Here is a 53366-nt window from a genome sequence, read left to right on the forward strand (position 1 = left end):
AAAGAGCGGTTCCTCGACCTCGGCCACGACCCCTCGGAGAGCGACTACCGGAAGGCGCTCGTCGCCGCCGCCCGCGCCTACGCCGTTTAAAAGAACAACGCCGGACACGGACGGTCGAGTCGCGGACTACGCTTTTTCAGGACGAAAACGACCGCGACGATTACTTATAAAAGAAACAGCGGTGGCGCGTGCCTGCGAGCGGCCGCCACCGGCGGCCGCGAAGCCAGCACGCGCGAGGGAGTCAGTCGCCGGAGCGAAGCGGAGGCGACTGACGAGGCTGGGGAGGTGTGAGGTGCCGTGCGGTCGCGGTCGGGCGGGACTCAAAGGGGCAGCCGCGAGGCGTTCGTCGTCGATCCGTTATCAGCCATTTATAAGCGAACTGCTGGAATTTCGTCGGTGTCCTTCAGCTCCCGGCTGTCAACTACTTATAAATAAACGGCTGGAACTTCGCCCGCGTTTGACACTGAAACGCCAGCAGCCGTTTATAAACAACCGCTCCGCTCTCCGAACCCCTCGTACTCCCCGTCCTATTCCGCGTCGCTCTGCGCGGGTTCGCCGTCGCCGTCCGCCTCGACCGCCTCGCCCTCGTCGGTCGAGTCGGCCGCCTCGACCGGGGCGCTCGACCCCTTTGCCCGCGCGTCGCCGTCGAGGACGGTGACGCGCGCGGACATGATCCGGGTGTTGTCGACGCGCTCGATGCGGATCCGGATCTCGTCGAACTCGATCTCCTCGCCCTCCTCGACGAGGCGCCCGGCGCGGTTGAAGACGAAGCCGGCGAGCGTCTCGAACTCCTCGCCCTCGGGGAGGTCGATCCCGAGGATCTCGTTGACCTCGTCGATGTTCACCTCGCCCTGAACGACCGCGACGTTGTCGTCGACGAACTCCACCGGCGCCTCCTCGTCGCCCTCCAGAATTTCGCCGACGATCTCCTCGACCATGTCTTCGAGGGTGATGATCCCCTCCGTGGTCCCGAACTCGTCGATGACCGTGACCATCTGGAGGCGGTTGTCCTGCATCTCGGCGAGCAGCTCGTCGGCGTTCTTCGACTCGGGGACGTGGAGCGTGGGCTTGACGACGCGCTCTAAGGAGGGCGTCCCCTCGGAGTAGCGCAGCTCGCGGACCAGGTCGCGCACGGTGACCACGCCGATGATGTTGTCGAGGTTCCCCTCGTAGACGGGGACGCGCTCGTGGTCGGCCTGGATACACGTCTCGATCGCCTCCTCGACTGAGTCTTCCTTCGCCACCGCGGTGACGTCGAGCCGCGGCGTCATCACCTCCTTGGCGATGGTGTTGTTGAAGCGGAAGATGCGGTCGAGCATCTCCCGCTCCTCCTCCTCGATGACGCCCTCGCGCTCGCCGGTCTCGATGATGTCCTGGATCTCGTCGCGGGTGACGTACGTCGACTCGATGGCCGCCGAGCCGCCGATGATGCTGTTGACCCCCTTGACGATGTAGTCGAAGAGGACGACGAGCGGGTACAGCGCGTACTCGGAGGCCTTCAGCGGCCGGGCAATCCGGAGCGCCCACGACTCGGTGTTCTCGACGGCGTACGACTTGGGCGCGCTCTCGCCGAAGATCAGCACGAGCGTCGTGATCCCGAACGTCGTCGCCAGCACCGACTGGCCGCGGGAGAGGTAGATCCCGAACAGCGCGGTGGCGATGGAGGTCATCGCCACGTTGACAATGTTGTTGCCGACGAGGATCGTCACCAGCAGCCGGTGGGGGTTCTGTTTCATCTCGCGGATCGTCTCCGCCCCGGTCACCCCCTCGTCGACGAGGCTGTCGATGCGGTGTTGCGGGAGCGAGAACATCGCGATCTCGGACGAGGAGAAGAACGCTGAGAGCCCGACCAACACGAGGATCGCGACGGCCCCGAGGACGGTCACGACGCTATCGCCCGGCATCGGTATCTGGAGGAGGTCGACCACCGGCGCGCTAGACGACAAGCCCATATTCGTTTGTCATCCGTCGCCCCGCGATTAAAGCGTTCCCTTCGGCTACCCCCGACGCGGTCCGACCGCCGCCGAGGCCTCCGCCTCGTCGGTCGCGGAGATCAACCGCCCCCGAGGGTGCCGCTGCCGACACGATTACCCGTCTCGCGGGCGAATCACGCGGCATGAGCGATCCACAGATCACCCTGTACCGGCTCCAGGCGTGTCCGTTCTGCGAGCGCGTGGTCCGGACGCTGAACGAGCTCGGGCTCGAGTACCGCTCCCGGTACGTCGAGCCGATGCACTCCGAGCGCAACGTCGTCAAGCGCGTCTCCGGCGCCCGGAGCGTCCCGGCGATCGTCGACCGCGAGACCGGCGTCACCATGTCCGAGAGCGCGAACATCGTCGAGTACCTGAAGGGGACCTACGGCGAGGGAGGTGCCTGAGATGGTCGACTTCGACGTCGTCTCCCTGCCCGAGACGGACCACGTCGCCGAGGGCGACACGGCGCCCGACTTCACCCGCCCGCTCGTGAACGGCGAGTACTGGGAGGACCGCGCGCTCGACGACGTCGTCGACGGCCCGACGCTGCTCCTGTTCCACCCGATGGACGGGACGTTCCAGGGCACCTACCTCTACAACACGGTCGACGACCACGGGTGGAGCGACGACCTCGACGTCCTCGGCGTCTCCATCTCGACGCCGTACGCCCACAAGCGCCTGCTCGCCGAGCGCGGCGACGGCGTCCGGATCTTCTCCGACCCGGGCGCGGCCGTGGTCGAGGAGTACGGCCTCGCGCACGAGATCGACGGGATGACGGGGATCACGGAGAGCCGCCCCGCCGTCTTCCTCCTCGATTCCGACCGCACCGTCGAGTACGCGTGGGTCGCGAGCGAACACCCCGAGTTCCCCGACGCCGAGGCGATCGGCGACGCGGTCGCCGACCTCGTCGACTGATCGGGAAAGCGATTCCCTCTCGAGCGATTCCGGGATCGCACACACTCGTCACCCTTTTTCAACTCGCCGCCGAACTACCGCGCGTGACCGCCGACACGAGCGACGACCGACCGGACCGATCCGACGAGCTGCGCGCGGCGGCCGCCGCCGTCGACCGCGGCGAGCTCGTCGTCTACCCGACCGAGACGGTGTACGGGCTGGGCGCCGACGCGCTCGACGCCGACGCCGTCGAACGCGTCTTCGACCTGAAAGGCCGCGACCGGTCGAACCCGCTCTCGCTCGGCGTCGCGAGCGTCGACGACGCGCTCCGCTACGCCCGGCCGACCGAGCGTGCGGTCGCCTTCGCGCGGGCGTTCCTCCCGGGACCGGTGACCGTCGTCGTCGAGCGCGGCGACCCGGTGCCCGACGCGCTCACCGCCGGGCGCGACCGCGTCGGGATCCGCGTGCCGGACCACGACCTCGCGCGGGCGCTGCTCGACGAGACCGGCCCGCTCACCGCGACGAGCGCCAACGTCTCGGGGACGGGCAGCGTCACGGACCCGGCCGACCTCGACGACCGGATCCGCGGGGGCGTCGCCGCCGTGATCGACGACGGGGAGGCGCCCGGCACCGAGAGCACCGTCGTCGACCCCGAGGCGGGGACGATCCACCGGCGCGGCGCGATGGCCGGCGCCATCGAGGCGTGGCTGGCGGACCCGCCGGTGGAGGAGTGAGGAGAGCCGGCGAAAAGCGTTCGTTTGAGGATTTTAAACGGAGAGTTCGCCCTTCGCTTTGATCACGTTCAGGTCCTCGGCGTCGACCGTCTCGACGTCGAGCCAGTGGGGGACGTACTCGCGTTTGTCGTACGCCTCGCGCTCGTCCTCGGTGCCGACGGTACACCAGAGCTGCGGCTCGTCCGGGCCGTGCCAGCCGCCCTGAACGTTGATACCGAAACAGACCAGCTCCTCGCCGTCGTGCTCGATCACCGCGTCCTTCCGGATGTCGGGGTCGCCGCGGATGATGAGGTGGTGCATGTGCCGGCGTTCGCGTGTTCCGGGCTTAATCGCTTCGATACCGCGGATCGGATCGCGGAGAGGGCCGCGCGCGAGCGGGCGCGTCGGCACACCGCCGGCGCGCGGAGCCGCGGCGCTCACCAGCCCGCGTCGAGGTCCTCGACGAGCGCGCCGAGGATCTCGCGGGTCGTCGCGGCGACGATCGGTTCGAGCGCGTCCGGGTCGCTGTTCGTCGGGTCGCCGAGCCCGCCCAGTTCGGTCACCTCGTCGAAGTACTCGTAGCTCCNAGATGTGTATAAGAGACAGCGTCGAAGTACTCGTAGCTCCGCGTTCGGGGCATCTCGTCGGCTTCCTGCGGCTCCTTCTTCTCGGACCGGACGAGGTCCGGGCGGTACAGCTCGACGAAGCTCGTCTCGTGGTCGCCGGCGTGACCCCATCCCTCGCCGTACGCCTCCTCCAGATCCTCGCGCGCGAAGTCCGTCCAGTGGACGAAGTGGACCGTGAGGTCGGTGTCGCGGCCGAGCCGGTCGGCCGCGACCGACAGCGGCTCGCGGTTCCCGCCGTGGCAGTTTACTATTAGCAGCCGGTCGACGCCGTGTTCGGCCACCGACTCGCCGATCTGCCGGACCACGTCGACGTACGTCTCCGTCGAGAGGGTGACGGTCCCCGGGAACCGCATGTGGTGTTCCGACTGCCCGTACGGCAGCGTCGGGAGCCGCAGCAGGTCGAGGTCGAACTCGTCGGCGGCGTCCACGAGCTCGGCGGTGAGGTGGTCCGCGCGGAGCGTGTCGGTCGACACCGGGAGGTGCGGGCCGTGCTGCTCGATGCTGCCGGTCGGGAGGACCGCGAAGTCGGCGTCGTCGATCGCGTCCCCCGCCTCTTCCCACGTCATGCCGAACAGGTCGGCGTCCGTCTCTGGCATACCGGCGGGTCCGGCGTCGGGCGTGGAAAAGCTCGGGGTAGCGGCGACCGCCTCAGCCGGAGTAGTAGTACTCGCCGTCGCGCTTCTGCTGGCTGTCGAGCTGCGACCCCGGCTTGTTGATCCGGGGGCGGCCGGTGCGCTCGTCGCGGCGGAAGGTGATCTCGAGGTCGGCGAGGAACTCGTTCATCCCGTCGCGCATGTCCTGCGGCGGCGCGGCGCGCCCGCGCTCGGCCGGCTCGCCGTCGAACACCATCAGCCGGTCCGCGAGCAGGTCGATCATGTAGATGTCGTGGTCGATCACCATCACGGTCGCGTCGTGGTTCTCGGCGTACCGGCGGATCGCGGTCGTCGCCCGCACGCGCTGCTCGACGTCGAGGTGCGCGGAGGGCTCGTCGAGCAGGTAGAGGTCGGCGTCGTCGGAGAGGCAGGCAGCGATGGCGACGCGCTGGCGCTCCCCGCCCGAGAGGTCCGAGAGGTTCTGCTCCATCACGCGCTCCAGCTGGAGCGGCTGCGCGATCTCGGTGTTCCAGTAGGAGGAGCCGAACTCGTCCGTGATCGAGGAGAGGAACGCGTCGACCCGCATGTGCCGGTCGATGTCGATGTACTGCGGCTTGTAGGAGATGTCGAGCGCGAAGTCGAGCTCCCCTTCGTCGGGCTCCAGATCGCCCGTGAACAGCTGCGCGAGCGTGGACTTCCCGATCCCGTTCGGGCCGACGACGCCCAGCACCTCGGAGCGGTTGATCTCGCCGCCCTCGACGCGGAGCTCGAACTCGCCGTCGCCGTAGGACTTCCGCAGGTCGGGGTACTCGATCAGCGTCTCGCTCCGGGAGGCGACCCGCGGCGCGTGCTCCTCGAAGGTGATCGCCGACGGGCGGATCCGCATGTTCTCGTTGTCGAGGTACCCCTTCAGGTACTCGTTGATCCCCTTGCGGACCGACTTCGGGTCGGTGATGACACCATACGCGCCGGGCTCACCGTACGCGACGTGGAGGGTGTCCGCGAGCAGGTCGAGGATGGCGAGGTCGTGTTCGACGACGAGCATCGAGCGGTCGGCGGCGTCGTCGTCCGCCAGCTCGCGGATGAGCCGGGCGACGATCATCCGCTGGCCGATGTCGAGGTACGGCGTGATCTCGTCGAGGAAGTAGAAGTCGGCGTCGCGGGCGAGACAGGCCGCGATGGCGACGCGCTGGAGCTCGCCGCCGGAGATGGAGTCGATGTCCTGGTCCATCACCGGGCGGATGTTGAGCCGGTCGACGAGGTCGTCGAGCGCGCCGCGCTCGTCGGTGCGCTCCAACAGCTCGCGGGTGTTGCCGTCGAACTGGTTCGGGATCTGGTCGACGTACTGCGGCTTGCGCGCGACGGTCACGTCGCCGTCGCGCAGCGACTCGAGGTAGTTCTGGAGCCCGGTGCCGCGGAAGCGGTCGAGGACGCGCTCCCAGTCGCCGTCGGCCGCGTGGTCGCCGAGGTTCGGGACCATCTCGCCGGCGAGCGCGTGGACCGCGGTCGACTTCCCGATCCCGTTCGGGCCGAGGATACCGGTGACGCTGCCGGGCTCGGGGGTCGGGAGGCCGTACAGCGAGAAGGCGTTGTCGCCGTAGCGGTGGACCGGGTCGTCGTCGAGCTCGGAGGGGAGGTTGATGATCTCGATCGCGTCGAACGGGCAGGAGTTGACGCAGATGCCACAGGTCTCGCCCAAGCAGATCTCCTCGGAGATGTGGATCTGCTCCGGGTCGCCCTCCTCGGTGTCCTCGCCCCGCTCCGTGATGCACTCCTTGCCCGTCCGGTTGGGCGGGCAGTCCTTCATGCACTCGTAGTTACAGCGGTCGGGCTGGCACCGATCGAGGTCCACGACCGCGATGCTGTCGTCGGCCATCTCAGACCCCCAGGTCGACGGCGGACGTCAGCAGGACGGTGTAGCTGATGAACCAGAGGGTGAACGTGAGAAACGCCACGTAGAGGTTGTCTTTGATCCCGAGGTCGCCGACGCCGACGGCCTTGTATATCGGGTACTGGGCGATGACGAACGCGCCGAGCACGAACACCGCAGTGGTGCTCGCGGCGGACGCCGGATCGGTGCCGACGTAGACGGCCGAGACGACGCCGGCCGCGATCCCGGCGAGACAGCAGATGGTCGTGACGACCACGCCACGCGCGTGGTCGGACAGGCCCGAATCGTCGCTCATGCCTTCGGATCCGCGAGCGCCCGTGAAAAGCCGTTCGTTCCGGCCGCCGCCCGCGACCGCGACGGGGCGCCGCCGGTGCCGCCGGTGCCGCTCCGCTCGTCGGGCCGGCTCGCGACGGCGCGGCCGAGGCGCGCGCGAGCTAAATCGCTGACTGACTGGTCAGTCCAGCGGCCGGTTACCGGTGTTTTTTGCTGGATTATGGCGCGAAATGCGGCCGTTTTTACCGGTGAACGGCGCTCAGACGGCCATGCTCCATCAACATTTATGAGCGTGTGCGGTTTCGAATCGTAACGATGGAAGGAACTCAAACGGAGGGGCTCGACGACCTCCCACCGAGCGCCAAACTCGTCTTCAAGGTGCTCGAGTACAACGGACCGTTGACCCAGAAGGGGATCGTCCAAGAGTCGATGCTGTCGGCCCGCACCGTCCGATACGCGCTCGAACGGCTCGAGGGGATCGGCGTCGTCGACGAGGACGTCTACTTCGCGGACGCCAGACAGAATCTCTACAAGCTCACGGAACCGGCTCAGGAGTTCACCGCCGACGAGAGCGAGGCCTCCTGTACCGCCGACTGACGCTCCGTTTCCCGTCGTCCGCACGGCCTCCGTTTTTACGCATCCGCACCGATGAGTGCGAGCGGCGCGTCTCCGTCGCGCCTGTCGCTCCGCGGCGTCCGGCTACTCCGGCCGCTCCGCCCCGCCCTCGCGTGCGCCGCGGACCGCCGCCGCTATCGTGAGGGCGACCGCCACCGACAGCGCCGACGTCGCCGCCAGCACGAACGCGAGCAGGAGGAACCAGACGTCCGGGCCGAACAGCGGGTAGTCGCGCGTGTCTATCACCGGTCCGAGCAGCTCGAAAGTCCTGACGAGGTACAAGACCGCCGCAAGCAGCGCGCCGGCCGCCGCGCCGACGCGGACGTTGCGGTAAAACGACAGCGACTCCAGGAGAACCAGCATCGGCGGCTTCGAACTGTCCTCGCTCACGGGGGGTCGTACGGCCGGCGACCGCAAAGAGCCATCGGAACGCGCCGCGCCCCTCCGAGGTCCATCACGATCGAAACGGACGTACGAGGGCCTGACGGCGTCAGTGACAGCCGTCAAGTGGGTCGGGGGCGAACCGCGGCGCATGCCCAGAGTCGTGCTGTCGGCGTTCCCGATGATAGACCCCGAGACGTACCGCGAGGTCCTCGCCGACGCCGTCGACGAGCCGGTCGAGGTCGAAGTCGCGGAGATGGGGTCGACGGAGCGGCTGATCGAGGCGGCGGCCGGCGCCGACGCGGTCGTCACCGACATCAACACGCCGGTCACCGAGGCGGCGCTCGACGCCGCCGACCTCGACGTCGTGGTACGGTCGGCGGTCGGCGTCGACAACATCGACGTGGTCGCGGCCGCGGAACGCGGCGTCACCGTCACGCGCGTCCCCGACTACTGCACCGAGGAGGTGGCGACCCACTCGGTCTCGCTGCTGCTCGCCTGCCTGCGATCGCTGAAGCCGTACGACGACGCGGTCGCGGCCGGCGGGTGGAGTTGGGAAGCCGGCGTCCCGACTCGGCGCGTGAGCGCGTCGACCGTCGGACTGCTCTCGTTCGGCCCGATCGCGAAGCGGGCGGCCGAGCAGCTCTCCGGGTTCGGCGCCGACCTCGTCGCGTACGACCCGTTCGTCGACGCGGAGGAGATGGCCGACTACGGCGTCGAGAAGGTCGACTTCGACGCGTTGTTCGACAGGGCCGACCACGTCGGCGTCTACGCGCCCCTGACGGACGCGACGCGGGGGATCGTCGACGCGGACGCGCTGGCGCGGCTGAGCGAGGACTCGGTCGTCGTCAACGTGAGCCGCGGCCCGGTCGTCGACGCCGAGGCCCTGCTCGACGCGCTGGAGGCGGACGAGGTCAAGGCCGCCGGCCTCGACGTGCTCGCCGAGGAGCCGCCCGAGGACGACCCGCTCGTCGGCCGCGACGATACCGTGGTCACGCCGCACGCGGCGTGGTACAGCGAGGAGGCGAGAGACGACCTGAACCGGAGCGGCGCCGCCGACGTGGCGGCCGTGTTGAACAGCGAGACGCCCGACGGTCGGGTCGACCCCGACGCGGACTGGCTGTAGGCACCGCAGCGGGTCGCGAGAGGAGCGGCGAGGCTGGCTACAGGCGGTCGAGCGCGTCGAAGTCGTCGTCGAGGTCGTCGTCGAAGTCGTCGTCCGCGCCCGAGTCGCCGCTCCTGTCCGAGTCGCCGCTCCCGTCCGAACCGCCGGGGGCGGTGGGGTCGCCGCCGTCGCCGCCCGGATAGCTCGCGTCGAGCCCCGCGGCGAGGCCGGGGCCGAGGTCGTAGGTGTCTCGAACCGTCTGCGCGAGGACGCCGTCGCGGTCGAAGACGACGTAGACGGCGACGAACTCGTGTTCCGCGGGGCGTAACACGAACACCTCTCGCGGGTCGTCGCCGTCGCGTGAATCGTTCACGCGCGCGACGAGCGGTTCGATCGGGAGCCGCCCCGTCCGAACCTCGTCGAAGGTGTCGCTGCCGGGCGCATCGGCGAAGAGGTATAAGGCGCCGTTGGGGTCGCCGTCGTTCGAGCGGGTCGTGATCGAGCCGACGGGCTCCCCCTCGGCGCGGATCTGCCGCCAGGTCTCGACGGCCGCCTCGAACATCCCCTCGACGCCGTCGGCGAAGCGGAACCGCGTCTCGCGGACGACCTCGACCTCGCGGAAGCGCGCGGAGCCGTCGGTCCACACCAGCGTCGCGTCGACGACGAACCCGGGGCGGAGCGCGTCGACGGCCTCGGCGAGGTCGCCCTCGTACCCCTCCGCGGTGGCGTAGAGGGGGTCGAAGCGGTCCTCGGCGTCGGGGGCCGTCGGGTCGACCGGCTCGTCCGCAAGTTCGACGAGGACGAACTCCTCGGCGTCGTCGGGGGTCGCGGCCGAGTCGGCCCCGTCCGACTCGTCGTCGATGTCCGGCCGCCGGCGGCGGTCGTGAACGCGGAACCGGCCGCTCGTCGTCGGGTCCATATCCGACGGTGGGACGGCGGCCGGAAAAGCCGGTCGGAAGCGGACCGGTGCGGTCGTCCCCTGGGCCTCGGCCGGGGATCCGACTCGGATCCCGCTCCCGGATCCGTGTCGTTATGGGGCCGCCGGCCCAAGGAACCGGTAAATGGGGATCCTCGAGGACAAGTCGAACGCCCGGCTCTTCTACAAGTACCTCTCGAAGGTGTACGACCGGATCAACCGTTTCAACTGGAACGAAGAGATGCGGGCGGAGGCGCTCTCGTGGCTGGAGTTCGGCGACGACCCGACGGTGCTCGACGTGGGCTGCGGGACCGGGTTCGGCACCGAGGGACTGCTCGAACACGCCGACGACGTCCACGGGCTCGACCAGAGCGTCCACCAGATGGAGAAGGCGTTCGAGAAGTTCGGGAAGCACGACAGGGTGAACTTCTACCGGGGCGACGCCGAGCGGCTCCCGTTCCGCGACGACGCGTTCGACGTGGTCTGGTCGTCCGGCTCCATCGAGTACTGGCCGAACCCCGTCGAAGGGCTGCGCGAGCTCCGGCGGGTCGCGAAGCCGGGCGGCCAGGTGCTCGTCGTCGGGCCCGACTACCCGCACAACCCGATCCTCCAGCGGGTGGCGGACGCGATCATGCTGTTCTACGACGCCGACGAGGCAGACCGGATGTTCGAGGCGGCCGGCTACGAGGAGTTCGAACACCACATCCAGCGGGCGACGCCCCAGAGTCCGAGAGCGATCACGACCGTCGCTCGCGTCCCGGGCAGCGACGAGGGGGTCGACGGTTCGGCGGCGGGCGCCGAGGAGTCCGCGTCGACGGCGCCAGACGCCGAGTAGCGGCGTCGGAACCGATCCGTCCGAGACGCGCGTTCTCACCCCGTGTCGACGAACGCCTCCAGCGTCGCGACCGGCCGGCCGTCGGCCGTGATTTCGACGGTGACTCGCCGGCCTGGTTCGAGCGTCGGGTCGTTGGTGTCCGCGACGCGGAACGTCGCCGTCTCCCCGGCGCGCAGCGTGTCGCCGCCCGCGGAGTTGAACGCCCCCGTCGGTCCGGGATGGAAGCCCGCGGCCGAGAAGAACGGGACCGGCGGCTGTTCGTCGAGCGGTTCGCCGTCGACGCTGACGCGGATCGTCACCGCGGAGACGTCGATCGGGTCGCCGCCGCGGTGGTCGATCGCGATCCGGTCGTCGGTCGCTGACAACGACAGGGCCGCCGACGGCGGTACCGTCGCGGTCGAGCCGTCGAGCGTGGCGGCCGCGACGCCGCCGGCCAACACGACCGTGATCGCGATGAGCAGCACGCCCGCGACGGGCGCCATCCCTCGGGCGCGACGGACGACTGGTGGCACGGCGGCACTGCGGCGGTTTCGGGTAAAAGGGTCGGCCCGGGCGGCGACGCCCCGAGTCGGGCCGTCACTCGTCGTCGACCGGCCGCGGCGTCGGGAGGGGCTCGATGTCGCCGAGGACGACGACGCGGGGCTCGTCGACGACCGTGATTCGGTACGTCTCGGCCGGCGAGAGCGTCCGGACGACCCCCTCCTCGTCGGTCGTCCCGATCGTCTGGCTGTCGCCGTCGCCCACCGACTTGGTGACGGTGACGTCGGGGACCGGCTCGCCAGTCTCGTCGTCGAGGACGGTCACGGTCACCGGGCCGCCGGGATACGTCCGTTCGACGGTGACGTTGAACCCGTCGCCCGCCGCCGTGACCGGCTCGCTGTCGGGGAACGCGGACAGGTCGATGCGCTGGTGTTCGACGAACACCTGCTCGGTGCCGCCGCTGACGAACGTCCGGAGCGTTCCGACCTCGTGCGGGATGGTGATCCGCTGGACGGAGCCCGCGCCGAACGCGTCCGGCTCGCGGAGCGCGGCCGTCTCGGGGTAGGCAGCCTCCGTCATCTCGATCGCCGCGTCGTTCGAGATGTCGCCGCCGCCGCGGTCCCAGCGGTCAGTTCGGAACACCTCGCGGACGTACTCGCCGTCGACGACCGTCGCGAGCACGACGGCGCCCTGACTCGACGCGACGTACAGCTCGTTCGGTGAGGACTGGCCGCGAGCGGCCGCGAGCGCTCGGTCGCGGACCGGCCCCTCGTACACCTGGAGCGCCACCTGGAGCTCGTCGAGCCGGCCGGGCGAGCTGAACCCGTCCGTCGACTCGGCGAGCGCGTCGATCGCGTCGAGCCGCTCGTCGTACTCGCGGGCGGTCGCGGCCACGCGGACGAGCTCGTCGACCAGTTCGCGGTCGCTGATCTCGCCGGCCGCGTGCGCGCTGAAGGCGGCGGTCTGGCGGCTGTTCAGCGCCACCTCCGCGCGCTCGACGCGGTTGAGCTCCGCGAGGATCTGCTGTTGGCGCTCGACGCCCGCCTCGGCGCGTTCGATCCGGTCGACGACGGCCGCGGTCTCGAAGGCGGCGTCGGCGTCGGCGGTTGCGAACCCGAGCGACGACCCGAGGTCCGGGCCGCGAGTGTACGCGCTGACGCGCGTCTCCGCCCCGGACGGCGTCGAGAGCGTCCGGAACGTGAGGTTCGCCGTGTCGATCTGCGGCGTCGTCTGTCCGGTGACGGTCGATGCCGAATCGGCGGACAGCGGGGAGTCGACGGGACCGGCCGAATCGGTGGACGGGGCCGAATCGATGGACGGGGCCGAATCGGTGGACGGCGAGACGGCGCCGGGCGCGGTGACGCCGGCGACCGGGGCCACGAGCAGCAGGACCGCGACCGCGGCGATGGGGAGGGCTCTCATCGTCTTGGAGTTCGACCCGCGACACAAAAAGTCCACCCACTGCGGTCGCCCGGCGGGTCGTGCGGCCGGGCGTCGCGGGCGAACCGCGGCCGGTGGAGCCGCGCGGGTCGGCGTCGGGGGCAAACGGGGTCCGGCAGCCGAACTCGTTCCGGAATCCTGTCAAAAAACAGCGTATGGAAAGCGTTTTGCCCGGCGCGCGAGTGGCCCGAGACGTATGCGGAACCCCGCCTTTCGCGCGCTCTTGGTCGCTGTCGTCGCGCTCGCGCTGGTCGCGAGCGCCGGCGGCGCGGCCGACGGTGCGACCACGACCCCCTCCCCCCTCGCCGCGGACGACGCCCCGGCCCACGTGCCGGCCGTCGGTGACGAACCGCGCGTCCGCGAGTCGGTCGACGACCGCTCGACGACGGTCCGCCAGCAGACCGGCGACGGCATCACGTCGCCGTCGACGACGCGGATCCGACTCGCGTTGAACTCCGACCGCAGCGCCGACTGGACCGTCGTGGTCCGGTACTCGCTGGCGGACGAGAACGAGACGAGGGTGTTCAGAGACGCCGGCGACCGCTTCCTCGACGGCGAGGTCGGCCCGAGCGCGGAGCTGTTCGAGGGGTTCCGCCGTGAGGCGAACCGGAACGTCGACCGGTCGATGGCGATCGAGGACGTCGAACGCGAGGTCGTCGTCCACGAGGACCCGGGCGAGTTCGACGTCGCCACGGAGGATGCGGTCGCGGTCGGCGAGCTCCGGCTCCGCTTCACCTGGACGTCGTTTCTGGCGCAGGACGGCGAGAGCCTCGTCCTCGGGGACGCGCTGACGACGCCCGGTAACGAGACGTGGCTCCGCAGCCTCGAGGCGAGCCAGACGCTGGAGGTGGCGACGCCGGAGGGGTACACGGTCACCGGAACGCCGAGCAGCGCCGTGACGCAGCTCTCGGACGGCGACGTGATCATCGAGGGCCCCCAGACGTTCGAGGGAGGCGAGCCCGTGGTGATAGTGTACGGGCCCGCGGGGGCGGGTGCGCCCTGGACGATGCTGATGGCCGCGATCGTGCTCGCCGCGGCCCTCGTGGCCGGAAGCGTCGTCGGGTACCGCCGGATCAACGACGGGGAGAGCGGGCCGGACGAGTCGGCCGCGAACGGCGGTGAGCGCGCGGCGAGCGGCGCCGAGCGGGACCCGACCGGCGACCCGGGCGCGGGCGGTGCTCCGGAGACCGGTGCCGGCGCGGCCGCGGCCGAAGCGGCGGACGACGACGAGGAGGACCTCTCGCTGCTCTCGGACGAGGAGCGCGTCGAGCGGCTCCTCGACGCGAACGGCGGCCGGATGCGGCAGGCCGACATCGTCGCCGAGACCGGGTGGTCGGACGCGAAGGTGTCGCAGCTGCTCTCGGCGATGGCCGACGAGGGGCGCGTCGAGAAGCTCCGGCTCGGCCGGGAGAACCTCATCTCGCTGCCCGACGACGAGGCGGGCGGCGACGACGCAGGCGAAGACGAGTAGCGACCCGATCGCGGCGCGCGGAAACCGCTGGTCCGCCGTCGGCCGTTCCGAAAACCATTACAGGGCGAGCGACCGAGTATCGATCATGAAAGTTCTGGTGACCGTCAAGGAGGTCGCGGAGGCGGACGACGACTTCGCCATCGAGGGGACCGACATCGCCGAGTCCGACCTCGAGTACGACCTGAACGAGTGGGACGACTACGCCGTCGAGGCCGCCGTCCAGCTCGCCGAGGCCGGGATCGCGGACGAGGTCGTGACCGTCACCGTCGGGCCGGAGCGCGCCGAGGAGACGATCCGCATGGCGCTCGCGAAGGGCGCCGACCGCGCGGTCCGCGTCTGGGACGAGGCGCTCGACGGCGGGTTCGCCGACGTCGCCTCGAAGGTCGCCCTGTTCGAGGCGGTCGTCGACGAGGAGGAGCCGGACCTGGTCCTCGGCGGCGTCCAGGCCGCGGACACCGGCTTCGGCGCGACGGGCGTCGCGCTCGCGGAGCGGATCGGCTTCGAACACGCCGCGGTCGTTAACCACCTCGACGTCGACGCGGACGCGGGCGTGGCGCACGTCCACCGAGAGCTGGAGGGCGGCGTCGAGGAGCTGACCGACGTCGACCTCCCGGCCGTGTTGACGGTCCAGACCGGGCTCAACGAGCCGCGGTACGCGAGCCTCCGCGGGATCCGACAGGCCCAGCGCAAGGAGATCGCCGCGAAGGACCTGTCCGACCTCGGGCTGACCGCGGACGACGTCGAGAGCGCGCTGACGATCACCGAGATGTACGAGCCGGAGAGCGAGTCCGACGCGGAGATCATCGAGGGCGACGCGGGCGAGTCCGCGGGTCGCCTTGCCGAGGTCCTGCGGGACAAGGGGGTGGGCGCGTGATGGCCGACGTGCTCGTCGCCGCCGAACACCGCCGCGGCGCGCTCCGGGACGTGACGTACGAGGCGATCACGGCCGGGCGAGAGCTCGCCGACGCGCGCGGCGGCGACCTCCACGTGGCCGTCGTCGGCGGCGACGTCGACGGGTTCGCGGAGGACGTCAACCGCGAGGGCGTCGACGCCATCCACGCGGTCGACGACGGCGAGGAGTTCGACCACAACGCCTACCAGGCGGCCGTCTCGACGCTCGCGGACCGGATCGACGCCGGCGCGGTGGTGCTGCCGAACTCCGTCAACGGGCTCGACTACGCGCCCGCCCTCGCCGAGGACCTCGGCGTCCCGGTCGTGACCGACGCGGTCGGGATCGAGTACGACGACGGGCTCACCGTCACCCGGGAGATGTACGGCTCGAAGGTCGAGACGACCGTCGACGTCGCCGGCGACCGCTTCGTGCTCACCGTCCGCGGCGGCGAGTGGCCGCCCGCGGAGGGGGTCGGCGACGCGACCGTCGAGGCGGCCGAGGTCGAGATCCCCGAGTCGGGCGCCCGCGTCACGGGCTTCGAGGAGGTCGGCGGCGGCGACGTCGACATCGCGGACGCCGACGTGCTCGTCTCGGTCGGCCGCGGCATCGAGGAGGAGGAGAACCTCGAGCTCGTCGAGGAGCTCGCGGACGCGCTCGGCGCGACCCTCTCGGCCTCGCGGCCGATCGTCGACAACGGCTGGCTGCCGAAGAACCGGCAGGTCGGCCAGTCGGGGAAGGTCGTCACGCCGGACGTGTACATCGCGGTCGGCATCTCCGGCGCGGTCCAACACGTCGCCGGGATGAAGGGGTCGGACACGATAATCGCGATCAACACCGACCCGAACGCGCCCATCTTCGACATCGCCGACTACGGGATCGTCGGCGACCTCTTCGACGTGGTGCCCGAGCTGATCGACGAGTTCGCGTAGGCCGGCGGCGCGGTTCCGGCAGCAACACTCTTTGACTCCGACCGAGTACCGGGCGGTCCGACGGCGACCGCCGTCGCGTCACGATGACCCCGATCCGCACCGCCGTCCCGACCGCCGAGGAAGCGAGAGCGCTGTTTGCCGGGATCCGGCAAACGGTCGACGTCGAGGCCGACGACGTCGCCGAATCGTTGGCGGACGACGAGCCGGACCCGGCGCTGCTCGATCTGGTGTCGGAGCCGTTCGCGTCCGTCGCCGACGTCGACGAGCGGCTGGCGCGGACCGAGTCGTACCTCCGCGAGCGCGGCGACCGGCGCGCGGTGTTCCTCACGGTGTACAGCCGGATGACGGCGACCGTCCGGGACGCGATCGACGACGGCGCGTTCGTCGATCCGGAGTGGGCGGCCGCGTACCTCGTCGCCTTCGCGGAGCGCTACCGGCGGGCGCTGGTCGCGTTCGAGCGGCGAGCGTTCGACTCGCTTCCCCGGCCGTGGCTGCTCGCCTTCGCCGGCGCGGCCCGCGGGGAGACGGTCGTCGCGCAGGACGCCCTGCTGGGCATCAACGCGCACATCACCTACGACCTCACGTACGCGCTCGGCGACGTGGGGATCGACCCCGACCGCGGCGCCAAACTCGAGGACCACGACCGCATCAACGCGGTTCTGGCCAGGCTCGTCCAGACCGCCCAGGACGCGCTCGTCGAGGCCTACGACGCGGTGGGGATCGCCGGGATCGATCGGTTGTTCGACCCCCTCGACGACAGGCTGGCGCTGCTCGGCCTGCGGGGAGTCCGGGAGTTCGCCTGGCGGAACGCCGTGTTGCGTGCCGATCTCCCGAAGTGGGCCGGCGAGCCGTACGTCGACTGGCGGACGGAGACCGTCGCGACCGGCGCCGCCGCGGTCCTGCTCGCGCCCGAGTTCGACGCGGCCGAGAGCGCGCGCCTGCGGGACGGGGAGGCCGACGCGGACGTGGCGAACGCCTTCGACGAGGCGGTCCGGCGGCGGATGTAGGAAGCGGACCGCGACCCTTCCAGCGGAGTCCAGACGTAGCGAACTCGCGTCCCCGGCGGAGCGTCTGCCAGGGGAGAAACACCTATGACACTCGTCGCAGATATGACGGTTATGCCACATATTCGGGGGACGATCCACGGCGTCGCCGCGATGGTGATGCTCGTCGTCGGGTCGATGCTGACGAACACGATCCGCGAGGAGTACGAGCTGTTCGCGCAGATGGCCGCGACGACGACGCACCTGCTCGTCGACGTCGCGGAGCTGCCGGTGTCGCGGGAGATCGCCGAGGTGGTCGTCCCCCTCGGCGTGCTGATGGGCGTCTGGGTGTTTGCCTACGAGCTCCAGCGGCTCTCGCGGAGCGACTGACCCCGAGGGAGGCGGGCCGGTCTCGGTTCGTTTATCACCCCGCCGACCCTCGGATCGCGTAATGAGCGAGGCCGACGAGCAGGCGGCTGCGACCGCGACCGGGCGGGAGATCTGGATCGAGAAGTACCGGCCGCAGACGCTCGACGACATCCACGGCCAAGAGGAGATCGTCGAGCGCCTCCAGAGCTACATCGCGCAGGACGACGTACCCCACCTGCTCTTTTCGGGGCCTGCGGGCGTGGGAAAAACCACCGCCGCCACCGCCATCGCCCGCGAGATCTACGGCGAGGACAACTGGCGCGGCAACTTCTTGGAGCTGAATGCCTCCGACCAGCGCGGGATCGACGTCGTCCGCGACCGGATCAAGGGGTTCGCGCGCTCGTCGTTCGGCGGCGACTTCCGGATCGTGTTTCTCGACGAGTCCGACAGCCTCACGGATGATGCACAGTCAGCGCTCCGCCGCACGATGGAGCAGTTCTCCGACAACACCCGCTTCATCCTCTCGTGCAACTACTCGTCGAAGATCATCGACCCGATCCAGTCGCGCTGTGCCGTCTTCCGGTTCTCGCCGCTGTCGGACGAGGCGGTCGGCGGGATGGTCCGCGAGATCGCGGCCGCGGAGGAGATCGAGGTGACCGACGCGGGTGTCGACGCCCTCGTCTACGCGGCCGACGGCGACATGCGCCGCGCGATCAACTCGCTCCAGGCGGCGGCGACGACCGGCGACGTCGTCGACGAGGAGGCCGTGTACGCGATCACGGCGACCGCCCGCCCGGAGGAGATCGAGTCGATGGTGACGGACGCGCTGAACGGCGACTTCGCGCGGGCGCGGTCGACCCTCGACACGCTGCTCACGGAGACGGGGATGGCCGGCGGCGACGTGATCGACCAGCTCCACCGCTCCGTCTGGGAGTTCGAACTGAGCGAGCGCGAGGCGGTGCGGCTCATGGAGCGCATCGGCGAGGCCGACTACCGGATCGCCGAGGGCGCCAACGAGCAGGTCCAGCTGGAGTCGCTGCTCGCGGCGCTTACGTTGGACGAATAGCGATAGACCGGGGCCGGATCTCCGCTCGTTGTTTTGTAAACAGTCGGCCGCGGACGGATGACGAACACCCCCAAATCCCCAGCCGCTCGCTTATAAATGGCTGAGAGCAGATCGACGACGAACACCCCCAAAGCCCCAGCCGCGAGGACGGCGCACACTCGTTGCGCTCCTCGTCACTCGCTGCGCTCGTTCCTGCGGTGCTTACGTCGTCTGCGCCNGGCGCACACTCGTTGCGCTCCTCGTCACTCGCTGCGCTCGTTCCTGCGGTGCTTACGTCGTCTGCGCCGTCCTCGCGGCTGCCCCTTTGCGTCCCGCCCCGCACAGCAACCACACCTCACGCCTCCCCAGCCTCGTCAGCCGGCCTCCGCTTCGCTCCGCCCGGCTGACTCCCTCGCGCGTGCTCCTCGCGCCCTGTCGGCCGCTCGGAGGCACGCGCCTCGGCAGTAGGCGCGCTTTTTAAATCGGGGCGGCGCCGACGGTCGGTATGCTCGTCGTCGTCTCCGACACGCACGCACGCGAGGAGTCGAAGCTTCAGGGGCGGACCGCGGCGGCGGTCCGCGAGGCGGAGTTGGTGATCCACGCGGGCGACTTCTACCACGAGCCCGTCTTGGACGCGTTTCGGTCGGCCGCCGCGAGCCTCCGCGCCGTCTACGGCAACAACGACGACGCGGCGATCCGCGACCGGGTCCCCGAGGTGCGGACCGTCGAGTACGCCGGGGTCCGGTTCGCGGTCACGCACCGCCACCGGAGCGGCGACACGGGGCTCGTCATGCTCGGTCGCGGCCGCGACGCGGACGCCGTGATCTGCGGCCACAGCCACCGCCCGCGCTTCGACGACTCGGGCGGGCTCCCGATACTGAACCCGGGCAGCCACGCGCAGCCGCGCGGCAACCGCCCGGCGCACGCGGAGCTGACGCCGGTCGGGGACGAGAGGGGAAGCGCGCTGGACGGGAAACTGGTGACGCCGGACGGCAAGGTCTTCGAGGAGTTCCGTATCGAGGGCGGCGGCGCAGAGTAACGGAGCGGCGCGGAGTAACGGGGCGGCGCAGAGTAACGGGGCGGCGCAGAGTAACGGGGGCGGCGCAGAGTAACGGGGGCGGCGCAGAGTAATGGAGCGGAGTTCGGATCGGAGACGGAAGCGCGAGAAACAGGCGGATCGGGTCGCCGCTGCGTCGGCGGGGACCGATCGCGACGCCCCGCGTACGGCCGGGCCGGTCGACCGTCGTGTGCGCGGTGGCGGACCCGGATCGGCGCGGGTGCGGGCGCCGGCGGTCGGACGGGGCGACCGGGGAGGGGTTCCGGGCAGGGGAGGGAGCGGCCGCGAGTCCGACCGGCCGGCGGGTCGACCGGCGTGTTGGGGCGTGAGGGCCGAAGCGGGGGTCGCGATTACACGTAGTGCGGGTATCGACATATACGTGGCTGAGAGACAAAGGCGCGTTTTAGTCACCGATCCGATCGCCGGCGGGCGGCGGGACGGCGCGGTCGCGCGACCGGTCGGCTCGAAAGTTATAACCGCGTGCCGACGGATTCGAGCGTATGCTCCCGGTCCAACCGCTGTTCGTACTCTTATTGGTGGGTCTTCTCGGGCTGTTCTTCTTCGGGTTCCTCCTCGTCCGGCGCACGGTGGCCGGGCTGAACGAGGGGTACAACGACGGGCGGAACTGATGGTCGTCGTCACCGCCGCGACGCTGCTCGTCGCGGCCGCCGCCAGCCTCTTCATGGCGTGGTCGATCGGCGCCGGCTCCTCCGGGTCGACCCCGTTCGCGCCCGCGGTCGGCGCGAACGCTATCTCCGTGATGCGCGCGGGCCTGATCGTCGGCGTCCTCGGGCTGCTCGGCGCGATCCTCCAGGGCGCGAACGTGACCGAGGCGGTCGGCACCGAGCTGATCGGCGGCGTGACGCTCACGGCCGCGGCGGCCATCGTCGCGCTCGTCACGGCCGCCGCGCTGGTCGCGATCGGCGTCTTCGCGGGGTACCCGATCGCGACGGCGTTCACCGTCACCGGGGCGGTCGTCGGCGTCGGCCTCGCGCTTGGCGGCGACCCCGCGTGGCCGAAGTACGCCGAGATCGGGACGCTGTGGGTGCTCACCCCGTTCGTCGGCGGCGGCGTCGCCTACGGCGTCGCCCGGCTGCTGATCGGCGAGTCGCTTCCCGAGCGACCGCTCACGGCGGTCCTCGCCGGACTGGTGGGGGCGATCCTCGCGAACGTCGGGTTCGCGCTGCTCGGTCCCGCCGGGGAGCAGGCCTCGGTCGCGAGCGTCCTCGGGTCGGGACTCGGGATCGGCGGCGCGGGGCCGCCCGCGGTGAGCCTCGCGATCGCCGCCGTGGTCGCGGTCGCCGTGTACGCCGACCTCGGCCGCGACCGCGAGGGCGCCCAGCGGCGGTTCCTCCTCGCGATGGGCGGGCTCGTCGCGTTCTCGGCCGGCGGGTCGCAGGTGGGGCTCGCGATCGGTCCGCTCGTCCCGATCTTCAGCGAGGTCGGCGTCCCGCTGTGGGCGCTGCTCGTCGGCGGCGGCGTCGGGCTACTGGCCGGGTCGTGGACGGGCGCGCCGCGGATGATCAAGGCGATCTCGCAGGACTACGCCTCGATGGGGCCGCGGCGGTCGATCTCCGCGCTCATCCCGTCGTTCGCGATCGCGCAGACCGCCGTCGCGTTCGGGATCCCGGTCTCGTTCAACGAGATCATCGTCTCGGCGATCGTCGGCGCGGGCTACGCCGCCGGCGACGCTGGCGTGAGCCGGAAGAAGATGGGGTACACGGTGCTCGCGTGGATCGGGTCGCTCGTCGGCGCGTTCACGCTCGGGTTCGTCGTCTACTCGGCGGTCGACATCGTCGTGTGAAGGAGGCCCCCGATCGGTACCGAAGGTTCCGCAACGCGCCTCAGACCCGCAGCTCCGGGTACGTCGGCAGCCGCGCGGACCGCGCGCTTCCGTCCACGAACGGGAGGTCGACGACGGTGGCCGGGACCGCCTCGCCGTCGACGCGGACGGTGACCGCGCCGCGGTCGGCGTCGAACGCGACGAGCGCGAGCGCGATCGGGACCTCGGTCGCGGGGCCGACCGCCGCGCGGGTGACCTCGCCGATCGCCTCGTCGCCGTCGAAGACGGCCGCCCCGGCCGCGGGGAGCGCATTGTCTACCCCCTGCGGGTCCGCGTTCGCGTCGACGCCGGCGACCGCCTGGGCGACGCCGTCGAGTTCGAGGCCGACGAGCCGGCGGCTCGGTCGGCCCTGGTTCTCCACGCGCGAGACGACCTCCTGACCCACGTAACACCCCTTCTCGAAGTCGAGCGCGTTCCGGAGGCCGAGGACGTTGGGGACAGTCCCCGCCAGCTCGTACTCGAAGAGGGGCGTCCCGGCCTCTGTCGCGAGCGCGTCCCACGTGCGGTAGCCGAACGGCGCGGCGTTGAGCCCGCGGTTGATCAGGGTGTCGAACACGTCGCCCGCGTCGGCGGCGGCGCAGACGATCTCGTACCCCTCCTCGCCGAGCGGCGCGTCCGTCGCGATCACGGTGACGCCGGCGTCGACCATCGACCCGCGGACGAAGGATAGCGGCCCCTCGGGCGCGCCCGGACCGCCGAGGACGGAGGCGACCTTCTCCGTCGATTTGGGGCCGTGGACGCCGAACACGCCGAACTCGTCGGAGACGTCGTCGATCTCGACGTCCTGGATGAACACGTTCTCCGCCCAGTCGGCGGCGACGGACTCGACCCGTTCCGGGGGGAGGAAGACGAGCAGCCGCTCGTCGGCGTTGTACACGTACATGTCCGTCTCGATCCCGCCCTGCGGGTCGAGCAGAAGGGCGTACGTCCCCTCGCCGTCCTCGGTCGGGACGCGATTGGAGACGGCGTTGTCGACGAATTCGACGCGGTCGTCGCCCCTGACGGCGAGGACGCCGTACCCCATCTCGATCACGCCGGCGATGTTGCGGACCGCCTTGCCGACGCGGACGGGCTTCCCGTAATGGTCGACGACCTCGCGGCCGCCGCGGTCGCGGTACACGGCGCCGTGCGCGTCGTGGGTCCCGGAGACGAGCGTCATGGTCGGAGGGACGCGATCGAGGGGCAAAAGGCCGCCGTCTCCGGCGGCTACAGTCCGAGGCGGTCGCGGATCGCGTCGACGAGGCTCTCCGTGGGGTCGTCGTCCGGCGCCTCGGGGTCCGGGACGACCTTGTCGTGGGCGTACACCCGGACGCGCTCCTCGGACTCCACGGTGATCAGCGAGTCCTCCTTCAGCGCCGAGAGCGCCTCCTCGACGGCGTCGATGTCGGCGTCGACGGCCGCGCGCAGTTCGAGGACGGTCATCCCCTCGTCGCCGCGGTCGACGAGCGCGTCGAGCAGCGCGACCTCGACGTCCGGCCGGTCGCGGTATTCCGGCTTTGCGGCCATACGCGTCCCTTGTGCGGGGCGGACTTTACGTCTACCGGCGAGGGAAAAGGCCCGACCTGAGAGCGCGATCCGTCAGCGAACGATCCGAGAACAGGTGCCACAGAGATTCTCCTCTTTCACGTCGACCTCGCGCACGGTGGGGGAGAACGACATGACGCACTTGCTGTTGTCGCAGTGTTCCAGGCCGAGCGTGTGACCGATCTCGTGGACGACCTCCTTGCGGACGCGGTCGCCGAACACGTCGACCGCGGGCTTGGTGGAGACGCCGCCGTCCGAGGAGGTGCGGAGGCGGTGCGTGGAGATGACGGAGCCGCTGCCGTTGAGGTACGCGAGGCCGAACACGTAGTTCCGGCGGCGGTAGTAGAGGTCCTCGGGCGTGATTCCGATGTTCTTCTCGCCGCCGCCGACCCGGGTGACCGTCTCGATGAGGTCCTCGGCGCGGTACTGCCCCCTGTCGCTATCGAACGCGGAGTCGGGGATCGCCTGATCGTCGTGGACCGTCACGTCGCAGTCGTATACGGAACGCAGCGCACCGGAGGCCTCCCGTTTCACTCGGGGGGTGACCTCCCCGACCGGGACGATGTCCACGAGCATGGAACCGCTTTTGACCGCCGCGGTCATAAAGGCCGCGCCGTGGGCCAACCACCGCCGTCGGAACGGGCACTCGTCGCCGCGCTCGACCCGTACGCACGACTGATCGAGATCGGTGTCGGGCGGCGCCCGGACGTCGCGCGCGCGCTCGCCGAGCGCGGTCGCGAGGTCGTCGCGATCGACGTCGAGATGAGCGAGGCGGCGCGAGACGCGGCGGCGCGGGACGCGGCCAAGTCGCCCGAGGCGGCGGGCGAGGGATCGCTCCGCGCCGTAACGGCGGACGTGACGGCGCTGGCGACCGACGACGAGCGGGCGATACGGAACGCGCTCGGCCCCAGTGCGTCCGAGAGCGGGTTCGACGCCGTGTACGCGCGGAACCTCCCCGCCGAACTCCAGCGGCCGACCGTCGCGCTGGCGGAGCGGCTCGACGCCGCCTGCCTGTTCACCACGCTCGGGTTCGAGGAGCCGGTCGTCGACGCCCGGCGGCGGGCGACCGAATCGGGGACGGTCGTGTACGTGGCGCGATGACGGAGCGAACCCGCGATATCGACCGCGAACCCGAACGTTCATTCCGCCGCCAGCCGGGGTAGCGGTATGCAGGTCGACGCAGTGGTCCTCGACATCGACGGGGTGTTGGTCGACGTGGCGGACTCTTACCGTCGGGCGATCCTCGAATCGGTCGACCGCGTCTGCGGCAAGCCGATCGACCGCGACGCGGTCCAGGCGTTCAAAGACGCCGGCGGGTTCAACAACGACTGGGAGCTGACGGACGCGGCCGCGCTGTTCGTGTTGGCCCGCCGCGAGGGGCTCCGAATGGACGTCGACGAGTTCACCGACCGCGTCCGCGAGCTCGGCGGCGGCCTCGACGCCGCCAAGGAGGTCGTCGGCGACCTCCCGCGGGTCGCGCAGGCCCGCGTCCGCGACCAGTGGGACCGGGACGCGCTCCGCGAGACGTTCCAGGCGCTGTACCTCGGCGCGGAGCTGTACCGCGAGCTGGAGGGGGGCGAGCCGCCGATCGAGGCGGACGGCTACATCCACGACGAGCCGACGCTCGTCGACCCCGAGACGATCGCCGACCTCACCGCGCGGTTCGACGTGGGCGTCCTCACCGGCCGGCCGGCCGCGGAGGCCGACATCGCCCTGGAGCGTGTCGGCCTCGACGTGCCCGAGGACCGCCGGTTCACGATGGACGACTGGGAGGAGGGGAAACCGCACCCCAGAGCGCTCGTCGAGCTCGCCGAGCGGTTCGACGTCGAGCGCGTCGCGTTCGCGGGCGACACCCTCGACGACGTGCGGACCGCGCGCAACGCCGACGAGGCCGACGAGACGCGGGTCTACTACGGTGTCGGCGTCCTCACCGGCGGGCTCACCGGCGAGGCCGGCCGCGAGAAGTTCGCCGAGAACGGGGCCGACGCGGTCGTCGAGGACGTGAACGAACTGGTGGAGCTGTTGGAGTAGTCGCCGGCGTGCCGCGTTTGCGGGTCGTGTAAAACGAGGACAGAGAGTGGGCCCTGCCGGATTCGAACCGGCGATCGACTCGTTATGAGCGAGTCGCTTTAACCGGACTAAGCTAAGGGCCCGCTCGTATCAGTTCGTCTCTCTCGATTCCTCTTTATGTTGTCGGGTCGGAACAGAGCGAGGACAGTACCCCGTCGATCAGGAAGTCTTCGTGCCAATTGGTGTTTTCGACGTTGCCATTTTTCGAGGGTACGTGACGAATTGTCATCTGCGTTTTACCAGTCTCTTCGATTGGAACGAGATACGTTTCGTCGCACGCGGGAGCGTAAACGGCGAAGAAGTCGACTGCGCCCTCGTATCCCTCTCGCTCGTACCCCGAACTCTTCGTCCGAGTGCTCCGCGTCCGGAACCGCACCGCGCCGCTAGTCGTCGCTTCGAACGCCGTCTTGACTTGGACTCGATGGAACGAGTCATCCACCTCGACGACGATGTCGTACGGTTCGTTGTCGTATGTGGGAGTCAGAACGGGTATTCCACGGCTCACGAACTCCGATTTCACGATCGCTTCCGCCGCCTGACCACGTTTGTGTGGCTCCTCGAGTGATTCGAATCGATCGCTCCGATCCGGCATATCGGAGAGGAAGGAGTTACGACAAAAATACGTTCGCTGCTAACCGGGAGACACCTCGAAACGAAATGGAGGCGCCGAAGCCAGGACTCGAACCTGGGACCGCCTCGTTAACAGCGAGGCGCTCTACCAACTGAGCTACTTCGGCTCACTTCCGGGTACTCGCGTCGTTTTGATAGGGCTTTCGTTTCCGCCCGACGGAGAGGGATCCGGGGGACGCGAGGGATGCGAAACGATACAGAGACAGTCGTCGCTCCGGGGCCGATCCGACCGACACGTTTTCGGCCGGACCGCGAGACCGTTCGGTATGGACGAGTTGGAGGCGGTGCTGTCGCGGGTCCGCGAGCGGGTCCTCCCGGAGCCAGAGGAGCGCGAGCGGCTGCGCGAGACGGCCGCGACGCTGACCGACCGGACCCGCGAGGCGATCGCCGACCTCCCCGTCGAGGCCGACGTGGTTCAGGTCGGGTCGACCGCACGCGGAACGTGGGTCGCGGGCGACCGCGACATCGATCTCTTCGTCCGGTTCGACGCGGACCTCGACCGCGCCGAACTGGAGGAGTACGGCCTCGACGTCGGCCACGCGGTCCTCCCCGACGGCCACGAGGAGTTCGCCGAGCACCCGTACGTGAAGGGGAGCTACGAGGGGTTCGACGTCGACCTGGTCCCCTGTCACGACGTGGAACGGGCCGCCGAGCTGGTCTCCGCCGTCGACCGGACGCCGTTCCACGACGCGTACCTCTCGGCGCGGCTCGACGACGACCTCGCCGGGGACGTGGTGCTGGCGAAGGCGTTCCTGAAGGGGATCGGCGCGTACGGGAGCGACCTCCGCACGGAGGGGTTTTCGGGCTACCTCACGGAGCTGCTCGTGTTGGAGCTCGGCGGGTTCGTCCCGCTCGTGGAGTCCGCGCGGAGCTGGCACCCGCCGGTGGAGTTCGACCCCGAGGGGCATGCCGAGCGCACGTTCGAGGACCCCCTCGTCGTCGTCGACCCCACGGACCCGACGCGGAACGTCGCGGCGGTGCTGTCGGCGGCGAACCTCGCGCGGTTCCAACACTACGCGCGGGAGCTGCTCGCGGCGCCGAGCGAGGCGCTCTTCGACCCGGACGAGCCGGAGCCGCTCGACTCGAAGGAGGTCCGCGCTCACCTCGACCGCCGGGGGACGACCCCTGTCGCGGTCGTCTTCGACGCTCCCGACGTGGTCGACGACCAGCTGTGGCCGCAGCTCCGGCGATCGCTGGACGGGATCGTCGGCGGCCTGAACGACCACGGCTTCGACGTCCTCCGAGCGCGGGCCATGACGGACGCGGCGGGAGCGGCGGACGCCGCCGTGGCGAGCGACGTCGAGGAGACGGCCGAGCGCGACGTATCCGACGAGCCGACGCGGGCCGCGCTGTACGCCGAGCTGGAGGTGACCGAGCGGCCGACCGTCGAGCGTCACGAGGGGCCGCCGGTCGCGGTCCGGAAGCACGCCGCGAGCTTCTACGAGTCGTACGTGGACGACGTCGACCCGGACACGTACGGCCCCTTCATCGACGGGGATCGGTACGTCGTCGAGCGGGAGCGGGAGTTCGCCACGGTCCGGGAGTACCTGGAGAGCGACGCCGCGAGCGACGTCGCGCTCGGCGCGCAGGTGGAGCCGGCGTTCGACGACCGCGACGTGTTGGTCGGGGAGTCGGTCGCGACGCTCGCGCCCGCGTTCGGCCGACCGCTCCGGGAGTTCTACGAGCCACGGCCGTGAGGGAGCCGCCGAGAGGTTGTTGCCGCGTGGCGCCGGGCCGAGCCGCCGGCGACGTGTGAGCGGCGGTCAGCGAGAGACGCTGTCGAGGAGCCAGTAGACGAGCGCGGCGACGGCGGCGACGATCAGCGCGACCGCGGAGAGGAGCCCGGCAGCGCGGGGGAACGACAGCCAGAACGCGGCGTAGAAGGCGAGCGCGAACGCGAACAGGCCGACGACCAGCAGCCCGCGAGAGGGGTTCTGCGCGGCGGCGACGAACGCGCGCTGGGGGATCGAGAGGTCGCCGAATTCGGGGACGTCCTCGGGGTCGACGTCGTCGGAGAGCGGTCCCGAGTCGGCCGGATCTGTCGACTCGCCGTCGACGGAGCGGTCGGTATCGGTCACGGACACGGGTACGGGCCGAGGGATGCTGTACCTATCGCTTGCCGAGCCGGCGTCGGCGGGGCGGAGGGGAACCGTCGGTCAGCCGACGCTCTCGGCGACGAGGAGCGATCCGAGGAGGAACGCGGCCAGCGCGGCCGCGAGGTTCGACGCCGCGACGGTCGCGGCGGCGCGGACGCCCGTCTCGCTCGCCGCCCGAACGGTCCCGACGGCGAACGAGGAGAACGTCGTGAACGCGCCGCAGAAGCCGACGCCGAGGAGCAGCGCCGCCGTCGACCCGATCGGCGCGGCGGAGACGGCGCCGAGGGCGAAGCTTCCGAGCGCGTTGACGACGAGGACCGACCGGCGTCCCTTGACGCGGATCCCGACCGCGTGCCGGGAGACGGCGCCGAGCGCGCCGCCGACGCCGACGAGCGCCGTCGCGAGGAGCGGGGAGGCGGTCATCGGCGGTCCCGCCCTCCGATTGCGAGTCCGAGCGCGGCCGCAGCGAATCCGGTTGCGTAGCTGACGGCGACGTACCAGACGCCCGCGGGCGTTCCGATCGCGACCGCGTCCGCGACGAACGTGCTGTACGTCGTGAACGACGAGAGCGCGCCGGTGCCGACGAACAGGCGGAGCCGGTCGCTCGAGGCGCGGGTCAAGAGGAGCCCGAGGGCGAACGACCCGGCGGCGTTCGCGACGAGCGTCCCCGCGCCGGTCGGGGGGCCGCCGAGGACCGCGGGACCGGCTCCGGCGGCGCTCGCGGCGAGGGCCCGACCGACCCCGACGTCGACCGCGTGTCTGGCGACCGCGCCGAGGAACCCGCCAAGCGCGACGAGCAGGAAGCCGTACGGCGTCCGTTCCATGCGCCCGGGAGAGTCCGAGACGGCTTGTGCGTTCTGGACCGCGTTACTGGCGCTCCGAGTCCGACAGCCGGCTCGCGCGCGGACTCTCCCCTCCGTGCGGCGTTCGCCGCTCTCTGATCCGGACCGTGTGGGCCGTCTCGGTGGCGTCGTCGACTACGAGCGCCTCGCCGACGCCCTCGGGCAACCGTGCGGCGAGGTCGCCCGCGAGGTACGTCGCCTCGGCTTCGGCCAAGCGGTCGACGTCGCGCGCGGCCGTCAGGCGGTGAGAGACGAGGAGGTCGGACTGGGAGACGGCGACGCTCGGGAGCGCGGCCGGCCGTTGGGTCGCACAGACCAGCGAGGCGCCGGGCGCGCGCCCCCGGGTGAGGAGCGTCCGGAGGGCCGGGCCCGCGACCCCGCCGAAGAAGGCGTGCGCCTCGTCGACGAGGAGCCACGGGAGCCGCGGAAGACTGCCAGCGACCCGTGCGTCGTAGAGGCCGCGAGCGACGGCGCGGACGACTGCCGATGCGGCGGCGTCCGGGACGCCGGCGAGGTCGAGGACGGAGGGGTCGCCGTCGGCCGCGAGGGACGCGACCGGCGGTGCGTCGGCGTCGAAGACGCCCCACGAGTCGGCCAGCCGGAGGTGGTTCGCCGCGGCGCGCCGCGTCTCGGCCGGAGCGTCGGCGGCGTCGACCGCCTCGCGGAGCGTCGCGAGCGAGGGCGAAGAGCCGCCGTCGACCGCGTCCGCGACGACGCGCCAGACGAGGCTCCCGGGGCCGCTCGCCGGGTCGAGTCCGAGCAGGTCCGGCCACGTCGAGGGCGGTATGGAGGCGGGGCGGACCGCGGGGTCGACGACGCGGCCGCCGGCCGCCTCGAGGCCGCCGAAGACGCCCATCGGGTCGACGATGACCGGTGCGACGCCGTCGGCGTCGGCTATTTCCTCCGCGAGGACGCCGAGCGTGTACGACTTCCCGGTCCCGCGTTTCCCGAACACGACCCCCGCGTGCGGCCGGTCGAGGTCGACGCCGACCGCCGCGCCGGCGCTCCCGTCGCGAGCGAGGAAGGATCCGATTCGGGCGGTGTGAGGCGGGCGGTCGTCGTCCGTGTCGGGTTCGGCGTCGCGGCGAGACTCGCCCGTGGGGCCGGTTCCGTCGTCGCGGTCGAACTCCGCTTTGTCGCGGCCGAGCACGTACACGCGGTCGGGTGGCCGCGGCATCGGATAAAAACGGTCGGGCGAGTCTCGCGGCCGCGAACGCCCCCGCGAACGTCGGTCGCCCCCCGTCCGGCTTCGTCCGACTCTTTATAAGCGATGCCGCGGCCAGCGGGCCGTATGTCCGATCGAACACACGACTCGCGCACCGCGAACCGCCGGACGTTCAGCACCGACACCCGTGCGATCGAGGGGCTTCCGGTCCGACTCGTCATCGCGCTCGTCGTCGGCGTCGCCAGCCTCAGCGTGATGATGGGAATGATCGGCGACATCGACGGGCTGGCCGCGACCGAGCTCGACGCGCAGCCGCAGCCGGAGGTGACCACGCCCGGCGATCAGTCAATCGACGTCGCGGTCGTCGACCCCGACGGCTCCCGCGTCGCGGACGCGACGGTCATCGTCCGCGGCGGCTCCGCGCGGATCGACGGCGTCGTCACCGCGAAGACGAACGGAGAGGGGGTCGCGACGGTCGACGTCGACCCCGAACTCGGACCCAATCAGGCCGACGGGACGCTCACGATCGACATCAAGCCGCCGGCGGAGGGCGACTACGTCGACGAGCGGGGGAACACCGAGGTGCTCGTCGTCGAGGAGTGACGCCGCGAGCGACGCGAGCGAGAGGGCCTTTCAGAGCCGCTCGTCCCAGTCGATCCAGTCCTGTTCCCAGCCGTGCCGACGCTGACGCCCGCGTTCGGCGCGCTCGGCGTCCTCGCGTCGGGTCCGGTTCCGTTCCGCCCCGGGCTGCTCGCCGTCGACGAGCATCGGCTGGAGCCGCGCCGGCCCGTGCGTCTCGACCGTCTCGAACCCCGCCGGCGCCGGGTCCTCGTCCGGAGCGGAGTCGGCGGCGGGCGACGGCTCGATCGCCGCGACCGTCTGGACCCCAGCGCCGCGCGGGTAGACGATACGACCGCCGGACGCCAGCTGTTCGCGGAGGGAACGCGGCGGCTCGACGACGGCGGTTTCGAGGAGGATCCGGTCGTAGGGCGCGTACGCGGGGAGCCCGTCGGCGCCGTCCGCGCGGTCGACGAGGACCGCGCCGTAGCCGGCCGCGTCGAGGTTCGACCGCGCGGCGTGGACGGCGGACCGGTCGATGTCGACCGCGTGGACGCGGCGCGCGCCGGCTATCTCCGCGAGCATCGCGACCGAGTAGCCCACCCCCGCGCCGACGACGAGCACCGAGTCGCCCTCCTCGGCGTCGAGGGCGGTGATCAGGCGGACCAGCGTCGGGAGGGAGAGCGAGTGCGGGTCGTCGCCGTCGACGCCGTCGCGGGGCGAGTCGTCGACGAAGGGGTCGCGCGGGACGCGCTGGAGGGCGGTCAGCACGGGCGGCTCGATCGGCTCGCCGATCTGGTGTTCGAGCCCCTCGATCATGTCCGCCCTGAGCGACGCGTCGTCCATGACCGCTCTCGGGGCTCGGTCCTCTAAAACCGTGCGTTCGGCGGGCCGACTACCGCATCGGGACGAATCGCACGCCGCCGTGGTCCTCGCGGTCGATCCCGTCTTCGCGGACCGTGAGTCGGACGAGCCGTTGGCGACCGCCCTGACGGACGGGGGCGACGACGCGGCCGCCAGTCCGGACGCGGTCGACGATCGCGTCCGGGACGGACTCGGGCGCCGCGCAGGTGAGGTAGGCGGCGTCGAACGGCGCTTCGTCGGCGAACGCCTCGCGGCCGTCGGCGGCCGCGACGGTCACGTCGTAGCCGAGGCGGTCGAGGCGCTCGCGGGCGGCGGCGGCCAGTTCCGGGACGCGCTCGGCCGAGAAGACGTTCCCCGGACCGACGATCTCGGCGACGACGGCGGCGTGGTAGCCGCAGCCGGTCCCCACCTCGAAGACGCGGTCGCCGCGCTCGACGTCGAGCAGGTCGGTCATCAGTACGACCATGTGCGGCGCGCTGACCGTCTGGTCGTGGCCGATCGGGAGCGGCCGGTCGGCGTACGCCGACGCGCGCTGCGGCTCCGGGACGAACTCGTGGCGCGGGACCGCGCCGATCGCCGACAGCGTCCGCTCGCTCGCGTCGAGGTGGTCGCGGAGCGCGCTCACCAGTTCGCGCCTGGCGGCCGCGGGGTCGGCGTCGTTCATGCGGGTAGTTAGCACGGGGAGTGTGGAGAAAGCATCGGCCGGAAAAATCGAGTGCGCGAAAAATCGGGCGCGCGGTTCGACCCCGGGTGCGTCGACCCGCTCAGTTCACGTCGATCCGGTGCCCCTCGTCGGGGTCGACGGCGTCGAGCGGGAGCGTGACGGTGAGCACGCCGTGTCGGTACGACGCGGTGGCGTCCTCGTGACGGGCGGTCCGCGGGAGGTCGACGGTCCGGGTGACGGACTCGTGGCGGCGCTCGCGTCGGAGGTATCGTCGGCCCGTGTCCTCGCGTTCCGCGTCGCGCTCGGCGGCGATGGTGAGCCGGTCGTCGCGGGCGCGAACGTCGATCTCGTCGCGGTCGAACCCCGGGAGGTCGGCCATCACGACGAGCTCGTCGTCGTACTCGGCCACGTCGATGTCGGCGGTCCGGAGGTCACGGCCCCAGGCTCGGTCGCCCGCGAAGGGAGTGCGGCCGAGGAACTGCTCGATCTCGTCGAAGGGATTCGTCGTGTTCATACCAACAGGAAGGCGCCGTGAGGTATTAAACAGCGAGTGACGCGTGCTATCTCGCGGTCGCGGCGGAAAATGGCGATCCCGAGCGACGCGTCCGAGGCTCAGCTGACGTCGATCGTGTGCCCGCGGTCGTCGTCGGGCGAGCGCTTGGGGAGCGTGACGGTGAGCACGCCGGCGTCGAACGAGGCCGTCGCCGCGTCCGCCTCGACCGGTTCCGGGATCGGGATCCGGCGGGAGACCGACCGGAGGCGGCGTTCGCGTCGGTGGTAGCGGACCTCGTCGTCGACCTCGTGTGCGCCGTCGCCGGCGTCGTCCGCGGCGTCCGCGTCGGCCTCACCGCCGTCGTCGTCGCCCGCGTCCGCGCCGGCGACGTCGAACTCGGTCGCCTCCTCGCGGGATCCGGTGATGACGAGCGCGTCGTCGCGGAACTCGACGTCGACGTCGTCGGCGTCGAACCCGGGGAGGTCGGCGACGACGGTGACCGCCTCGTCGTCCTCGATCACGTCGACGTCGACGTCGCGGGCGCCGGGGAACCGCGGGACCTCGGGACCGGTCCCCTCCAGCGTGCCGCCGAGCTCCTCGAACTCGCGGCCCATCCGTTCGAGCAGGTCTTCGATCTCGTCGAAGGGATCGCGTCGTGTCATACGGGTCAGGATTCGAGACGGAGCGTCTTGAACGTACTGGCGGAATGGCGGGCGGCGGGCGAGACGACCCGGCGACAGACACTATCCGCTCGCGCCCCAGGCGATCGTATGCGCCTGTTCTGGCACCGAGGCGACGCGCGGACGCGGGACAACGCCGGCCTCGCGGCCGCGGCCCGGAAGGGCGAAGTCGTTCCGACGTTCGTCTACGATTCCGACCTGCTCGCGACGATCGGCGCGCGTCAACGCGCGTTCTTCCTCCGACACATCAAGCGGCTGGAGGCGCGGTACCGCGAACTCGGGAGCGACCTGGTCGTCCGCGCCGGCGACCCGGACGAGGTCCTCGTCGACCTCGCCGACGAGTACGACGCCGAGGCGGTGTACTACGACGACCACTACCGACCGGCGCGCCGTAACCGGGGGCGGGCCGTCGAGGACGCGCTCGCCGGCGCGGGCGTCGAGACGGAGTCGCGGACCGACCTCGTCTTGGTCGATCCCGGGCGGTTGGACGAGCGCTACCCGAACCACAGCCAGTTTCACGACGACTGGGACGCCGTTCCGAAGCGCGGGCCGTACGCGGAGCCCGGTCGGGACGCGCTGGCCGACGTGCGCGACGGGAAGACGGTCCCCGAGCCCGACGCCGACATCGACCTCCCGGACGCGGGGTACGACGCCGCGCGCGAGCGGTTCGACGAGTTCCTCGAAGGCGGAATTCGGTCCTACAACGACACCCGCGACGACCTCGCGCGGGCGGTGGAGGCGCCGACGCACGCGGTCTCGCGGATGTCCCCGTACCTCGCAACGGGAGCGATCGGGATCCGGGAGCTGTGGGCGGACGCGGGCGACGCGTACGACGCCGCGACCGGCTCCGAGCGCCGCAACGTCGACAAGTACCGCTACGAGCTGTCGTGGCGCGAGCAGATGTACCACCTGCTGTACTACAACCCGGAGCTGGCCGTCTCGAACTACAAGTCGTTCCCGAACGAGATCGCCTGGCGCGACGACGACGACGCGTTCGAGGCGTGGACGCGCGGCGAGACCGGCTACCCGCTCGTCGACGCCGGGATGCGACAGCTGAACGAGGAGGGATATATCCACAACCGCCCGCGGCAGGTCGTCGCGAGCTTCCTCACGAAACACCTCCTGATCGACTGGCGGCGCGGCGCGCGCTACTTCACGAAGCAGCTGATCGACCACGACTACGCCTCGAACCACGGCGCGTGGCAGTGGACGGCCTCGACAGGAACCGACTCCGTCGACGTGCGGATCTTCGACCCGGTGAGCCAGATGAGCAAGTACGACGCGGACGCGCGCTTCGTGAAGGCGTACGTTCCGGAGCTGGCGGACGTGCCGGCGGAGAGGGTCGTCGACTGGCCGACCCTCTCGCGGGGGGAGCGCGAGGCGCTGGCGCCAGAGTACCCGCACCCGATCGTCGACCGGAACGAGGGGTACGAACGGGCGCAGCGCGTCTTCGAGGAAGCGCTCGGCAAGCGGTGAGGCCGGGACGGCAGTTCGTCCGTATCGGCGTTCCGAAACCGAGTTCTTTTGCGGGGACCGGGCGAACACCGCGCCCATGTCCCCCGTCACGATCGACGACGTCGAGGCCGCCGCCGAGCGGCTCGCCGGCACCGACATCGTCCAGCGCACGCCCGTCGAGCGGAGCCGGTCGCTGAGCGACCGGTGCGGCGCCGACGTGCGCCTGAAGATGGAGCACCTCCAGCGCACCGGCTCGTTCAAGACCCGCGGCGCGTACAACGCGATCTCGCGGGCGGTCGCCGGTTCGGGTGCGGGGGCCGACGACCCCGCGATCGAGCGCGTCGTGGCCGCGAGCGCGGGCAACCACGCGCAGGGGGTGGCGCTGGCGGCGGCGGACGCCGCGATCGACGCGACGATCGTGATGCCGGAGTCCGCGCCCGCGGCGAAGATCGAGGCAACCCGCGCGTACGGCGCCGAGGTCGTGCTCCGCGGGAGCGCGTTCCCCGAGGCGATGGAACACGCCCGGACGCTGACCGACGACCCCGGAACGCGGTTCGTCCACGCGTTCGACGACCCGGACGTGGTCGCCGGACAGGGGACGCTCGGGCTGGAGGTGCTCGACCAAGTGCCCGACCTCGACACCGTGCTCGTCCCGGTCGGCGGCGGCGGGCTCGCGGGAGGCGTCGCGACCGCGATCAAGGCGCGAGCGCCCGAGACGCGGGTCGTCGGGGTCCAGACCGAGGGCGCGTCGACGCTCTCGGAGAGCCTCGCGGCCGGCGAGCTCGTGACGCGCGACGAGCCAGACACCATCGCCGACGGCATCGCGACCGGCGGGCTGAGCGACCTCACCTTCGAGCTTCTGGAGGAGCACCTCGACGAGGTGGTCGTCGTGAGCGACGACGACGTGGCGAACGCGATCCTGCTGCTCTTAGAGCGTGCGAAGCAGATGGTCGAGGGCGCGGGCGCGACCGCCGCGGCCGCCCTTTTAAATGACGACGCGGTCGACGGGCTGGACTTGGCCGGCGAGACCGTCGTTCCCCTCCTCTGTGGCGGCAACATCGACGTGACGACGCTGAAGGAGGTGGTGACCCACGCCCTCGTCGACCGCGACCAGCTGATCGAGCTCTCCGTCCGCATCGACGACACGCCCGGGACGATGGGCGAGATCGCGACCCTGATCGGCGGCGAGCGCGCGAACATCCGGACGGTGCGCCACGAGCGCAGCCGCCCGGACCTGCCGGTTGGCGACGCCGACCTCGTGTTCGAGGTGGAGACGAACGGCCCGGCCCACGTCGACCGCGTCCTGTCGGCGGTGCGCGAGGCGGGGTACGAGGTGGAATGGACGACGCGGGTAGAGTGAGGGAGAGGGTCGTTATTTATAAATAGAACTGCGGTGGCGCGTGCCTCCGAGTGGCCGCCGAAGGCGGCCGCGAGGAGCGCGCGCGAGGGAGTCAGTCGCCGGAGCGAAGCGACGGCGACTGACGAGGTTGGGGAGGTGTGAGGCTGCGGTGCGGTCGCGGGCGGGTGGGACTCAAAGGGGCAGTCGCGAGGGGCCCGTAGGCGACGCAAGCACCGCAGCGAAGGAACGGAGTGACTGAGCGAGGAGCGCAGCGAGCGTACGGGCCCCTCGCGACTGGGGCTTTGGAGGTGTTCGCCGTACCGCCGTTGGCCATTTATATTTAGAAATTTCAAAGAGTAAAGAATGAGCCAATTTATTTAGTCAAAAACGATTCTCTGTCTTCGTGTTTTGTAGAAAATATTATCAACAAAAAATCACGTAGTTCGCATATGGGAGACAGTTCCAAAACGAACCTACAACGAGATATCCTCCTCACGTGGTGGGAAAACCCGAATGCGACGAATCAGGAGATCGCGAACGCGTGTGACTGCTCCGCGTCGTACGTCAGCCAGATCAAGAACCGGTTCGACAACTACAACGAGTTCGACGCGATGATGGACAGACAAGACGCCGAGTTAGAGCGGATGTTTGGCGATGACATCTTCGAAAACAGCGGAAGGACACCGGCGGCAGTAGAACCGGAAGGACCGGGGATCGCAGAGCAATGGGACGACATTCCGAACAACATTCCGGGGCTATTGATAAAGGCTATTGTTGTGATAGTGCTTGGCTACGCAGCAGTACAGATCGGGACAATTCTCTTTCTCTAACCGCTTCGGGGACGCGGTTTGAGCTCCCGGATAGAGTTATCTCGCTCGATCCGACGATTTAAAACGCTCACCTCGGCAACCACGTCGTAATGAGTCTCGTCGTTACCGACACCCTGGAAGACGAGCGCGTCGAGTTCACGGCCGACGGCGACGTCACGCTGTACGTCTGCGGCCTGACGGTGTCGGACGACCCCCACCTCGGCCACGCCCGGCTGTGGTTCCACGCCGACGTGCTCCACCGGTGGCTCGAACACGAGGGGTACGACGTGCGCCACGTCGAGAACGTCACGGACGTCAACGAGAAGATCACGGCCCGCGTCGGCGAGCGCGACGACTGGGCCGCCGAGCGCGACGTGGCCGAGACGTTCACGGCGAGCGTCTTCGACGCGATGCGCGGGCTGAACCTGAAGCGCGCCGAGGTGTACCCCCGCGTCACCGAACACGTCCCGGAGATCGTCGGCCTCGTCGAGACCCTGATCGAGCGGGGGTACGCCTACGAGTCGAACGGCTCCGTCTACTTCGACGTGACGCGCTTCGAGGAGTACGGGAAGCTCTCGAACCAGGACCTCGACGCGCTCGAAGCGCAGGGCGAGCCGGACGAGCGCTCGGAGAAGCGCAACCCCGCCGACTTCGCCCTCTGGAAGGCGGACGGCGTGAGCGAGACCGCGGCGCGAGAGCACGCGAAACACGACCACGGGGCGGAGACGCCCGACGGCGAGACGTGGGAGTCGCCGTGGGGCGAGGGGCGCCCGGGCTGGCACGTCGAGTGCTCGGCGATGTCGACGACGCACCTCGGCGACACGCTCGACATTCACATGGGCGGCCGCGACCTCGTCTTTCCGCACCACGAGAACGAGATCGCGCAGTCGGAGGCCGCCACCGGCGAGGCGTTCGCGCGCCACTGGCTCCACGTCGGCCTCCTGGAGATGGACGGCGAGAAGATGTCCTCTTCTATCGGCAACTTCTGGACCGTCCCCGACGCCTTGGAGGAACTCGGCGTCAACGTCGTCCGGACCTTCTACGCCGGCGCCGCCTACCGCTCCGAGCAGGCGCTCACCGAGGAGACGATCGCCGAGGCCGAGGAGCGCTGGGAGCGCCTCTCGCGCACCTACGACCGCGCGGTCGACGCGCTCGACTCGACCGACGCCCGCGCGAAAGCGGCGGATGGCGACCTCCGCGCGGCGGTCGAAACCGCCCGCGACGACTTCGCGGCTGCGATGAACGACGACCTCAACCTCCGGGAGGCGACCGCGGCGCTCCTGGACCTCACCGACGCGGTGAACCGACACATCGACGCCAACGGCGACGCCGCCTACGACTACCGCGGCCTCCGCGAGGCGGTCGAGGCGTTCGACGACCTCGGCGGCGACGTGCTCGGGCTCCAGTTCGAATCGCCGAGCGACGGCGACGTCGACCTCGCCGGCGAGCTGGTCGAACTCGTCCTCGACGTGCGCGAGGCCGAGCGCGAGGCCGGCAACTACGAGCGCGCCGACGAGCTCCGCGACGCGCTCCGCGAGGTCGGCGTCGAGATCGAGGACGGCCCGGACGGCGCGACGTACCGGTTCGAGTAGCGCGACTCGGCCCGGGGGACAGACCCGGCTCAGTCCCAAGTCACGTAGACGAGGAAGGCGATGCCGACGAACTCTAAGATCTGGAGGTACATCATCGCCCGGAGCGCGGGCGTCGACATCTGCGGCGGGTTCAGGTAGTAGAACAGCGCCAGGGCGTTCTCGGCGAGGAGGAAGAGCGCGAACACCGCCGAGCCGAGGGTGTGTTTCGACCGGATCTCGAGGTAGTTCCGGCCCCAAATGCCGACGAGGACGAGCAGCAGCAGGATGTTCAGCCCCGCGGCGACCCGCGCCACGCCGAGCGTCGCGCCGCCGAGCGTCGCGATGCCGGCCGTCGCTACGTCGATCGTCGCGGTCAGTTCGGGCGTCGTCACGCCGAGGGTCGCTGTCATGCCGCGTGCCCTCCGGTTCGGCGGTCGGTCGCTGCGTTCGGGAGATATGTTATGCTCATTCCAGTTGGTCGATGATCTCCTCGACGGTGTCCCAGTGCGTACGGGTCCGGTCCGTGGGGAGGTAAACGGCACCGTAGTTCTGGTCGGTGCTCTCTATCACGCCGTTCTCTTCCAGCACGTCGAGGTGGTGTCTGACGGTCTTGTACGCGAGGTCGAGGTCCTCGGCGAGCCGGTTGGCGTTCCGCGGGCGCTCGTCGAGCGCGCGGAGCAGGCGAGCCCGGTTCGGGCCGCCGCGCGTCCCGGCCAACACCTGCCAGAGAACCGGCTCCATCGACAGTACCCATCGGGAGAGCGGCTATTAAGCGCGGGGATAGCCACACGGCGCATGGAGGAGGACGTACCGTCAGCGGGGGCATCGGTCGAGAGCCCGCCTACGGCAGTAACACGCCGTCGATGACGTGGATGACGCCGTTCGAGGCCTCGATGTTCGTTTCGACGATCTCGGCCTGACCGTCGTTGAGGACGGTCCCGTCGACGTCGACCGTCGCGCCGTTCAGCGTCGGGACGCTGTCGGCGTTGACGATCGAGTTCGCCTTCCGGCGACCCGGCACGACGTGGTAGGTGAGCACGTCGGTCAGGAACTCGTCGTCGACGTCGCCCACGTTGTCGGCCGTGATCCCGGCGGCGTCGAACGCCTCGTCCGTCGGGGCGAACACCGTCAGCTGCCGGTTCCCGCTCAGCGTGTCGACGAGCCCGGCCTCTTGGACCGCTGCGACGAGCACATCGAACCCGTCGGCGGCGACCGCCACGTCGACGATCGTGTCGCCTTGACTCGGCGGCTTTGCGGCGGCCGCGCCGACGCCGCCGAGCAGCGTCGCCGTTCCCGCTCCGACGCCCCTCAGTACCGTCCGTCTGTTTGCGTTCATGGGATGAACCCGTCCGAGAAGACGTTTCAGTATGTATTCAACAATTTGGTGAAAGCAACCCGCATTCGGCACGAAAGAGACCCAAATCTGCGTCGGTATTGCCGGCGTCACCCGACGACCGAGCGGGCGGAAGCGGCGCCGGAGCGGCGCCGCGATCGGGAGCGAGACTCAGTCCAGCACGTGTTCGGTGTCGTACGAGCCGAGCATCTTCACCCACCCGTTGTCCGCGATGGCCTCCACGTCTCCGACCGCCTTCGCCATGTGGTCCTCGTAGAGGCCGGCGTCCACGTCGAAGTGGAACAGGTAGTCGCCGAGGCGCTCGCCGCTCGGGCGCGACTCGATCCGCGAGAGGTTGAGGTTGCGGTCGGCGAACGCCTCCAGCAGTTCCAGGAGGAGGCCGGGGTAGTTCGCGTTCGGGTAGACGATCAGGGTGGTCTTCCCGCCGGCGTCGGAGCGTGCGGACTCGGGCGCGACGACGAGGAACCGGGTCGCGTTGGAGGTGCGGTCCTGGATGTCCGCCGCGAGGATCGAGAGGTCGTCGCCGGCGTTGTCCGGGTGCCCGATCCCGGCGACGCGGGCGTCCTCGCGGGCGCGCTCGACCCCGCGGGCCGTGGAGGCGACCGCTTCGAGGCCGGCGTCCGGGTAGTTCGACTCCAGCCAGTTGCGACACTGCGCGAGCGCCTGCGAGTGGCTCGCGACGACCTCGAACGCGTCGTCCTGCGCGAGGAGGGCGTGCCGGATCGGCGTGACGACCTCGCGGGTGACCGAGACGTCGTAGTCGGCGAGCGCGTCGAGGCTCTCCGTGACGGAGCCCTCGATGCTGTTCTCGATGGGGACGACGCCGCGCTCGAACTCGCCGGCCGCGACGGCGTCGACGATGGCGGTGACCGACTCCCGGAACGACACCTCGGCGGCGACGGAGCGAGCGGCGCGGTGCGAGTACGTGCCGGCGGGACCCAGCGTGACGGCGTTCATTACCGTACCGTACCGGGGGCGGTGAGAAAAGCCTGCGGGGCGCGGCGATGTTTCCGGGGCGGGCGGGTGCGGTCCCGCGCGTCAGCCTGGCGCGCTTCGTCGCGGTCCCGCGCGTCAGCCTGGCGCGCTTCGTCGCGGTCCCGCCGGAGAGTCACTCCTCGTCCGGGTCGGTCGGCACGCCGCCGAGGTTCCCCTCGTCGTCGAACCGCTTCGCCCGCAGGAAGCGCGCGCGGTAGCGGTTCGCGCCCTCCTTCGTGTCCGCCTCGCGGATCTCGTCGGTCCGGCCGTCGGCGACCGCGTCGATGATAGCCTCGACCTGCTCCTTCTCGCTCGGCGTCAGCTCGAACTCGTAGGTCCGCGGCTGCTCGCTCTCCAGCCGCGTCCACTTCCGCGCGGCCGACACCACCACGGAGCAGGGCTCGCGACAGGGGAAGACGCCGTCGCCGCCGTCGACGTCGAGGTCGGTGTCCTCGTCGTACTCCCACTCTCGGCGCTTGAGACACTGCGAGTCGTCGCAGCAGGCCTCGGCGACCCAGTCGACGTGCTCGTGGCCCTCGCCGCGGTCCCACGTCTTCACGACGCCGTAGATACCGGACTGGCGCTCCATCGTCTCGCGCCAGTGGGTCACGTCGAGCTCGCCCTCGCGCTCGCGGTGCCAGTTGGCGACCGTCGCGGGGTAGATCGTCTCCACCGTCTCGTAGAGGTCGCGCGGCCCCAGATCGGGGAAGACCCACCCGCCGGCGAGCGACGGCGCCGTCTTGAGGGGGCGGTATCGCCCCTTCTCGTCGAAGGTGACCAGGTCGCGCGCGTCGAGGGGATCCTCGTGCGCTTCCAAGTCGTCGACCGAGGCGTCCGCGTCGTCGGCGTGGCGCACGTCGTAGCGGCGCTCCCCGCGGTCGGTGACCGTCGCCGTAATCTTCAGTTCGCCCCAGGCGCGCTCGATCCCCTCGGCGAGCGCGGCGTACCGAGTCGCGACGGTCTCGCCGTCGGCGTCCTCGATCCACCGGAGGAAGGCGCGGCGCGGGCCGAACTCGCCGACGACGCGCTCGAAGGCGTACCAATCGGTGACGGCCGCGGCGCGCTCGGTGAGCGCCTCGTGAAGCTCGCGCTCGTCCATCGGCCTGGGCCGACCGCCGTCGGCGAGGACGTATCCCCCCTCGTCGTCGCGGGCGACGCTGAACCCCTCGAACCGGAGGGGTTCGCCCGGGTCGAGGTCGTCGAGCGCGTCGAGCACCGCGTCGAACGCGTCGCCCGGGAGGTCGATCTCGGGGGTCGCGGTCCCGTCGTCGCCCGCCTCGTCGTCGACCGCCTCGTCGTCGACCGCCTCGCCGCCGTCGGTCGCGGGGGTGGAGTCGGCCACGGTCAGTCCCCCGTGGCGACGCGGGTCGTCTCGCGCACGTCGTCGAGCGCGGTCCCGAGGTCGGCGCCGGCGTCGGCCGCCCGCTCCAAGACCACGTCGGCCATCAGGGGCTCGGTGCCCACCGCACCCGCGTACCAGATCCGCGTGCCGTCGACCGTCTCGGGCACGTCGTACCCCTCGGTGTGGTCCTCGCAGAGCCCGACGTCCTCCGGGATGTCCTCCTGGGTGTGGTAGCCGTCGGCGATGAAGAGGGGGACGAGGACGACGTCGTCGCTCTCGAAGTGCTCGGGGAGGTCGTCGACCTCGGGGTCCTCGTCCATGTACAGCGCCTTCACCTCGTCGAAGCGGTCGCGCTCGGCGATCCGGTCGGCGTGGTACTCGATCGCCTTCGCCGAGTTCTCGTTGCGCTCGGTGCCGTGGCCGACGACCGCCAGCCCGAACCCGTCGCCCACGTCGGCGTCGTTCGTCACGGACTCCGCCCGCCGGACGATCACGTCGGTCATCGCGCGGTGGGTCCCGACCGGGCCGCAGTAGTGGACCTCGCGGTCGATGTCCTCGGCGACGAGGGTCGCCTGGTCGGCCGAGAGGCCGTCGGAGTCCCACTCGGAGACGTCCCAGCCGGCGAGCCGGAGCTCGCGGGGGATCACCTGCTCGGTGAAGTACCCCTCCGAGATGAACAGCGGGACGACGTACACCTCGTCGCCCTCGACGGTGCGGAGCACCTCTCGGAAGTGCGGCTCTTCCTTCCAGAAGCCGGTTCGGACCTCGTCGAAGGCACCGGTGGCGCGGATCGTGTCGGCGTGGTCGTACGTCGGCGCGCTCGACTCGGGGTTGAGGTGGGAGCCGTGCGCGACGATGACGAGCGACTGCATACCCGTGCTGGGGCCGCGCCGCTCTTAGGGACTTCGGAGGCTGCGAGGCGACGAGAACGCCGAACCGTCGGCGGCGAGCGGTCCGCGCGTCCGGCGACCGGACCGAAACGATCTTGCCCGCCCGACGCGCAGCCCCGCGCATGTCGCTGGCAGCCGAGACGCGCGAGGCGGTCAGAGCGCACCCGTTCGTCCGCGACGCGCTCCGCGCCGGACTGGTGAACCACAGCGCCGCCGCGACCTGGCTCGCCGAGCGGGCCGACCTCGACGGCGGCCCGGACGCGATCGCGGCCGCGCTCCGCCGCTTTCGGGAGGACCTGCCGGCGTACGAGACCGAGTCCCGGACCGCGAGCGTCACCATGCGGAGCGGCGTAGGCGTGGTCGACGACGCGGACGACGCAGCGGACGCGGGCGCCGGCGACTCCGGCGCGGACGACGCCGACGCCCTCCTCCGGGTCGGCGACGCGGCGGTCGTCGACGGCGGCGACCGCACGGCGATCCTCGCGACCGGCGACGTCGACGCCGCTGCGCTGGCGGACGCGCTCGGTCGGCTCGCCGCCGCGGACGTCGACGTCGGGGCCGCGGGCGTGGCCGGCGACGCGCTCGTCTGCGTCGTCCCGCGGCGCGACGGCGCGAGCGCGGTGCGGGTGGTCGAAGCCGCGCTCGACGCGGTGCCGGTCGCGGAGAGCTAACCGCCCGCCGCGGCCGAACCGATCCTGTCCGGGAGGGCCTTTTTCCCGCTCTCGCGCCCATCCGATCCCGTGTTGCTCACGACCGCCTTCGTCCTCCACGTGCTCTCCGGCGCGCTGTGGACCGGCGCGACGCTGTACGTCGTCTACGCGACCCTGCCGCGGGCGACCGACGGGACGCTCGGTCGCGCCGCGTTCGTCGACGCCGCGCACCGGCTCCTCATGCTCACGCGCTGGACCGGTGTCGTCCTCCCGGTCACCGGCGCGTACATGATCTGGCGGCTGTACACGCCGCTCGATCTCCTCGCGACGACCGGCCGGGGGTGGGCCGTCCTCGCGATGCTGTCGCTGTGGGGCGTCATGAACGGGCTCGTCGAGCTCGGCGTCCTCCGGATGCGCCGCGAAATCGACCCCGACCTCGGGTGGGGCCGGTACATGGCCGAGGGGTTCCCGGTCGACGCGCTCGCCGGAGTCGGGGGCGTCCCCGGATCCGCCCGATTGGCGTCCGTCGCTCGGCCCTACCTGCTGGCGAGCGGCGGCCTCGCCGTCCTGCTGCTCGTCGACGCCGCGCTCCTCGCCGGCGGGATCCCGGGGTGACGAGCCGCCGCGGAAGAAGTATATAAACCAGGGCGAAACGGCGTTCTCGAAGCAAAATAGATCAATGCTAACTTCCCGCATGAACCGGGATAGATGACCGCGGTGTCGTGCGGTTTTCGCCGAGAGTCGCCGGCGACGGCCGAGCGCGTCCGGTCGCCCCTCACCGAGAGATTTATATAGAATCACAATCAATCAAACGCTGTATGAGTCAGCGAATGCAGCAGGGCCAGCCGATGATCATTATGGGCGAGGACGCCCAGCGCGTCCAGGACAAGGACGCACAGGAGTACAACATCTCCGCGGCGCGCGGCGTCGCCGAATCCGTCCGCTCGACGCTCGGACCGAAAGGGATGGACAAGATGCTCGTCAACTCGATGGGCGACGTCACCATCACCAACGACGGCGTCACCATCCTCCAGGAGATGGACATCGACAACCCGACCGCCGAGATGGTCGTCGAGGTCGCCGAGACCCAGGAGGACGAGGCCGGCGACGGGACGACCAGCGCGGTCGCCATCGCGGGCGAGCTGCTGAAGAACGCGCAGGACCTCCTCGAACAGGACATCCACCCGACCGCGGTGATCAAGGGGTTCAACCTCGCGAGCGAGTACGCCCGCGAGCAGGTCGACGAGGTCGCGACGGCCGTCGACCCCGACGACACGGAGACGCTGCGTAACGTCGCCGAGACGTCGATGACCGGCAAGGGCGCGGAGCTGGACAAGGACGTGCTCGCCGACCTCGTCGTCCGCGCGGTACAGGGCGTCACCGTCGAGGCCGACGACGGCTCCCACGTGGTCGATCTGGCGAACCTCAACATCGAGACGCGCACCGGCCGGGCGGCGGGCGAGTCCCGCCTGCTCACCGGTGCGGCGATCGACAAGGACGCGGTCCACGAGGACATGCCGACCGACTTCGAGTCCGCGAACGTCCTCCTCCTCAACGACCCGATCGAGGTTGAGGAGGCGGACGTCGACACCTCCGTCAACGTCGACTCCCCGGACCAGCTCCAGAAGTTCCTCGACCAGGAGGAGAAGCAGCTCCGCGAGAAGGTCGACACGATCGTCGAGTCCGGCGCGGACGTCGTCTTCTGTCAGAAGGGCATCGACGACCTCGCGCAGCACTACCTCGCGAAGGAGGGCATCCTCGCGGTCCGCCGCACGAAGAAGTCCGACCTGACGTTCCTGAAGAACGTCCTCGGCGCGCCGATCGTCACCGACCTCGACTCGCTCACCGCCGACGACCTCGCGGTCGGCTCGGTCAGCCGCGACGACGACGAGGAGCTGTTCTACGTCGAGGGCGAGGACGCCCACGGCGTCACGCTCCTCCTGTACGGCACCACCGACCACGTGGTCGACGAGCTCGAACGCGGCATTCAGGACGCGCTCGACGTGGTCTCGACGACCGTCTCCGACGGCCGGACCCTGCCCGGCGGCGGCGCGGTCGAGGTCGAGATCGCGCGCCGCCTGCGCGACTACGCCGACTCCGTCGAGGGGCGCGAGCAGCTCGCGGTCGAGGCGTTCGCCGACTCCCTCGAACTGATCCCCCGCGTGCTCGCCGAGAACGCGGGCCTCGACGCGATCGACCTGCTGGTCGACCTGCGCGCGGCCCACGAGGCGGGCGACCAGAACGCCGGGCTCGACGTGTTCGCCGGCGAGGTCGTCGACACGGCCGACGCGGGCGTCGTCGAGACGGCCCACGCGAAGGAGCAGGCGATCGCCTCCGCGGCCGAGGCGGCGAACCTCGTGCTGAAAATCGACGACATCATCTCGGCGGGCGACCTCTCGACGTCGGGCGGCGACGACGAGGGCGGCGCCCCCGGCGGCGGCATGGGCGGCATGGGCGGCATGGGCGGCGCTATGTGAAATCTGTCGGAGACAGATTTCCATAGACGCCGACCCGGCATCGCCTCGCCGACCACCCCGTTCACGCGCTCCGATTTCCTCCGGTTTTCGCGCAGTTCCCGGTAGCGTCCCCCACACCGCTGTCTGCGGCCGGAACGCGCTCGACCGCCCGTGCGCGGCGGACGCATCCGCGGCCGCACCTCTTTACGGGTCCGTCTCCTACGCAACGGTGATGGCGAACCTAACGCTCTACGAGCTCGAGGGCTGTCCGTACTGCGCGAAGGTCAAGACGAAGCTGGCGGACCTCGACCTGGAGTACGAGTCGGTGATGGTGCCGCGCTCGCACGGCGAGCGCACCGAGGTCGAGGAGGTTTCCGGGCAGACCGGTGTTCCCGTCCTCGTCGACGAGGAGCACGGGGTCGAGGGGATGTCCGAGAGCGACGACATCGTCGAGTACCTCGAGGAGACGTACGGGAGCGCGAGCTAAGCGCCGACGCGATCGGCGGCGAGAGCTGAGCTGACGCCGACCGAACGAGAGGCTATTTATCTGCCCGCGGCGAGGTGGCGGGCGTGCGACTCGTTCACCGCCCCGCACCGGGGAGCGATCGAACCGAGACCGTCCTCGCGAGCGACGTCGACGTCGCGCGCTCGACGCTCGAACAGGCTCGTGGACTGATGTTCCGGCGGTCGATCGCGGACGACTACGCGTTGGCCTTCCCGTTCGACGAGCCCGACACGCAGTGGCTCCACATGCTGTTCGTGCCGTTCGCGATCGACGCGGTGTGGATCGCCGACGGCGAGGTGACGGCGAAAAAGCGGCTCGCGCCGTTCGTCGGGCTGGGGCGCGGCCGCGCCGACACCGTGGTCGAACTACAGGCGGGCGCGGCCGAGGCGGTGGCGGTCGGCGACGAGCTGCGCCTGGTCGAGTGAGCGGGCGGCCCGGGAGCTACGCGCCGTCCTCGGCGGCGTCGGGATCGAACAGGTCCGCGTCCTCCGGCAGCGGCTCCTCGGCGGCCCGCAGCGACAGCTCGATCCGGCTGCCGCCGGCCTTGCTCTCGGCGATGTCGAGGCTCCCGCCCCCGGCGGTGACGATCCAGTTCACGTACCAGAGGCCGAGCCCGCTCGCGTGGTCCAGCGGCGTTTCCTCGCCGGTGAGCACGGCCCGCTCGGCCGGCGGGATCCCCGGGCCGTCGTCCGCGACGACGAGCGAGACCCACGACTCGCTCGGCAGCTCCGCGGCCGAGATCCGCACCCGCGGGTCGTCGGCGTCGTTGTGCCGGACCGCGTTGTCGACGAGCTCGGTGATCGCCTCGGGGAGGTACGCGATCGCGGACACGGCGATCCCCTCGGGGACGTCGACGTCGACGGCCGCGCGCTCGCGGATCTCCGGCGGGAGCGATTCGAGCGCCGCGTCGACCGCGGGCGCGAGCGCGACCGGCCGCGGCGAGGGGCGCTGAGAGAGCAGCCGCTCCACCTTCCGCGAGGTCTCGCCGAGGCGCAGCAGCCGCTCGGCGGTGTCGACGACCCGCTCGAGCTGCCCCGTCAGCTCGGGGTCGTCGACGGCCTCGATCGCCCGGCCGGTAAACCCGGTGACGACGTTGAGGTCGTTCCGGAAGTTGTGTCGGAGGACGCGGGTCAACACCGCGAGCCGCTCCTCCCGGAGCGACGCCTCGGTGAGGTCCTCGCCGACGCCGACGGCGCCCACGACCCGGTCGCCGTCGGTGACGGGACCGACGGAGAGCCGGTAGGGGACGCGTTCGCCGGAGCGGGTGAGCAGCCGCGCCTCTCGAGACACGGTCTCTCCCTCGCGGTACACCCGGGAGAGGGCGTCGGTCACGCGGCCGCCCGTCTCCTCGTCGAACAGCGAGGCGAGCGCCCGCCCCGAGAGCGACTCGGGGTCGTAGCCGGAGTCGGCCGCCAGCCGGCCGTTCCACCGCGCGAGCGTCCCCTCCTCGGTACACCGGAACAGCGCGAGCGGGACCGTCTCGGCGAGCGCGTCGACGAGTCGGCGTTCGGCGTCGCGCTCGGTCTCGGCGGCGACGCGGGCGGTGGCGTCGGAGAGGCCGACGACGAGCCACTCGTCGCCGGCGATCGTCGCCGCGTGGAGCGCCCCGTCGACCCGCAGTCCCGGGCTCCCGAGCCGGAGGTTCCACTCGAACCGCTTGACCGGGGCGTCGGCCCCGTCGGACCCGGGAAGCCGGGCGGCCGCCGCGGCGACCTCGGCGATCGACTCCCCGGAAACGGTGACGTCGTTCTCACCGATGTCGGGGAGGCCCATCAGGGTCAGCGTGCCGCGGTCGTGCCCGAGGAGGTCGGCCGCGGGCGCGTTCGCTGCCCGGATCGTCAGCGTCTCCGGATCGCAGACGAGCGTCGGGGTCGGAATCGCCTCGACGAACGCCCGGAGGATCCCGGTCGGGACGGCGTCGCCGCTCGACGACTGTCGGTCGTCGGCCGACGGATCTCCCCTCCGGTCCCCCATCTGTCGACAAGGGAGACACTCCGCCCATATGTGTTTATGGTTTTATGATTCCCGCCGGTCCGGAAACGGCTGTCGGCCCGAAACCGGTCAGTCCGCCTTGGCCTGCCAGTCGCGGACGGTGTCGGCACCCACGCCGTCGACGTCGCTCGCGAGGTCGTCCGGGTCGGCCGACTTGAGCTCGTCGACGCCGTCGACGCCGGCGTCTTTCAGCTTCGCGGCGGTCTTCTCGCCGATCCCCTCGACCGCCTGGAGCTCCGACCCCTCCTGGCGGGCCGTGAACTCGCGGTAGTTACAGATCGGACAGCCGAGCTCCCACGGCTCGTCGCCGGAGTGGACGCGGAGGTGCGGAAGGTCGTGCTCCTCGCAGGTCTCGTCGGTGACCTCGATCTCGCCGCGCCGGGGGAGCGGCAGCGAGTAGTCGCAGTCGGGGTAGCGCGTACAGCCGACGAGCCGGGAGCCCGAGCGGAGTCGTTTGATCGCGAGGTCTCCCCCGTGCTCCTCGCCGCAGTCGGGGCAAGTCCCGATCACCTCGTCCTCCTGCTCGTCGGCCTCGTCGGCCTTACACTGCGGGCAGCCGTGGACGAACGTCTTCCGGCCGGCGAGCATCTTCACGTGGCGGAGCTCGTGGTCCTCGCAGGTCTCGTCGAGGATGAGCGGCTTCCCGGTCGACGGGAGCGGGAGCGTGTACTCGCAGTCGGGGTAGCCGTCGCAGCCGACGAAGTACGACCCCTGCCGCGACTTCCGGACGAGGAGGTCCGCGCCGCACTCCGGGCAGGGACCGAGCGTCTTGTCCGCCTTCAGCGAGTTCTGGAGGTGGTCGCCGACCGCCTCGCGCGACTCGGTGAGGTCGTCGAACACGCGCGAGAGCAGCTCGCGGGAGGCCTCGGTCACCTCGTCGTAGGCCTTCTCCCCGGCCGCGATGGCCGCCATGTCCTGTTCGAGCTGGGCTGTCATCTCCTCGCTCACGATCCGGTCGGCGAACTCCTCGGCGGCCTCGACGACCGCCTCGGCGAGCCGCGTCGGCCGGGGCGGGTCGCTCTCGACGTAGTTGCGGTCGTACAGCTTCTCGATGGTCCGGTGGCGGGTCGCCTTCGTGCCGAGCTGTCGCTTCTCCATCTCCTCGATGAGCCGCGACTGGCCGTAGCGCCGCGGGGGTTGGGTCTCCTTCCCCTCGGTGGCGCGGTCCGACAGCGACAGCGTCTCGCCGACCTCGACGTCCGGGACGATCCGCTCGTCGCTGGAGCGGTACGGGTAGACGTCGTGGTAGCCGGCCTCCAGCAGCCGCTTCCCGTTGGCCTTCAGCCGCAGGCCGCCGTCGGCGACGAGGTCGGCCGGCTTCGCCGCGTCGTCCGGATTTCGGAGGGCTGCGAGCCCGTCGGCGGTCTCGGCGATGGGCGTCGCCTCGCCGTTCGCGAGCGCGACGACGCGCAGCCGCTCCCAGGTGGCCGGGTCGGCGCAGGTGGCGAGGAACCGGCGGACGATCAGCTCGTACACCTCCCACTCGTCGTCCGAGAGGTCAGAGGCCGAGGGGAGCTCCCCCGTGGGGTGGATCGGCGGGTGGTCGGTCGTCTCCTCGTCGCCCTCGGTCGGCTCGATCTCGTCGTCGCCGTCGAGCAGGCTCGCCGCGTCCGTCCCGAACGTCGAGGCCGCCGAGAGCTCCTCGATCAGCTCCGCGGGCTCCAGATCCTCGGGATACACCGTGTTGTCCGTCCGCGGGTAGGTGACGTAGCCGGCGGTGTAGAGGTCCTCCGCGAGCGACATGGCGCGCTGCGCGGAGTAGCCGAGCGACCCCGCCGCGCGGATGAACGCGGTGGTGTTGAACGGCGTCGGCGGGTCGTCGGTCTGGGTGCGGCGGTCGACGTCGTCGACGGTCGCCGCGTCGGCGGCGGCGAGGGCCTCGGTGAGCACCGCCGCGACGTCGCCGTCCCAGACGCGCTCGCGCTCGTTGCCCTCGTCGTTGAGGTAGAAGTACCGCGCCTCGAACGGGTCGCCGCCGGACTTCGCAAGCTCGCCGGTCAGCTCCCAGTAGGACTCGGGGTCGAACGCCTGGATCTCGCGCTCGCGGTCGACGATGAGCTTGAGCGTCGGCCCCTGGACCCGGCCCACCGAGATGAAGTCGTCGCCGAGCTGGCGGGCGGACAGGGAGAGGAACCGCGTCAGTGCGGCGCCCCACGTGAGGTCGATGGTCTGGCGGGCCTCGCCCGCGGCCGCCAGCTCGAAGTCGAGGTCGTCGGGATTCGCGAACGCCTCCTGCACCTCGTTTTCGGTGATCGAGGAGAAGCGCACGCGGTCGACGGGCACGTCCTCGTTCACCTCGCGGACGAGCTCGTACGCCTCCTTGCCGATCAGCTCGCCCTCGCGGTCGTAGTCGGTCGCGATGACGACCCGGGAGGCGTTGCGCGCGAGCCGGCGCAGCGCGGCGACGATCCCCTCTTGCGTCGGCGTCTTGGTGACGGGCGCGTCGATCAGCTCGACCGGCTCGACGTCGCGCCAGTCGTTGTACTCGGCGGGGAAGTCGACGCCGACGACGTGGCCGGAGAGCCCGATGCACCGCTTGCCGCCCCACTCGTAGACGTTGACGTCGTTCATCCGCTCCGCGGTCGCGGACTCGCCGCTCAGGATGTCGGCGATGCGCCGCGCCGCGTTGTCCTTCTCCGTGATTATCAGCTCGGGGCCGCGACTCATTGCGCCGAGATACGCCGCTCCCGGGTCTAAAGCTTTCGCGACGCGAGATTGCGGGCAGGCTCGGGGACGGACGGCCTCAGAAAACGAATCGGGACGCGACCGTCACCGGGCCGCGTCGTCGGACTCGGCGAGGAACTCCGCGTCTGTGGCCTCGGCATACGGCTCCGGCGGTTCGTCGTCCGCGTCGAGTTCGCGCCGTGCGAGGTGGTTCTCGAGTTGGCGGCGCTTGTTCCTCCCTTTCCGCTCGCGGCCCGATTTCGTGTCTGGCATCGTCACCCGTGTCAACTCCTCCCATACATATGAATCTTGTGTCGGTGTGTGGACGCATCCGCGAGCGGGGGAGGGGACGCCATCGGAGCAGCGCAGCCCGACAACAATAACTGAGTACTTAAATATCGACGGCCGGCAGCGGCGATTACTTATAAATGAACAATGCGGTCGGCGCGTGCCTGCGAGCGGCCGCAGGCCGCGAGCAGCACCGCGCGAGGGAGTCAGTCGGCGGAGCGAAGCGACGGCGACTGACGAGGCTGGGGAGGCGTGAGGCTGCGGTGCGGTGCGGGGGTGGGACTCAAAGGGGCAGCTGCGAGGGCGGCGTAGGCGACGCAAGCACCGCAGGAGCGAGTGAAACGAGCGACGAGGAGCGCAGCGAGCGTACGCCGCCCTCGCAGCTGGGGCTTTGGAGGTGGTGTCCGACGCCGATCCGTAATCGTCCATTTATAAACAATCAACAGCGCACCGCTCGGTTGTTTATAAATGGACGACCCATCAGCATCGCCGACACCGAACTCGCTCGTCGCTGCCGCTCCTCGCTCGTAGTCGGCGTCGACAGAACGCCAGGAGAGGGAGTTGAACCTCAGTCGTTCCGCTCGCTTCACTCCCTGATTCAAATCCCTCAGTCTCGGTTTTCGACGAACGGCTCGCTACGCGCGCCGTGTTGTTCGTCGAAAACGCCAGGAGAGGGATTTGAACCCCCGATCCCGGATGGGAACACGCTTTCCAGGCGTGCGCCTTACCACTCGGCCATCCTGGCTCACGCGGAGATAATCCGGTGTGACTGTTAAGTCCTTCTTTTCGCACGCACCCGGGCCTCGGCGAGATACGTAATACCGGCCGACGCGGCTGCGACTGCGAACCCGACCAGCACCAGCCCCCCGAACCCGACCGGCAGCGATCCAGGACCGAGAAGCCGGTATCCCTGCGCGAGCACGAGGAAGGCGAACCCGCCGACGATCCCCCACAGCGCCGCGGAGCGCGCTCTGGCGCGCGGGGTGGCCGCCGCGCCGGGTGCCGGGGCGGACCCGTCGGTCACGGCGTCCGGCTCGCTCCCCGACTCCCCCTCGCCGTCGGCCATCTACTCGACGACGGCGACCGCCTCGATCTCGACGCCGGCGCCCTTCGGGAGCGCCCCCGCCTCGACCGCGGAGCGGGCCGGCGGCGACTCGTCGAAGTAGCCGGCGTACGTCTCGTTCATCTCGTCGAAGTCCTCCATGTCGGCCATGAACACCGTCGTCTTGAGCACGTCCTCGGGCCCGGCGCCCGCCTCCTCCAGCACCGCGAGGAGGTTGTCGAGCGCCTGCTCGGTCTGGTCCGCGATCGACGCGTCGTCGAGGAGGTCCCCCCCGGGCGTGAGCGGGATCTGCCCGGCCGTGAACACGAGGTCGCCGTCGGTCGTCGCCTGACTGTACGCGCCCACCGCCGCCGGGGCGTCGTCCGTGTGGATGGTCTCCTTCATGCGAGTGCGCCTTCGACCGGCGGCCTCAAGAGTACTCTGGAGCGGCGCGCCCGACCCCGGCCGATCCCGACCGAACCGACCCCGGCCGATCCCGACCGAACCGACCCCGGCCGATCCCGACCGAACCGACCCCGGCCGANGAACCGACCCCGGCCGATCCCGACCGAACCGACCCCGGCCGATCCCGACCGAACCGACCCCGGCCGATCCCGACCGAACCGACCCCGACCGAACCGGCCGACCTGTCCCACCGTCAGACACAAAACGCTCGGATGGTAACAGTACACATATGACGGGAGATCAGCTCCTGCCGCTCGCCGCGGTGTTCGTCGGCGTAGCGGCGCTCAACCTCGCGGTGACGTGGCTCCTCGTTCGGCGGAACCGCGACCCCGCGGAGCTGTTCGGCTCGGTCGCGACCCGGTCGTCGGACGCGGACGGCGAGGGCGTCGGGCCGACGCTCGCGCTCGACCGCGACCCGAACGCCGATCCGGCGGCCGAGGCGGGCGAGACGAGCGACGGCGGCGGTGGAGACGGTCCCCCGCCGCTCGACGCCGACGGCGAGACGGTCGTCTGCCGGCACTGCGGCGCGGAGAACCGGACCGGCTACCGGTACTGCCGGTGGTGCGTCCAGTCGGGGTTCGTCGACGAGGACGCCGGCGTCACCGCGGGGAGCGCGATGGCCGACCGGTCGCTGTGAGCGTTCGCGGCGGGTCGGCGAG

General features: G+C 70.6%; 62 protein-coding genes, 3 tRNA genes and 1 pseudogene (1 of these 66 running past the window's edge). 30 read left to right on the forward strand and 36 right to left on the reverse strand.

Features of this window, described 5'->3' with window-relative positions; all coding sequences use genetic code 11:
* Positions 1-90: the 3' end of a DUF5781 family protein gene (locus C470_RS06365; protein ID WP_004598004.1), read on the forward strand. The gene continues 642 nt to the left of window position 1, outside the view; 90 of the gene's 732 nt are visible here — the last part of the coding sequence; its start codon lies beyond the left edge, outside the window; it ends in the stop codon at positions 88-90.
* A gap of 437 nt (positions 91-527) precedes the next feature.
* Here the strand turns inward: C470_RS06365 and C470_RS06370 are convergent, their stop codons facing one another.
* Positions 528-1952: a hemolysin family protein gene (locus C470_RS06370; protein WP_049902297.1), complete on the reverse strand. Its 1425-nt coding sequence runs from the start codon at positions 1950-1952 to the stop codon at positions 528-530.
* Between the two features lie 164 nt (positions 1953-2116).
* Between C470_RS06370 and C470_RS06375 the strand changes: the two genes are divergently transcribed.
* The 3 genes from C470_RS06375 (at position 2117) to C470_RS06385 (ending at position 3601) form a co-directional block, all read left to right on the forward strand.
* The gene (locus tag C470_RS06375; protein ID WP_004598006.1) at positions 2117-2377 is read left to right on the forward strand and encodes a glutaredoxin family protein; all 261 of its coding nucleotides are present in this window, start codon (positions 2117-2119) and stop codon (positions 2375-2377) included.
* A gap of 1 nt (position 2378) precedes the next feature.
* The gene (locus C470_RS06380) at positions 2379-2888 is read left to right on the forward strand and encodes a redoxin domain-containing protein (protein WP_004598007.1); all 510 of its coding nucleotides are present in this window, start codon (positions 2379-2381) and stop codon (positions 2886-2888) included.
* Between the two features lie 83 nt (positions 2889-2971).
* Positions 2972-3601: an L-threonylcarbamoyladenylate synthase gene (locus C470_RS06385; RefSeq protein WP_008366022.1), complete on the forward strand. Its 630-nt coding sequence runs from the start codon at positions 2972-2974 to the stop codon at positions 3599-3601.
* A 33-nt stretch (positions 3602-3634) separates the two neighbouring features.
* Here the strand turns inward: C470_RS06385 and C470_RS06390 are convergent, their stop codons facing one another.
* The 5 genes from C470_RS06390 to C470_RS06405 form a co-directional block, all read right to left on the reverse strand.
* A complete protein-coding gene (locus tag C470_RS06390) occupies positions 3635-3901 on the reverse strand; it encodes an HAH_0734 family protein (RefSeq protein ID WP_007344932.1) in 267 nt (88 codons plus the stop codon).
* A gap of 116 nt (positions 3902-4017) precedes the next feature.
* Entirely contained in the window at positions 4018-4143 is a 126-nt protein-coding gene (locus C470_RS16465) for a hypothetical protein (RefSeq protein WP_008366024.1), read from the reverse strand.
* Entirely contained in the window at positions 4140-4802 is a 663-nt protein-coding gene (locus C470_RS06395) for a creatininase family protein (protein ID WP_008366027.1), read from the reverse strand. Before C470_RS06395 ends, C470_RS16465 begins: the two co-directional genes overlap by 4 nt.
* 52 nt (positions 4803-4854) lie before the next feature.
* Positions 4855-6675 carry a ribosome biogenesis/translation initiation ATPase RLI gene (locus tag C470_RS06400; protein WP_008366028.1) on the reverse strand — a complete coding sequence of 607 codons (1821 nt, stop codon included), beginning with the start codon at positions 6673-6675 and terminating at the stop codon, positions 4855-4857.
* A gap of 1 nt (position 6676) precedes the next feature.
* The gene (locus tag C470_RS06405) at positions 6677-6985 is read right to left on the reverse strand and encodes an EMC6-like membrane protein (RefSeq protein WP_004598012.1); all 309 of its coding nucleotides are present in this window, start codon (positions 6983-6985) and stop codon (positions 6677-6679) included.
* A 293-nt stretch (positions 6986-7278) separates the two neighbouring features.
* Here C470_RS06405 and C470_RS06410 point away from each other — a divergent pair, with 293 nt between their 5' ends.
* Complete coding sequence (locus C470_RS06410; protein WP_004598013.1) at positions 7279-7560, forward strand: MarR family transcriptional regulator; 282 nt, start codon at positions 7279-7281, stop codon at positions 7558-7560.
* Between the two features lie 102 nt (positions 7561-7662).
* On the opposite strand, the gene C470_RS06415 is transcribed toward C470_RS06410, so the two are convergent.
* A complete protein-coding gene (locus C470_RS06415) occupies positions 7663-7968 on the reverse strand; it encodes a DUF7536 family protein (RefSeq protein ID WP_004598014.1) in 306 nt (101 codons plus the stop codon).
* A gap of 142 nt (positions 7969-8110) precedes the next feature.
* Between C470_RS06415 and C470_RS06420 the strand changes: the two genes are divergently transcribed.
* Positions 8111-9085, forward strand: a complete 975-nt coding sequence (locus C470_RS06420) for a C-terminal binding protein (RefSeq protein WP_049908610.1) — start codon at positions 8111-8113, stop codon at positions 9083-9085.
* A gap of 37 nt (positions 9086-9122) precedes the next feature.
* Here the strand turns inward: C470_RS06420 and C470_RS06425 are convergent, their stop codons facing one another.
* Positions 9123-9983: a DUF6663 family protein gene (locus C470_RS06425; protein WP_008366033.1), complete on the reverse strand. Its 861-nt coding sequence runs from the start codon at positions 9981-9983 to the stop codon at positions 9123-9125.
* Positions 9984-10125: 142 nt separating this feature from the next.
* On the opposite strand from C470_RS06425, the gene C470_RS06430 reads away from it, so the two are divergent.
* Positions 10126-10815 (forward strand): methyltransferase domain-containing protein, encoded by a 690-nt coding sequence (locus tag C470_RS06430; protein ID WP_004598017.1) that lies wholly within the window; start codon positions 10126-10128, stop codon positions 10813-10815.
* A gap of 35 nt (positions 10816-10850) precedes the next feature.
* Here C470_RS06430 and C470_RS06435 read toward each other — a convergent pair whose 3' ends face one another.
* The gene (locus tag C470_RS06435) at positions 10851-11297 is read right to left on the reverse strand and encodes a type IV pilin (RefSeq protein ID WP_008366035.1); all 447 of its coding nucleotides are present in this window, start codon (positions 11295-11297) and stop codon (positions 10851-10853) included.
* Between the two features lie 94 nt (positions 11298-11391).
* Positions 11392-12717, reverse strand: coding sequence for a DUF7094 domain-containing protein (locus C470_RS06440; protein ID WP_008366037.1), 1326 nt, complete (start codon positions 12715-12717; stop codon positions 11392-11394).
* 214 nt (positions 12718-12931) lie between these two features.
* Between C470_RS06440 and C470_RS06445 the strand changes: the two genes are divergently transcribed.
* From C470_RS06445 to C470_RS06480, 9 genes and pseudogenes are all read left to right on the forward strand, one after another.
* Positions 12932-14206: a helix-turn-helix transcriptional regulator gene (locus C470_RS06445; RefSeq protein WP_008366038.1), complete on the forward strand. Its 1275-nt coding sequence runs from the start codon at positions 12932-12934 to the stop codon at positions 14204-14206.
* Positions 14207-14291: 85 nt separating this feature from the next.
* Positions 14292-15080 (forward strand): electron transfer flavoprotein subunit beta/FixA family protein, encoded by a 789-nt coding sequence (locus tag C470_RS06450; protein WP_007344941.1) that lies wholly within the window; start codon positions 14292-14294, stop codon positions 15078-15080.
* The gene (locus C470_RS06455; protein ID WP_008366040.1) at positions 15080-16027 is read left to right on the forward strand and encodes an electron transfer flavoprotein subunit alpha/FixB family protein; all 948 of its coding nucleotides are present in this window, start codon (positions 15080-15082) and stop codon (positions 16025-16027) included. The genes C470_RS06450 and C470_RS06455 overlap by 1 nt, the downstream gene beginning before the upstream one ends.
* An 83-nt stretch (positions 16028-16110) precedes the next feature.
* The gene (locus tag C470_RS06460) at positions 16111-17034 is read left to right on the forward strand and encodes a DUF5995 family protein (RefSeq protein WP_008366042.1); all 924 of its coding nucleotides are present in this window, start codon (positions 16111-16113) and stop codon (positions 17032-17034) included.
* A gap of 111 nt (positions 17035-17145) precedes the next feature.
* A complete protein-coding gene (locus C470_RS06465) occupies positions 17146-17400 on the forward strand; it encodes a hypothetical protein (protein ID WP_193365832.1) in 255 nt (84 codons plus the stop codon).
* A gap of 61 nt (positions 17401-17461) precedes the next feature.
* On the forward strand, positions 17462-18445 hold the full coding sequence (locus C470_RS06470; protein ID WP_004599610.1) for a replication factor C small subunit: 984 nt from the start codon (positions 17462-17464) through the stop codon (positions 18443-18445).
* A 484-nt stretch (positions 18446-18929) separates the two neighbouring features.
* Positions 18930-19463 (forward strand): metallophosphoesterase, encoded by a 534-nt coding sequence (locus tag C470_RS06475; protein WP_004598034.1) that lies wholly within the window; start codon positions 18930-18932, stop codon positions 19461-19463.
* A 515-nt stretch (positions 19464-19978) separates the two neighbouring features.
* Positions 19979-20110, forward strand: a pseudogene (locus tag C470_RS16365) (DUF7859 family protein); the annotation flags it as partial.
* Entirely contained in the window at positions 20110-21285 is a 1176-nt protein-coding gene (locus C470_RS06480) for an inorganic phosphate transporter (protein WP_004598037.1), read from the forward strand. The pseudogene C470_RS16365 and the gene C470_RS06480, both read left to right, overlap by 1 nt.
* A 40-nt stretch (positions 21286-21325) precedes the next feature.
* Here C470_RS06480 and ygfZ read toward each other — a convergent pair whose 3' ends face one another.
* The 3 genes from ygfZ to C470_RS06495 form a co-directional block, all read right to left on the reverse strand.
* Positions 21326-22483 carry a CAF17-like 4Fe-4S cluster assembly/insertion protein YgfZ gene (gene ygfZ / locus C470_RS06485; RefSeq protein WP_008366046.1) on the reverse strand — a complete coding sequence of 386 codons (1158 nt, stop codon included), beginning with the start codon at positions 22481-22483 and terminating at the stop codon, positions 21326-21328.
* Between the two features lie 47 nt (positions 22484-22530).
* On the reverse strand, positions 22531-22830 hold the full coding sequence (locus tag C470_RS06490; RefSeq protein WP_004598041.1) for a DUF6432 family protein: 300 nt from the start codon (positions 22828-22830) through the stop codon (positions 22531-22533).
* 72 nt (positions 22831-22902) lie between these two features.
* Entirely contained in the window at positions 22903-23424 is a 522-nt protein-coding gene (locus tag C470_RS06495) for an archaemetzincin family Zn-dependent metalloprotease (RefSeq protein WP_008366047.1), read from the reverse strand.
* A gap of 39 nt (positions 23425-23463) precedes the next feature.
* Between C470_RS06495 and C470_RS06500 the strand changes: the two genes are divergently transcribed.
* On the forward strand, positions 23464-23949 hold the full coding sequence (locus C470_RS06500; RefSeq protein WP_007344946.1) for a UPF0146 family protein: 486 nt from the start codon (positions 23464-23466) through the stop codon (positions 23947-23949).
* A 66-nt stretch (positions 23950-24015) separates the two neighbouring features.
* Positions 24016-24879 carry a TIGR01548 family HAD-type hydrolase gene (locus tag C470_RS06505; protein ID WP_007994763.1) on the forward strand — a complete coding sequence of 288 codons (864 nt, stop codon included), beginning with the start codon at positions 24016-24018 and terminating at the stop codon, positions 24877-24879.
* A gap of 47 nt (positions 24880-24926) precedes the next feature.
* On the opposite strand, the gene C470_RS06510 is transcribed toward C470_RS06505, so the two are convergent.
* The 3 genes from C470_RS06510 to C470_RS06520 all read right to left on the reverse strand — a co-directional run bounded on the left by C470_RS06510 (position 24927) and on the right by C470_RS06520 (position 25655).
* Positions 24927-25001, reverse strand: a tRNA-Ile gene (locus C470_RS06510).
* A 32-nt stretch (positions 25002-25033) separates the two neighbouring features.
* A complete protein-coding gene (locus C470_RS06515; RefSeq protein ID WP_049908612.1) occupies positions 25034-25510 on the reverse strand; it encodes a group I intron-associated PD-(D/E)XK endonuclease in 477 nt (158 codons plus the stop codon).
* Between the two features lie 72 nt (positions 25511-25582).
* Positions 25583-25655: transfer RNA gene (locus C470_RS06520), tRNA-Asn, on the reverse strand.
* Positions 25656-25814: 159 nt separating this feature from the next.
* On the opposite strand from C470_RS06520, the gene cca reads away from it, so the two are divergent.
* Positions 25815-27245, forward strand: coding sequence for a CCA tRNA nucleotidyltransferase (cca, locus tag C470_RS06525; protein ID WP_008366051.1), 1431 nt, complete (start codon positions 25815-25817; stop codon positions 27243-27245).
* A gap of 66 nt (positions 27246-27311) precedes the next feature.
* On the opposite strand, the gene C470_RS06530 is transcribed toward cca, so the two are convergent.
* The 4 genes from C470_RS06530 to C470_RS06545 all read right to left on the reverse strand — a co-directional run bounded on the left by C470_RS06530 (position 27312) and on the right by C470_RS06545 (position 29663).
* Positions 27312-27626, reverse strand: coding sequence for a hypothetical protein (locus C470_RS06530; RefSeq protein ID WP_004598053.1), 315 nt, complete (start codon positions 27624-27626; stop codon positions 27312-27314).
* 78 nt (positions 27627-27704) lie between these two features.
* Entirely contained in the window at positions 27705-28067 is a 363-nt protein-coding gene (locus tag C470_RS06535) for a fluoride efflux transporter FluC (RefSeq protein WP_008366053.1), read from the reverse strand.
* Positions 28064-28468, reverse strand: coding sequence for a fluoride efflux transporter FluC (locus tag C470_RS06540; protein ID WP_008366055.1), 405 nt, complete (start codon positions 28466-28468; stop codon positions 28064-28066). Before C470_RS06540 ends, C470_RS06535 begins: the two co-directional genes overlap by 4 nt.
* Positions 28469-28511: 43 nt before the next feature.
* Positions 28512-29663 carry an ATP-binding protein gene (locus C470_RS06545; RefSeq protein ID WP_008366057.1) on the reverse strand — a complete coding sequence of 384 codons (1152 nt, stop codon included), beginning with the start codon at positions 29661-29663 and terminating at the stop codon, positions 28512-28514.
* A gap of 114 nt (positions 29664-29777) precedes the next feature.
* Between C470_RS06545 and C470_RS06550 the strand changes: the two genes are divergently transcribed.
* Positions 29778-30254 carry a DUF7382 domain-containing protein gene (locus tag C470_RS06550; protein ID WP_008366059.1) on the forward strand — a complete coding sequence of 159 codons (477 nt, stop codon included), beginning with the start codon at positions 29778-29780 and terminating at the stop codon, positions 30252-30254.
* A 30-nt stretch (positions 30255-30284) separates the two neighbouring features.
* On the opposite strand, the gene C470_RS06555 is transcribed toward C470_RS06550, so the two are convergent.
* The 4 genes from C470_RS06555 to C470_RS06570 form a co-directional block, all read right to left on the reverse strand.
* The gene (locus C470_RS06555; protein WP_008366061.1) at positions 30285-31055 is read right to left on the reverse strand and encodes a protein-L-isoaspartate O-methyltransferase family protein; all 771 of its coding nucleotides are present in this window, start codon (positions 31053-31055) and stop codon (positions 30285-30287) included.
* A gap of 49 nt (positions 31056-31104) precedes the next feature.
* Positions 31105-31737 carry a protein-L-isoaspartate(D-aspartate) O-methyltransferase gene (locus C470_RS06560; RefSeq protein ID WP_007344952.1) on the reverse strand — a complete coding sequence of 211 codons (633 nt, stop codon included), beginning with the start codon at positions 31735-31737 and terminating at the stop codon, positions 31105-31107.
* Positions 31738-31837: 100 nt separating this feature from the next.
* On the reverse strand, positions 31838-32251 hold the full coding sequence (gene hsp14 / locus C470_RS06565) for an archaeal heat shock protein Hsp14 (RefSeq protein WP_008366062.1): 414 nt from the start codon (positions 32249-32251) through the stop codon (positions 31838-31840).
* A gap of 98 nt (positions 32252-32349) precedes the next feature.
* Positions 32350-32892, reverse strand: coding sequence for an Hsp20/alpha crystallin family protein (locus C470_RS06570; protein WP_008366064.1), 543 nt, complete (start codon positions 32890-32892; stop codon positions 32350-32352).
* Positions 32893-33000: 108 nt separating this feature from the next.
* Here C470_RS06570 and C470_RS06575 point away from each other — a divergent pair, with 108 nt between their 5' ends.
* From C470_RS06575 to cysS, 4 genes are all read left to right on the forward strand, one after another.
* Positions 33001-34386 (forward strand): cryptochrome/photolyase family protein, encoded by a 1386-nt coding sequence (locus C470_RS06575; protein ID WP_008366066.1) that lies wholly within the window; start codon positions 33001-33003, stop codon positions 34384-34386.
* A 76-nt stretch (positions 34387-34462) separates the two neighbouring features.
* A complete protein-coding gene (gene ilvA / locus C470_RS06580) occupies positions 34463-35725 on the forward strand; it encodes a threonine ammonia-lyase (protein ID WP_008366068.1) in 1263 nt (420 codons plus the stop codon).
* A 428-nt stretch (positions 35726-36153) separates the two neighbouring features.
* Positions 36154-36534, forward strand: coding sequence for a hypothetical protein (locus tag C470_RS06585; protein WP_008366070.1), 381 nt, complete (start codon positions 36154-36156; stop codon positions 36532-36534).
* Positions 36535-36623: 89 nt separating this feature from the next.
* On the forward strand, positions 36624-38105 hold the full coding sequence (gene cysS, locus C470_RS06590) for a cysteine--tRNA ligase (protein WP_008366071.1): 1482 nt from the start codon (positions 36624-36626) through the stop codon (positions 38103-38105).
* Between the two features lie 29 nt (positions 38106-38134).
* Here the strand turns inward: cysS and C470_RS06595 are convergent, their stop codons facing one another.
* From C470_RS06595 to C470_RS06620, 6 genes are all read right to left on the reverse strand, one after another.
* The gene (locus C470_RS06595) at positions 38135-38494 is read right to left on the reverse strand and encodes a hypothetical protein (RefSeq protein WP_007994780.1); all 360 of its coding nucleotides are present in this window, start codon (positions 38492-38494) and stop codon (positions 38135-38137) included.
* A gap of 55 nt (positions 38495-38549) precedes the next feature.
* A complete protein-coding gene (locus C470_RS06600; protein ID WP_008366073.1) occupies positions 38550-38825 on the reverse strand; it encodes an ArsR/SmtB family transcription factor in 276 nt (91 codons plus the stop codon).
* Between the two features lie 100 nt (positions 38826-38925).
* Positions 38926-39420 (reverse strand): fasciclin domain-containing protein, encoded by a 495-nt coding sequence (locus tag C470_RS06605; RefSeq protein WP_004598090.1) that lies wholly within the window; start codon positions 39418-39420, stop codon positions 38926-38928.
* Between the two features lie 168 nt (positions 39421-39588).
* A complete protein-coding gene (gene pheA / locus C470_RS06610; protein WP_008366076.1) occupies positions 39589-40395 on the reverse strand; it encodes a prephenate dehydratase in 807 nt (268 codons plus the stop codon).
* A 151-nt stretch (positions 40396-40546) separates the two neighbouring features.
* Positions 40547-41755, reverse strand: a complete 1209-nt coding sequence (locus C470_RS06615; RefSeq protein ID WP_008366078.1) for a DR2241 family protein — start codon at positions 41753-41755, stop codon at positions 40547-40549.
* A gap of 2 nt (positions 41756-41757) precedes the next feature.
* The gene (locus C470_RS06620) at positions 41758-42627 is read right to left on the reverse strand and encodes a CbiX/SirB N-terminal domain-containing protein (protein ID WP_004598095.1); all 870 of its coding nucleotides are present in this window, start codon (positions 42625-42627) and stop codon (positions 41758-41760) included.
* Between the two features lie 140 nt (positions 42628-42767).
* Here C470_RS06620 and C470_RS06625 point away from each other — a divergent pair, with 140 nt between their 5' ends.
* The 5 genes from C470_RS06625 to C470_RS06645 all read left to right on the forward strand — a co-directional run bounded on the left by C470_RS06625 (position 42768) and on the right by C470_RS06645 (position 46681).
* A complete protein-coding gene (locus tag C470_RS06625; protein WP_008366080.1) occupies positions 42768-43316 on the forward strand; it encodes a DUF7523 family protein in 549 nt (182 codons plus the stop codon).
* Between the two features lie 69 nt (positions 43317-43385).
* Entirely contained in the window at positions 43386-43910 is a 525-nt protein-coding gene (locus C470_RS06630; protein WP_008366082.1) for a hypothetical protein, read from the forward strand.
* A 215-nt stretch (positions 43911-44125) separates the two neighbouring features.
* The gene (thsB, locus tag C470_RS06635; protein WP_049908614.1) at positions 44126-45772 is read left to right on the forward strand and encodes a thermosome subunit beta; all 1647 of its coding nucleotides are present in this window, start codon (positions 44126-44128) and stop codon (positions 45770-45772) included.
* A 211-nt stretch (positions 45773-45983) separates the two neighbouring features.
* Positions 45984-46238 carry a glutathione S-transferase N-terminal domain-containing protein gene (locus tag C470_RS06640; RefSeq protein WP_007344962.1) on the forward strand — a complete coding sequence of 85 codons (255 nt, stop codon included), beginning with the start codon at positions 45984-45986 and terminating at the stop codon, positions 46236-46238.
* Between the two features lie 74 nt (positions 46239-46312).
* Entirely contained in the window at positions 46313-46681 is a 369-nt protein-coding gene (locus tag C470_RS06645; RefSeq protein ID WP_004598102.1) for a DUF192 domain-containing protein, read from the forward strand.
* A 16-nt stretch (positions 46682-46697) separates the two neighbouring features.
* On the opposite strand, the gene C470_RS06650 is transcribed toward C470_RS06645, so the two are convergent.
* From C470_RS06650 to C470_RS06670, 6 genes are all read right to left on the reverse strand, one after another.
* Positions 46698-48230, reverse strand: coding sequence for a PAS domain-containing protein (locus C470_RS06650; RefSeq protein ID WP_008366088.1), 1533 nt, complete (start codon positions 48228-48230; stop codon positions 46698-46700).
* An 87-nt stretch (positions 48231-48317) separates the two neighbouring features.
* Positions 48318-50915, reverse strand: a complete 2598-nt coding sequence (locus C470_RS06655) for a DNA topoisomerase I (RefSeq protein WP_008366091.1) — start codon at positions 50913-50915, stop codon at positions 48318-48320.
* 102 nt (positions 50916-51017) lie between these two features.
* A complete protein-coding gene (locus C470_RS16050; protein WP_007994803.1) occupies positions 51018-51185 on the reverse strand; it encodes a hypothetical protein in 168 nt (55 codons plus the stop codon).
* A 678-nt stretch (positions 51186-51863) separates the two neighbouring features.
* Positions 51864-51945: transfer RNA gene (locus C470_RS06660), tRNA-Ser, on the reverse strand.
* Between the two features lie 27 nt (positions 51946-51972).
* Entirely contained in the window at positions 51973-52266 is a 294-nt protein-coding gene (locus C470_RS06665) for a hypothetical protein (protein ID WP_007344965.1), read from the reverse strand.
* Positions 52267-52647: a Rid family detoxifying hydrolase gene (locus tag C470_RS06670; RefSeq protein WP_008366093.1), complete on the reverse strand. Its 381-nt coding sequence runs from the start codon at positions 52645-52647 to the stop codon at positions 52267-52269.
* A 289-nt stretch (positions 52648-52936) separates the two neighbouring features.
* On the opposite strand from C470_RS06670, the gene C470_RS06675 reads away from it, so the two are divergent.
* Entirely contained in the window at positions 52937-53344 is a 408-nt protein-coding gene (locus tag C470_RS06675) for a DUF7577 domain-containing protein (protein WP_008366095.1), read from the forward strand.
* Positions 53345-53366 lie beyond the last annotated feature (22 nt).

It is taken from the genome of Halorubrum distributum JCM 13561 (assembly GCF_000337395.1).
Lineage (GTDB): Archaea > Halobacteriota > Halobacteria > Halobacteriales > Haloferacaceae > Halorubrum > Halorubrum distributum.

What these genes read in the sequence shown, in the direction of transcription:
- C470_RS06475 (WP_004598034.1), top strand. Translation starts at nt 18,930, where the DNA reads ATGCTCGTCGTCGTCTCCGACACGCACGCACGCGAGGAGTCGAAGCTT.
- C470_RS06540 (WP_008366055.1), bottom strand. Translation starts at nt 28,468, where the DNA reads ATGGAACGGACGCCGTACGGCTTCCTGCTCGTCGCGCTTGGCGGGTTC.
- C470_RS06460 (WP_008366042.1), top strand. Translation starts at nt 16,111, where the DNA reads ATGACCCCGATCCGCACCGCCGTCCCGACCGCCGAGGAAGCGAGAGCG.
- C470_RS06505 (WP_007994763.1), top strand. Translation starts at nt 24,016, where the DNA reads ATGCAGGTCGACGCAGTGGTCCTCGACATCGACGGGGTGTTGGTCGAC.
- C470_RS06650 (WP_008366088.1), bottom strand. Translation starts at nt 48,230, where the DNA reads ATGGGGGACCGGAGGGGAGATCCGTCGGCCGACGACCGACAGTCGTCG.
- C470_RS06670 (WP_008366093.1), bottom strand. Translation starts at nt 52,647, where the DNA reads ATGAAGGAGACCATCCACACGGACGACGCCCCGGCGGCGGTGGGCGCG.
- C470_RS06375 (WP_004598006.1), top strand. Translation starts at nt 2,117, where the DNA reads ATGAGCGATCCACAGATCACCCTGTACCGGCTCCAGGCGTGTCCGTTC.
- C470_RS06465 (WP_193365832.1), top strand. Translation starts at nt 17,146, where the DNA reads ATGCCACATATTCGGGGGACGATCCACGGCGTCGCCGCGATGGTGATG.
- C470_RS06560 (WP_007344952.1), bottom strand. Translation starts at nt 31,737, where the DNA reads ATGAACGACGCCGACCCCGCGGCCGCCAGGCGCGAACTGGTGAGCGCG.
- C470_RS06570 (WP_008366064.1), bottom strand. Translation starts at nt 32,892, where the DNA reads ATGACACGACGCGATCCCTTCGACGAGATCGAAGACCTGCTCGAACGG.
- C470_RS06400 (WP_008366028.1), bottom strand. Translation starts at nt 6,675, where the DNA reads ATGGCCGACGACAGCATCGCGGTCGTGGACCTCGATCGGTGCCAGCCC.
- C470_RS06420 (WP_049908610.1), top strand. Translation starts at nt 8,111, where the DNA reads ATGCCCAGAGTCGTGCTGTCGGCGTTCCCGATGATAGACCCCGAGACG.
- C470_RS06425 (WP_008366033.1), bottom strand. Translation starts at nt 9,983, where the DNA reads ATGGACCCGACGACGAGCGGCCGGTTCCGCGTTCACGACCGCCGCCGG.
- C470_RS06665 (WP_007344965.1), bottom strand. Translation starts at nt 52,266, where the DNA reads ATGGCCGACGGCGAGGGGGAGTCGGGGAGCGAGCCGGACGCCGTGACC.
- C470_RS06640 (WP_007344962.1), top strand. Translation starts at nt 45,984, where the DNA reads ATGGCGAACCTAACGCTCTACGAGCTCGAGGGCTGTCCGTACTGCGCG.
- pheA (WP_008366076.1), bottom strand. Translation starts at nt 40,395, where the DNA reads ATGAACGCCGTCACGCTGGGTCCCGCCGGCACGTACTCGCACCGCGCC.
- C470_RS06370 (WP_049902297.1), bottom strand. Translation starts at nt 1,952, where the DNA reads ATGGGCTTGTCGTCTAGCGCGCCGGTGGTCGACCTCCTCCAGATACCG.
- C470_RS06595 (WP_007994780.1), bottom strand. Translation starts at nt 38,494, where the DNA reads ATGACAGCGACCCTCGGCGTGACGACGCCCGAACTGACCGCGACGATC.
- C470_RS06455 (WP_008366040.1), top strand. Translation starts at nt 15,080, where the DNA reads ATGGCCGACGTGCTCGTCGCCGCCGAACACCGCCGCGGCGCGCTCCGG.
- C470_RS06405 (WP_004598012.1), bottom strand. Translation starts at nt 6,985, where the DNA reads ATGAGCGACGATTCGGGCCTGTCCGACCACGCGCGTGGCGTGGTCGTC.
- C470_RS06450 (WP_007344941.1), top strand. Translation starts at nt 14,292, where the DNA reads ATGAAAGTTCTGGTGACCGTCAAGGAGGTCGCGGAGGCGGACGACGAC.
- C470_RS06440 (WP_008366037.1), bottom strand. Translation starts at nt 12,717, where the DNA reads ATGAGAGCCCTCCCCATCGCCGCGGTCGCGGTCCTGCTGCTCGTGGCC.
- ilvA (WP_008366068.1), top strand. Translation starts at nt 34,463, where the DNA reads ATGTCCCCCGTCACGATCGACGACGTCGAGGCCGCCGCCGAGCGGCTC.
- C470_RS06380 (WP_004598007.1), top strand. Translation starts at nt 2,379, where the DNA reads ATGGTCGACTTCGACGTCGTCTCCCTGCCCGAGACGGACCACGTCGCC.
- thsB (WP_049908614.1), top strand. Translation starts at nt 44,126, where the DNA reads ATGCAGCAGGGCCAGCCGATGATCATTATGGGCGAGGACGCCCAGCGC.
- C470_RS16050 (WP_007994803.1), bottom strand. Translation starts at nt 51,185, where the DNA reads ATGCCAGACACGAAATCGGGCCGCGAGCGGAAAGGGAGGAACAAGCGC.
- C470_RS06620 (WP_004598095.1), bottom strand. Translation starts at nt 42,627, where the DNA reads ATGCAGTCGCTCGTCATCGTCGCGCACGGCTCCCACCTCAACCCCGAG.
- C470_RS06605 (WP_004598090.1), bottom strand. Translation starts at nt 39,420, where the DNA reads ATGAACGCAAACAGACGGACGGTACTGAGGGGCGTCGGAGCGGGAACG.
- C470_RS06435 (WP_008366035.1), bottom strand. Translation starts at nt 11,297, where the DNA reads ATGGCGCCCGTCGCGGGCGTGCTGCTCATCGCGATCACGGTCGTGTTG.
- cca (WP_008366051.1), top strand. Translation starts at nt 25,815, where the DNA reads ATGGACGAGTTGGAGGCGGTGCTGTCGCGGGTCCGCGAGCGGGTCCTC.
- hsp14 (WP_008366062.1), bottom strand. Translation starts at nt 32,251, where the DNA reads ATGAACACGACGAATCCCTTCGACGAGATCGAGCAGTTCCTCGGCCGC.
- C470_RS06495 (WP_008366047.1), bottom strand. Translation starts at nt 23,424, where the DNA reads ATGCTCGTGGACATCGTCCCGGTCGGGGAGGTCACCCCCCGAGTGAAA.
- C470_RS06655 (WP_008366091.1), bottom strand. Translation starts at nt 50,915, where the DNA reads ATGAGTCGCGGCCCCGAGCTGATAATCACGGAGAAGGACAACGCGGCG.
- C470_RS06585 (WP_008366070.1), top strand. Translation starts at nt 36,154, where the DNA reads ATGGGAGACAGTTCCAAAACGAACCTACAACGAGATATCCTCCTCACG.
- C470_RS06515 (WP_049908612.1), bottom strand. Translation starts at nt 25,510, where the DNA reads ATGCCGGATCGGAGCGATCGATTCGAATCACTCGAGGAGCCACACAAA.
- C470_RS06390 (WP_007344932.1), bottom strand. Translation starts at nt 3,901, where the DNA reads ATGCACCACCTCATCATCCGCGGCGACCCCGACATCCGGAAGGACGCG.
- C470_RS06575 (WP_008366066.1), top strand. Translation starts at nt 33,001, where the DNA reads ATGCGCCTGTTCTGGCACCGAGGCGACGCGCGGACGCGGGACAACGCC.
- C470_RS06675 (WP_008366095.1), top strand. Translation starts at nt 52,937, where the DNA reads ATGACGGGAGATCAGCTCCTGCCGCTCGCCGCGGTGTTCGTCGGCGTA.
- C470_RS06535 (WP_008366053.1), bottom strand. Translation starts at nt 28,067, where the DNA reads ATGACCGCCTCCCCGCTCCTCGCGACGGCGCTCGTCGGCGTCGGCGGC.
- C470_RS06625 (WP_008366080.1), top strand. Translation starts at nt 42,768, where the DNA reads ATGTCGCTGGCAGCCGAGACGCGCGAGGCGGTCAGAGCGCACCCGTTC.
- C470_RS06555 (WP_008366061.1), bottom strand. Translation starts at nt 31,055, where the DNA reads ATGGACGACGCGTCGCTCAGGGCGGACATGATCGAGGGGCTCGAACAC.
- C470_RS06545 (WP_008366057.1), bottom strand. Translation starts at nt 29,663, where the DNA reads ATGCCGCGGCCACCCGACCGCGTGTACGTGCTCGGCCGCGACAAAGCG.
- C470_RS06410 (WP_004598013.1), top strand. Translation starts at nt 7,279, where the DNA reads ATGGAAGGAACTCAAACGGAGGGGCTCGACGACCTCCCACCGAGCGCC.
- cysS (WP_008366071.1), top strand. Translation starts at nt 36,624, where the DNA reads ATGAGTCTCGTCGTTACCGACACCCTGGAAGACGAGCGCGTCGAGTTC.
- C470_RS06430 (WP_004598017.1), top strand. Translation starts at nt 10,126, where the DNA reads ATGGGGATCCTCGAGGACAAGTCGAACGCCCGGCTCTTCTACAAGTAC.
- C470_RS06470 (WP_004599610.1), top strand. Translation starts at nt 17,462, where the DNA reads ATGAGCGAGGCCGACGAGCAGGCGGCTGCGACCGCGACCGGGCGGGAG.
- C470_RS06550 (WP_008366059.1), top strand. Translation starts at nt 29,778, where the DNA reads ATGTCCGATCGAACACACGACTCGCGCACCGCGAACCGCCGGACGTTC.
- C470_RS06480 (WP_004598037.1), top strand. Translation starts at nt 20,110, where the DNA reads ATGGTCGTCGTCACCGCCGCGACGCTGCTCGTCGCGGCCGCCGCCAGC.
- C470_RS06490 (WP_004598041.1), bottom strand. Translation starts at nt 22,830, where the DNA reads ATGGCCGCAAAGCCGGAATACCGCGACCGGCCGGACGTCGAGGTCGCG.
- C470_RS06600 (WP_008366073.1), bottom strand. Translation starts at nt 38,825, where the DNA reads ATGGAGCCGGTTCTCTGGCAGGTGTTGGCCGGGACGCGCGGCGGCCCG.
- ygfZ (WP_008366046.1), bottom strand. Translation starts at nt 22,483, where the DNA reads ATGACGCTCGTCTCCGGGACCCACGACGCGCACGGCGCCGTGTACCGC.
- C470_RS06445 (WP_008366038.1), top strand. Translation starts at nt 12,932, where the DNA reads ATGCGGAACCCCGCCTTTCGCGCGCTCTTGGTCGCTGTCGTCGCGCTC.